Below are 57,671 nucleotides of genomic sequence, written 5' to 3' on the forward strand. Positions count from 1 at the left end.
GAGGCCGACCTCTCCATCGACTCCATCAAGCGCATCGAGATCGTCGGCGAGCTCGCCACCCGCGTCGGACTCGGCGGCGGCACCCTCGCCGACGACGTCGTCGAAGAGCTCTCCCGCCACAAGACCCTGCGCGCCATCGTCACCTGGATCGAGGGCCAGACCGGAGCCACCACCCCGGCCCCCGCAGTCGCCGCCCCCGACTCCCCGACCGCCGCACCGCGTCATACGGACGGAGCCCCCGCTGACACCCTCCGTATGACGTCCGAGGAGACCCCCGCCCTGCCCTCCAGCGACGACCTGATGGCGATCGTGCAGGAGGTCGTCTCCGAGCGCACCGGCTACCCCGTCGACATGCTCGAGCCCGACCTCGACCTCGAGGCCGACCTCTCCATCGACTCCATCAAGCGCATCGAGATCGTCGGCGAGCTCGCCACCCGCGTCGGACTCGGCGGCGGCACCCTCGCCGACGACGTCGTCGAAGAACTCTCCCGCCACAAGACCCTGCGCGCCATCGTCACCTGGATCGAGGACCAGACCGGAGCCACCACCCCGGCCACCAACTCGGCCCACGCAGTCGCCGCCCCCGCCGGTGAACCCGCTCCCCAGGCCGCTGCGTCGCGTCATACGAACGAAGCCCCCGCTGACACCCTCCGTATGACGTCCGCGGCCCAGCAGAGCGCGACCCACCAGAACGGGTCCACGAGCACCCCCGCCGACTCCGAGGAGTCGCTCACCCTGCCGACCTCGCTCTTCGACGTCGTCGTGGAGCCCCTCGGCCCGGCGGTCGCCCTGGGCGACCTGGCCGGCTCCACGACCGCGCTGGTCGAGGGTCACCCGGGCCTCACCGACGCGGTGGAGTCCGCACTCACCGACCGCGGCGCCCAGATCGCCCGCGTCGCCCGCCATGAGGTCGCCCAGCGCCGTGCGCTGTTGGAGGAGGTCGACGTGCTCGTCGACCTCAGCGCGACCGCCGGCTCGCCGCACGTCGACGCGCGTACGGTCTTCACCGCCGTGCAGCCGGCGCTGCTCGGCAATGCCCACCGCGTCCTCGCGGTCGGTGTCGCCCTGCACACCCCCGACGCCGAGGTGGCCGGGTCCACCGGCGTCCCGACGGGCCTGCCGGGCATGTTCCGCTCGCTCGCCCGGGAGTACCCCGACCGGGTGCTGCGCTCCGTCGAGGTCGACACCGCCGACCTGGCCGGCGACCTCACCCCGCTGGCGGCGGCCGTGGTCGACGAGCTGCTCGACCTCGACGCCCCCGCCTCGGTCTCGTGGGCCGGCGGCCTGCGTACGACGCGGGTGCCGGGCCGGGTGCAGCGGCTGGAGGAGGGCGACGCCCTGGCCGGCCTCGAGCTGACCGCGGAGTCCGTCGTCGTGCTCACCGGTGGGGCCCGCGGCATCACCGCGAAGATCGCCGAGGGCCTGGCCCGCACGGCACCGTGTCGCCTGGTGCTGGTCGGCCGCTCGCCCTACCCGACGGAGGCCGAGGACCCGCGACTCTCCGACGCCCGCACCCTGCCCGAGCTGCGCCGACGCCTGCTCGAGATCGGTGAGGTGCGCACCCCGGCCGAGGTCGAGGCCGCCTGCTCCCGCGTGCTGGCCTCCCGGGAGGTCACCGAGACTCTCGCCACCCTGCGCGGCCTCGGTGCCGATGCAGAGTACGTCGCCATGGACGTCCGCTCCCTCGGCTTCGGCGCCCTGCTCGACGCCCTGCACTCCACGTTCGGCCGCCTCGACGGCGTGATCCACGGGGCCGGCGTGCTCGACGACCGGTTGGTGCGCGACAAGTCCGCCGAGGGCTTCGACCGGGTCTTCGGCACCAAGGTCGAGTCGGCCCGCGCCATCCTCGACCGCCAGCACCTCGGTCTGCGGTTCGTCGCTCTCTTCGGGTCGATCAGCGGCGTCTTCGGCAACAAGGGCCAGGTCGACTACGCGGCCGCCAACGACGCCCTCGACACCCTCGCCCGGGCGCACGACGGCCGTCACGGCTGCCGGGTCGTCTCCCTCGACTGGGGTCCCTGGGCCGGCGGCGGCATGGTCTCGCCCGAGCTCGAGCGGGAGTACGCGCGTCGCGGCATCGGCCTGCTGCCCCCGGCCGACGGCGTCCGCGCCCTGCTGCAGGAGGTCTCGGTCGCCACCGGCAGCGCCCAGGTCGTCGTGATGGCGGGCGGCCCGGAGGCGTTCGCGTCGACGGCCACCCCCGTCACCCGCACCAAGGAGGCCGCCGCACGCAGCGTCGAGGAGACCCGCGTCCAGTGAGCCTGCGTCCCCGCTCCAGCGACCTCGGCCCGCGCCCCGACGACGTCGCCGTCGTCGGGGTGGCCGGGGTCTTCCCTGGCGCCCGTGACGCCGCGTCGTTCTGGCGCAACGTCGTCGACGGGGTCGACGCAATCACCGACGCCCCGGCCAGCCGGTGGGACCCGGTCTTCTTCGACGCCGACGCGAAGGGCGCTGACCGGTTCTACACCCGCCGCGGCGGGTTCGTCGACGAGGTCGCCACCTTCGACCCGCTGGCCTTCGGCATCATGCCCGTGGCGATGGACTCCACCGAGCCCGACCAGCTGCTGGCCCTGGGCGCGGCCGCCGCCTGCCTGGCCGACGCCGCCGACGTGCACGAGGACCTCGACCCGAGCCGGGTGGCCGTGCTGCTGGGTCGCGGTGGCTACCTCGGTGACGGGGTGGCTCGGCTCGACCAGCGCGTGCGCACCGCCCAGCAGGTCGTCGAGGTGCTGCGCGCGGTCGTGCCGCACGTGACGGAGGCCCAGCTGGCCCGCGTCAAGGAGCAGTTCCAGGACGCCCTGGGTCCCGAGCGCCCCGAGGCCTCCATCGGTCTGGTGCCCAACCTGGCCGCCTCCCGGATCGCCAACCGCTTCGACTTCCGTGGCCCCGCCTGGACCGTCGACGCCGCCTGCGCCTCGTCGTTGATCGCGGTCGAGCAGGGCATCGACCTGCTGAAGTCCGGCCGCGCCGACCTGGTGCTGGCCGGCGGTGTGCACCACGCCCACGACCTGACCCTGTGGAGCGTCTTCTCCCAGCTGCGGGCCCTCTCGCCCTCCGGCGGGATCCGCCCCTTCAGCGACGCCGCAGACGGCATCCTCATCGGCGAGGGCACCGGCCTGGTGGCCCTGCGCCGCCTCGCCGACGCCGAGCGCGACGGTGACCGGGTCTACGCCGTCATCCGCGGCACCGGCGTCACCAGCGACGGCCGGGCCGCCTCCCCGATGAGCCCCCGCGCCCAGGGTCAGGTGGCCGCCGTCGCTGCCGCCTGGCAGGCGGCCGGCCTCGACCCCGCCGACGTCGGACTCATCGAGGCCCACGGCACCGCCACCCCCCTCGGTGACCGCACCGAGCTCGAGACGTTGCGTGAGGTCTTCGGGGCGCCCGACGGGGGCGTACGCCCGGTGCTGGGGTCGGTGAAGTCGCAGATCGGCCACGCCATGCCCGCCGCCGGTGCTGCTGGCCTGATCAAGGCGTCGCTGGCGTTGCACCACCGCGTGCTGCCGCCGACGCTGCACGTGGAGGAGCCGCACCCCGACGTGGCGACGACCCGCTTCCGGCTGCTCGGCAGCAGCGAGCCGTGGGAGTCCGACGGGCCGCGCCTGGCCGGCGTCAACGCCTTCGGCTTCGGCGGGATCAACGCCCACGTGGTGCTCTCCGAGGCGCCGGGCGCCACCTCCGCGGCCTCGCCCGAGGCCCCCGTCGGCGCGCAGGGCGACTCCGCCGTCACCCTTTCGACCCCTGCCGCCGGCACCGGCCCGCACGCCCCGGCCGAGGAGCCCGTGCTGCTGCTGGCCGGGCGCGACGCCGACGACCTCCTCGTCCAGCTCGACGCGCTGCTCGCCGAAGGGCGTACGTCCACGGAGACGGTGCCGAGCGGCGGTCCGGCGCGGCTGGCCCTCATCAACCCCGACGAGCGTCGACTCACCCTGGCCCGCAAGGTGCTGGTGCGCGGCACCCCCTTCCGCGGCCGCAACGACGTCTGGTTCGACCCCGCCGGGCTGCTGGTCGACGCGCCCGTCGCCTTCCTCTTCCCCGGCGTGGAGCCGGAGTTCGATCCCCAGGTCGACGACGTCGCCGCGCGGTTCGGCCTCGAGTGGGAGGGCGGCTACGACGCCGACCTGCAGGCACAGGGCACCGGGATCCTGATGGTCGGTCGCCTGCTGACCGCTGCGCTCGACCGGCTCGGGGTGCGACCCGACCTGATCGCCGGGCACAGCCTCGGCGAGTGGACCGGCCAGGTCGTCAGCGGCATGATCCCCGCCGACCAGGCCGACGAGCTGCGCCGCAGCCTGCAGCCGGGCTCTGTCGAGGTGCCTGACGTGGCGTTCGTGGCGCTCGGCGCCGGGGCGGACGTGGCCGAGGCGATCGCGGCGCCCCTGGCCGACGCGCACGTCAGCCACGACAACTGTCCCCGCCAGTCGATCATCTGCGCGCCCCTGGCCGCCGTGCCCGCGATCCTGGAGGCCGCGCGCGAGCGCAAGGTGATGGCCCAGGAGCTGCCGTTCCGCTCCGGCTTCCACTCCCCACTCTTCGAACCCTTCGTCGGGGGCATCCACGAGCACTTCGGCTCGATCGACTTCGCCACCCCGACCATCCCGCTGTGGTCGGCCACGACGTTGGCGCCCTACCCCTCCGAGCCCGAGGCGATCGTCGAGCTCTCGCGCCGCCACCTGGTCGAGAAGGTCCGCTTCCGCGAGCTGACCGAGCGGCTGCACGCCGAGGGCGTACGCGCCTTCGTGCAGGTCGGCTCGGGAAGCCTCAACGGGTTCCTCGACGACACCCTGCGCGACCAGGACGTGCTCGCGGTGACCGCCCTGCCCACCCCCGGCACCCGCAACGCCCCGACCGGGGTCGGTCAGCTGCGTCGCGTCGCGGTCGCGCTGTGGAGCGCCGGGTACGCCGTCGACCTGGCGCCGCTCGGCCACCCCCTGGATTCCTCCGCCGAGCCGGAGCACTCGCCCGCCGCGGCCCACACCGAGACCGGCGCCGGCGCCGAGGACTCCCTCGGCCCCCGGCCCGTGCCCCTGGGACGCGCGGTGTCACTGCGCATGGGTTCGCAGCTGGTGCGCGACCTGACGCCGCTCGACCTCGGTGCTGCGGCCCCTGCCGCGGCCTCCCCCCTGGCGGCCGAGTTCCAGCAGCTGGTGGCCGAGGCGACCCGCGCGGCGACCGAGGTGGCGCAGGCCGCAGCCTCTGCCCCGCGGCGTGAGGCGCCGGCCGCGTCGCCGACCGCTCCGTCGCCGACCACCGCCCCGGCGACCGCAGCGACGCCCGCGACCGCCCCGGTCGCGCCCACGCCTGTTGCGGCCCGGCCGGTCGCGCCCACCCCGCTGGCCAGTGAACGCGAGAGCCGGATCGACCTCTCCGTCGTGGCCCAGCCGTGGTGGGGCGACCACGCCTTCTATCCGCAGCCCGAGGACTGGCCGGTGCTGGAGGACCGCTTCCCGCTGGTCCCGATGACCGCCCTGATCGAGATCATGGGCGACGAGGCACGCAAGCTGGTGCCCCACGGGGTGATCGTCGCGGTCGAGCAGGTGCGCGCCTTCAAGTGGCTGGCCGTCGAGCCTGCCACCCAGGTCGTCGTCCGCGCCGCCGTCGACGCCGAGGCCACCGCCGCCGCGGCCGGCTCGGGCACGATCGTGGTGCGTACCTCGATCGACGGCCACGCCCGGGCGCTCGTCCGCCTCGCCACCGCCCACCCGGCCCCTCCCGCCCCTCGCGCCGGTCAGGTGCACGGGGAGATCTCCCGCATCTGGGAGGTCGAGACCATCTACCCGGAGGGTCACCTCTTCCACGGGCCCGCCTACCAGGGCATCGCCGCGATCAGCGCCTTCGGCACTGACGGGGTGGCCGGCACCCTGGAGACCAAGCCCTTCCCGGGCTCGTTGCTCGACAACGCCGGCCAGCTCTTCGGGCTGTGGGTGGCGGCCCGCGCCGACCGGGACCGCCTGGTCCTGCCGACCTCGGTCGACTCCTTCGCGTTCTTCGGTGAGCACCCGCCGGCGGGGGCGATGGTCGACTGCGTCGTCAACTGCACGGAGCTCGCCGAGAGCCACGTGCGCGCCGACCTCGAGCTCACCGTCGACGGACGCGTCTGGTGCAGGATCACCGGCTGGGAGGACCGGCGCTTCCAGAGCGACGACCGCCTCTTCACCCTGCTCCGCGAACCGGGCGACCACCTGCTGGCCCTGCCCCAGCCCGGCGGCTGGTTCCTGGTCGCCGAGGGGTGGCCCGACTCGGCGTCGCGCGAGGTCGTGATGCGGCGTTTCCTGGGCCAGCCCGAGCGCGAGGTGCACATGGCGCTCAACCCCCGCGCCCAGCGCACCCGACTGCTGGGTCGCATCGCCGCCAAGGACGCGGCGCGCGCCAAGCTCTTCACCGCCGGGCACCCGGAGGTCTACCCCGCCGAGGTCGAGGTGCACAACGACGAGCAGGGTCGCCCCCACGTCACGGCGTCCGCCTCGAGCACGCTGGGCCACCTGGGCGACCTGCGGCTCTCCATCGCCCACACCCTCGGCGGCCGCGGTTCGCCGGGCGGCGTCGGTGTCGCCCTCCTCGCCGAGGGCGTCGACGTCGGCATCGACGTCGAGCGGGTCACCGCACGCACCGAGACCTTCGCCGACGTCGCCATGGGCGAGCGGGAGCGTACGCTCTTCGCCACCCACCACGGGCACCTCACCGGCCGCGACCGCGACCGCGAGCTCACCCGCTGGTGGGCCGCCAAGGAGGCGGCCGCGAAGGCGACGGGCACAGGCCTGCAGGGGCGCCCCCGCGACCACGAGGTCACCGAGGTCCACGTCGACCCGGCCACCGGGGAGGTCGACCTGCGCGTCAGCGACCGATGGATCGCCACCACCACAGTCCTACCGTTCGGGGAGATCCCCGTGCCGGTCAGCACCAACGAGGCGTCGTTCGACGCCTCCGCACCAGAGGAGTACACCGTTGCCTGGACAGACCTCGAGCCCCGCCATGGCTGACGCCCCGGCCGGGAGCACCCAGATCACCCGGGAGTCCGTCCTGGCCGACCTCGAGCGCATCCTGCTCGAGGTGGTCGGCGACGACCTGCTCATGGACGGCCCCCTCACCATGGAGACCTCCTTCAGCGACGACCTGCAGCTCGAGTCCATCGAGTTCGTGGCGCTCGCCGAGGAGCTGCTCAACACCTACGGCGAGCAGGTCGACTTCGTCTCGTGGATGTCGGGCATGGACCTCGACGAGGTCGTCGGCCTGACCGCCGGCAAGGTCGTCGACTTCGTCGTCACCTCGCTGGAGGCCTGAGCCGTGCCCTACATCGAGTCCAACGGCCTGCGCTTCCACGTGCAGGTGCTCGGCGGCGGCGAGGACGCCGCGGGCACGAAGCGTCCCAAGGTCGTGATGCTGCACGGGCTGGTCATCGACAACCTGTCGAGCTGGTTCTACACGCTCGCGCACCCGATGGCGCAGCAGGCCGACGTGCACCTCGCCGACATGCGCGGCCACGGGCGTACCGAGATCGCCGAGTCGGGCTACAGCGTCGCCGACCACGTCGCCGACCTGCTGGGCCTGCTGGAGGGCTGGGGCATCGACGACGAGCCGATCCACTTCTTCGGCAACTCGTTCGGCTGCGTCGTCGGCCTGGCGCTGGCCAAGCAGCACCCCGAGAAGGTGGCCAGCCTCTTCCTGATCGAGGCCCACTTCTCCGTGCCCGGGTGGGGCGAGCACATGGCCGGCACGCTGGCGCTGGCCGCCTTCGGCCTCGACGAGGTCGCGGTCCGCGAATACCTCGCCACCGAGGCCGACCGCAAGACGTCGCGGCTGGCCAAGCGCACCGAGAAGCTCTTCTTCGGCTCGACGCTCATCGAGGACCTCAAGGTCGAGAAGCCGATCGACTGGCTCGAGGAGATCCAGTGCCCGGTCTTCGCGATCTACGGCAGCCAGTCCGACATCCTCGACCGCGCCCACGAGCTCGACGCCAAGGTGCCCGACTGCACCCTCGAGGTCGTCCAGGACGCCAGCCACTCGCTGCTCATCGAGAACTCGGCGCTGATCAAGGCTCGCGCGTTCGCGTGGCTCAACACCCACGCCGGCACCGACTACGAGATCGAGGAGGTCGTCGCCAAGAACCTCGGCACCATGGGCGCGATCGAGACGATGGAGGCGCTCGAGCAGCTGAAGGCCGACAACGCCCACCGCCTCGAGGGGCAGTCGACGGGAGCCTGAGCATGGGTCGATTCCTCTTCGTGGTGCCGCCGCTGACGGGCCACGTCAACCCGACGCTGCCCGTCGCGGCCGAGCTCGTACGCCGCGGGCACGAGGTCGCCTGGACAGGCCTGCCCGGCCGCACGGAGCTGCTGCTCCCCGAGGGGGCCCGCTTCTTCTCGGTCGGCGGGGAGGAGTGGAGCGGTGCCGTCGACGAGCGCTTCGACCGCCGACCGGACCTGCGGGGCGCGGCCGCCTACAAGTTCCTCCAGGAGGAGGTGCTGATCCCGATGTGCCAGCTCATGGACGCCGGGGTCGAGGCCGCGGTGGACGCCTTCGGTGCCGACGTCGTCGTCTCCGACCAACAGACGTGGGCCGGGGCCGTCGTCGGCCGGCGCCGAGGGATGACGTGGGCGACCTCGGCGACCACCTCGGCGGAGCTCGTCGACCCGTTGGCCGGGATGCCCCGCATCGCCGAGGACACCCACTCCGCCCGCGTCGAGCTGCAGGTCGCACTCGGGGTCCCTCGCGAGGTCGCGGAGGCGGGCGACGTGCGTCTCTCGGAGCACCTGGTGCTGGCCTACACCTCGCAGGCGTTGGTGGGCGACGGACTCGTCGACGTCACCGGTGACACCCGCGTCGAGTTCGTCGGACCCTCGACGTTGGGCCGCCCCGAGCACGACGACATGGCCTGGGACCTCGTCGACCCCGACCTGCCGTTGGTGCTGGTCAGCCTCGGGACGCTCAACGCCGACGCCGGGGAGCGGTTCTGGCAGGTGGCGGCGGAGGCGTTCCGCGGTCAGCCGTGGCAGGGGCTCTTCGTCGCGCCGGAGTCGATGGTGCCCGACGCGCCGCCCAACGTGCTGGTGCGCGAGCGGGTGCCGCAGCTGGCCGTGCTGCAACGCGCGTCGGCGGTCGTCTCCCACGGCGGCCACAACACCGTCTGCGAGTCACTGGCCGCAGGGTTGCCGCTGGTGGTGGCGCCGATCCGCGACGACCAGCCCGTGATCGCCGACCAGGTGGTGCGGGCCGGTGCGGGAGTGCGGGTGAAGTTCGCGCGGGTGCGCGCGGAGCAGCTGCGCGAGGCGATCAGCGCCGCGCTCACCGACGCCGACCTGCGGGCCGGGGCCCGGCGCATGGCCGACGAGCTGGCCGGTCTGGGCGGGGCCGCTGCCGCGGCCGACGCCCTCATCGGACTGCTGGAGCCGGTCTCAGCCACATCTACTGCATAGATCAGACCCGCTCGAGCAGGAAGAGCGGGATCTCCCGCTCCGTCTTCTGCTGGTAGTCGCCGTAGGTCGCCCAGGTGGCGACCGCGTGCTCCCACCAGTCGGCTCGCTCCTCGCCGGAGAGCAGCCGAGCGCGGTAGGTGTGCTTCTCGGGGCCGTCCTGCAGGTCGACCTCCGGGTGGGCGACGAAGTTGGCGTACCACGACGGGTTCTTCGGGCCCCCGCCGTAGGAGGCGACCGCCAGATACTTGCCGTCGCGCTCCACCCGCATCACCGGGTTCTTGCGGAGGTTGCCCGACTTCGCGCCACGCGAGGTGATGACGACGACCTTGTCGTCGGTGCCGGGCAGGGTGGTGGCGCGGGTGCCGTTGGATGCCTCGTATTCCGCGACCTGGTCGCGGACCCACTGGGCGTTGGACGGGACGTAGGTGCCTTCGAGGGCCATGTCTAGGCCAACCCGGCCGTGACCCTGATCATTCCGCTCGCGGCGGTCAGGTCGACCCGCGGCCAGTGCGCGACGTCGCGCAGCATCTGCCGGTCGTGCGTCGACATCACCACTGCGGCCCGAGTCACCTCCAGCGCCTCCGTCAGCTCGTCGACCAAGGTCGACGACAGGTGGTTGGTCGGCTCATCGAGCAGCAGCAGGTGCGGCCGACGCGCCAGCACGAGCGCGAGGTCGAGGCGGCGCTGCTGTCCGACCGACAGCTCCTCGACGCGCAGGCCGAGCTGCTCACGTCGCAGCAGGCCGAGCGAGCCCAGCGAGACCTGGGCGTCGGCGTCCGCCCACACCTCACGCACGGTCCGCCCCATCAGCAGGTCGGACTCCTGTCGCAGCCAGCCGACCCGCAGCCCCCCGGCGCCCCGGACCCGCCCGGAGGTCGGCCTCAGGGCTCCGGCGAGCAACGCGAGCAGCGTCGACTTGCCGGCGCCGTTGGGTCCGGTGAGCACCAGACGCCCACCGCCCTCGATCGCCAGCGTGACCGGCGTCTCCAGCCGTCCTGCCAGCGTGACCTCGTCGGCGCGCAGCACCACACCACCTGTCTTCGGCAGCTCCGGCATGTGCAGCACCTGGGGAGGTTCGGGCACCTCGAGGGCCAGCGCGTCGAGGTCGGCTTGCCGTCGGTGCACGCTCTGCACCAGGCCGGCCGCCCGGGTGGCGCGGGCGTGCTTGCCGGTGCCCTTGGGTGGACGCCACCCGGAGACCAACCGTCCCTGCGCGTCGGCCAAGTCGGCGGCGAGTCGGGCATGCTCCGCCTGTTGGTCGGCGTACGCCTGCTCCCACCGCGCGCGGGCGGCCCGGCGGGCCTCGCGGTGCGCCTGCCACCCGCCACCGTCGAGCCGGGGTCGAGCGTCGGCGGTGGGGTCGAGGTCGAGCACGGTGTCGGCGACATCGGCGAGCAGTGCACGGTCGTGACTCACGAGCACCACCGCCCCAGCGCGTTCTCGCAGGCGGGCGGTCAGGAAGTCGAGGCCGGCGCGGTCGAGGTGGTTGGTCGGCTCGTCGAGCAGCAGGAAGTCGTCGTCCGCGCCGAGCAGGCAGGCCAGCCGCACCCGGTAGCGCTGGCCCACCGAGAGCGAGTCCAGACGGCGACTGCGGTCGGTCACCGCGCCCAAAGCCTCGAGCGCGAGGTCGACGCGGCGTTCGGCGTCCCAGGCGTCGAGCGCCTCCGCGTCGGCGAGGGCACGGGCGTACGCCTCCTCCGCACGTCCGCTGCCGTCCGCGAGGCCGTGGGCCGCGGCGTCGAGGCGATCCAGCGCCTCGAGCGACGGGGCGATCGCAGTCGCGACGGCGTCGCCGACGGTGCCCTCGCCCGGCTCCATCTCCTGCTCGGCGAGCGCGAGGGTGCCGAGGCGGCGCACCTCGCCGGAGTCCGGGACGAGCCGTCCGGCGAGCAGGTGGAGCAGGGAGGTCTTGCCGCGACCGTTCTCGCCGACGACGGCGAGGCGGTCACCGGGGGTGACGGTGAGGTCGAGGTGCTGCAGGACACGGCTGTGGCCGCGGGTCAGGGAGACGTCAGTGGCGACGAGCTGGGCTCGGTCGCGGGCAGGCAGGGACTGCATGGCAGGTTCCTTCGAGTGAGCCGCGGGCGTGCCGAGGCACGGCACCGCAGGGACAGGTACGCGAGCTCGACGCCACCGGGGCCGGACGGGCGGCGGTGGCGGAGCGCGCGGGGCTCACAGGAAGAAGAGGTACTGCATGAGGCCAAGCGTAGGTGGATGGGCCAAGGGTCCGCCACGGGTTTTCCGGGCGCAGCGATAGCCTGCGGCCCATGAGTGCGATCGACGGCGTGAGCGAGATCTTCGACCAGGACGCGTGGGACGTGGTGCCCGGCTTCGAGGGTCTGACCGACCTGACCTACCACCGCGCGAAGGAGCACGGCACGGTCCGGATCGCCTTCGACCGCCCCGACGTGCTCAACGCCTTCCGGCCGCACACGGTCGACGAGCTGCTGCGTACACTCGAGCACGCGCGCACCTCCGCCGACGTCGGCTGCGTCATCCTCACCGGCAACGGCCCGTCGCCGAAGTCGGGCAAGTGGTCCTTCTGCTCCGGCGGCGACCAGCGGATCCGCGGCAAGGCGGGCTACCAGTACGAGGACAAGACCAGTCATGGAGGGGCGAGCGCCGACGACACCGGCGCCGAGGAGCCCAGCGTCATCGACAAGGCCAAGCTGGCGCGGCTGCACATCCTCGAGTGCCAGCGGCTGATCCGCTTCATGCCGAAGGTCGTCATCTGCGTGGTGCCCGGCTGGGCCGCCGGCGGCGGCCACTCGCTGCACGCGGTCGCCGACCTCACCCTCGCCAGCGCGGAGCACGCGCGGTTCAAGCAGACCGACGCCGACGTCGGGTCGTTCGACGGCGGCTACGGCTCGGCGTACCTCGCCCGCCAGGTCGGCCAGAAGTTCGCCCGCGAGATCTTCTTCCTCGCCGAGGAGTACGACGCGGAGACGATGCACCGCATGGGTGCGGTCAACCGGGTGGTGCCGCACGCCGACCTCGAGAAGGTCGCGCTCGAGTGGGGCGCCAAGATCAACGCCAAGTCCCCCACCGCCCAGCGGATGCTGAAGTACTCCTTCAACCTGCTCGACGACGGCCTCGTCGGCCAGCAGCTCTTCGCCGGTGAGACCACGCGTCTGGCCTACATGACCGACGAGGCGCAGGAGGGCCGCGACCAGTTCCTGGAGAAGCGCGAGCCCGACTGGAGCCCCTACCCCTGGTACTACTGATCTGGGGCGTTTGCGCAGGTCAGGCCGGGGTTGATGGATCTGGGCCCGCGTGTGGTCCGCAGAAAGTCCGCAAGAAGTCACGAAGGCCGGCTTCTGGTCGCGAGCGTGCTCTGGCGCCTGAGGCGTGTGCCTGCGACCATGTTAGATCCGTGACGAGGGCAACTACAGCGTTGTAATTATGGCCGAGGACTTGAAACCTGTTTAGATATGGCTAAACATGTACGCCATGAGCATCTTGCTGGCACGCCGTCGACGAAATTGCAGATCTTCGCGATCCGGCTGCCGGATGGTGCTTGCCCGGCAGTCGAGTGGCTGACGGGGCTGAACACGCGACAGCAGGCGGGCATCGCGGCTCGCTTCCGGGTGCTCGCCGAACAGGGATGGCTCCGGTCGCCGGAGGCGTTCAAGAAGCTGGATGAAGCGGACCCGCGCAAGGGTGTTCCGCGAGTAGATGAGATCAAGCATGTGAGCCTCAACCTGCGGGTGTACGTGGTCGATTTCTCTCCGGGCGATCGGCAACTGTTCGTCACGCACGGCACGCTCAAACCGAAGAAGAATCAGGTCGCCAAGGAAGTTGCGAGGGCACGGGCGATCTACAAGGAAGGCACTGGGTCATGACCGCGATGGGAACTTGGTTCAAGGAGACGCCCGAGTCTCTCCGCCTGGTGGCGGAGGAGACCGCGCTGCTTGAGGCGAGCGAACTCGTGGCGGCATGTCTCGAGGACCGACAGATCAAGAAGAGCACACTTGCGGACCGCCTCGATGTAAGCCGGTCAGAGGTCACGCAGCGACTCAACGGCAAGCGAAACCTGACGGTGCGGACCCTCGGAGCAATGCTTCACGAACTTGGCTACCGCCTTCGTTTCGATGTGCAGGATCTCGCCCAGCATCGGCCGCAACGGCATGTTGAGGTTCTAGGTGGAACAGGGTGGATCGCACCCGGTGCCCGTTACACCCGTACGGGTAGCAGCCTTCATCTCGTGCGGCACGAAGCTGCTTCATGACCTCACGCGATGAAGTCGCGGAGCTGGCGAGCCAAGTCGTGGCTCGCTTGCTCCCTGGGTTGTTGGTTCGCACCCAAGAATCCCGTTTCTGGTCGACGACACCGGACGACGAAGTGCTTCAGGGCATCCTTGTCTCGGCAGGCATTGATGTGAGTGTCGGTCGGCGCTCCCAGTCGGTGGACGTGAAGACGACCTACAACGTCGACGCGCTGCGCCGCCCTGAGGATGCGGACGATTCGGCAGGCGACCTTCCTGCAGAAGGTTGGCGCAGCAGTGTTGTCCTACATGGGCAATGGCACATCGAGGAGCCGCAGACGCTGAGCGACGACGCGGTCCGAGCCTTCGCTGTGAAGGTTGGTGTGATGACGCTGCATCCGTACGCACGAGCCCACATCCAAACGGCGGTCGTCGCAGCGGGTTGGCCCACTTACACGTTGGACGTCCTGACGCATCAAGACGACCTATTTGTCAGCGAGGACGACCCCGAGAGCGTTGATCTCAACCTCGTGACGCTGGATTGAGTGCCTGGTTCATCAGGTCCGCAGCCGCAGCCCGCGTGCGGTCCTCCGCCGTTGGCCATAGGTGGCTGTAGGTGTTCAGTGTCGTGGTCGCTGATGAGTGCCCCAGTGCCCGTTGCACGGTGACGACGTCGCAGCCCGCGGCGATGAGTCCGGACGCGTAGAAGTGCCGCAGGTCGTGGAGGCGCACGTGCGGCAGCCCGGCCGACGTCCGCGTCGCGCGCCACCGCCAGTCGATGTCGTTGTCGTACATCGGGCCATCGCCGACGGTGAACAGCCACGCGTCTGGCGGCGGCTCCTCGGGTAGGAACGTCTCGATGTGCTGGCGCAGCATCTCGACCAGGTCGTCAGGGAGGGGCACAAGCCGCTCGGATCCGTACTTCGGCAGCCGGGCGACGAAGGTGGACCCGTCGCGTTGGAGCTGCCGCGACACCGTCAGCCGACGGAGCGAGGAGTCGATGTCGCCGACCTGGATGCCAGCGGCCTCGCCCTTCCGCAGCCCGGCGAACGCGCAGAGTGCGACGTACGCACGGAAGCCGTGACGGGTCGACACCCGGCTGCTGTCGGCGTGCGCCAGCAGGCGGCCGACCTGCTCGACAGTCGGGATCCGCATCGCGGCCTCGACCTTGCGCCTCCGTGGTAGTGCGACGCCGTCTGACGGGTCCGCCGCGATCACACGATCCGCGACGGCGGCGCGGAACACCGACCGGACGATCACGAACCGCGTCTTGATCGTCGTCGGCGCCCACTTCGCCGACATCGCCTTCACCCATGTCTCGATGTGGGATCGCCGGATCGCTTTCATCGGCAGGTCGCCGAACGCGACGGAGTCGACCGCCAGGTCGGCATTGGCCCGCGTCGACGGCACCCATAGCTGCCGTGGCGCCCAGTCGTCGTAGAACTGCCGGAATGTCACACGGCCCGCCCGCGGGTTCACGTAGGTCCCCGCGTGCAAGGCTGAGGCGACCTCGTCGAGCCACGCCGCCGCGTCGACCTTGCGTGTGAAGTGGCGGGACCGCTCCCGTCCTGTGTCGTCGCGGTAGCGGGCACGCCAACGGCCGTTGGGCCGCTTCGCGATGCTGCCGGCCATGACGGCCCTCCTTCCCAGGGCACGGCCATCGTCAGCACGACGACGGCGTAGCCGTCTGGGTCACTGTGGGTCCTGTGGACGGCGCATCTGTTCTGAAAGCCACAGCACGAGATCGGCTCGCCAGTAGCGCACGTGACGGCCGATCTTGAAGCTGCGCGGCCCGCAGCCGAGGTGGCGCCAGTAGCGCAACGTGCCCTCGGGAACGCGGAGGAAGCGACAGGCTTCCGGGAGCGTGAGCATCTCGTCGCCAGGGTTCTTGATCGGGCGACGGTTCTCGTCGGGATTGATAGGTGATGCGGTCATGGCGCGGCTCCTCGCCGGTTGTGGTCGCGGACTGTTTGTCCGTGCCGGCCAGCGTGGGCGGTCAGGTATCCAACATTTCGGGATACCTGGAGGGGGATACCTGCCCGCGGATCATGTTTCCGCAGGTCCCTTCGGCTGGCCGGTCTCGACGACCAGCCCGGCAACCCAGCTCTCGTAGGCGTCACCGTCCATGCCCTGCTTCTCCTCCACAGCGACCTCCCCATCTGGCGGGGCATCGGCGACTAAGCGCATCGCGATCCCGTCGCCCTCGTCGAGGTAGTAGTCGTCGTAGCGCGCGCAGTCCTTCTCGACGTAGTTGCGCGCAGGCTTTGCGCTGCCGCGGTAGAACTTCACCCCGCCATGCATCCGGACCACCGCCTCCACGGCGTCCGTCGACAACCAACGGACCCCTAGAAATGCCGCGTGGGCCGCCCGATCCCGGGCGACCCATCTACGTCCTTCGTAGCATGCGTGCCGTTCAAGGAGGAGAGGTGAGGGGCAGGGAAAGGGCACTGAGGACGGCGAGATCCTAGGAGGTGACGAGAGTCAATGGTTTCCAACGATGAGGGGATGAAGGTTCGAGACGAGGACACCGAGGAAGGTACAGAGAGCGGGTACGGCGAGTTCCGTCCACAGCCTGGCCATTGACGCCTGGAGGCATCCTGTCGACGACTCAACCTGGTCCGATGATGCCGAAGCTCGGTTACATGCGCGCGGTGGGTCAGGCCCGCTCCTGTCTCGCCGCCCTGGCCGACCGGGCGGCCGATACCGACGAGTCGAGCCACTACGAGCGACTCCTGATCGCGTTCGATCAGCTCGTCCCCGATGGCCCAGCGACGTGGCTGATGGATGGCGACCGCGAGGAACTAGGAACTACTCGGAGATCTCAGCTCGGCCTTCGACGAGCTCGTCGATCACGGTGCCGATCCGATTCGGTTGCTCCTGCTCCTGACGGTCGTCGCCGGTCCGCCCTTGAGTGGCTGACGAAATCGTCGGGGGTGAGATCTACGGTGCGGATCACCCACCCTCATCGAAGGACGAAGTCATGAACCTGTTCAAGATCCAGAACGACCTCATCGCCGACCGATCCGCCGACGCCTGGTACCGCATCCGGATCGCAGGCCCGACGTTCAACTATCGCTGGACGTACGGGTGGAACGGAGATGGCGGCTTCAGCAACATCCTGGGAGAGCATGAGAGCCACGCCGTGTGCCGCGAGGAGCCCAGCCTCACCATGTCGTGGGGCCTGGACAGCTGGACCCAACCCGAGCCTCCGATGTACCAGTGGGCAGACAAGTTCGTCGGCGATGTCCGCCCGTTCTGGGCCGACTTCTTCTGGAACGGTGCGCTGATCGACCGCGTCGAGATGTGCCGCGTCGACGGTGTGCAAGGCGTGATCCCGCTGCCGTCCTACGGGCTCAAGGTCTCCGACTTCGAGGTCGGCGTGGCCTACCTGATCCACGGCCTTGAGGATGGGCAGAACGGCGACCATCCGGGTCGCTACCTCGACATGATCGGCGCCGTGCGAGAGCCGGATGTTGAGCGCCAGGGCGCCGGATCGAGTCGCGCATGATGACCTCTCCCAAGTCGCCACGATCCGGGCACGGCGCAGATACCCTTCCAGCGTGAAGGCAACAGATCTCGCGAAGGTCCGGGCAACTCTGTGGGAGGCGGCGGACCAGCTCCGCGCGAACTCGAAGCTCACTCCGGTTCAGTATCGCGACCCGGTGCTCGGACTGGTGTTCCTTGCCTACGCCGAGAACCGCTTCGAGGGCGTTCGCGCTGACGTCGAGGCGAAGGCCACCGCCCGCAATCCCGCGACCATCGCCGACTACAAGGCGAAGTCGGTCCTCTACGTCCCGGAAGAGTCGCGGCTCTCGCACCTTGTCGGTCTCCCCGAGGGCCAGGACATTGGCAAGGCGGTCGATGAGGCGATCAAGGCGATCGAGACGGCCAATCCTGAGCTCAAGGACATCCTCCCGCGGGGCTACCAGAAGCTCGAGAAGGACACCCTCGTCGAGCTGCTCCGGCTCTTCGCGCCGCTGCCGACCCAGCTCGAAGGCGACGCCTTCGGGTTCATCTATGAGGATTTCCTTTCGAACTTCGCCGCCCAGGAAGGCAAGGGCGGAGGTGAGTACTTCACGCCCTACTCGATCGTCCGCCTCATCGTGGAGATCCTGGAGCCGTTCCAGGGACGCGTCTTCGACCCTGCGTGCGGTTCGGGCGGCATGTTCGTGCAGTGCGCGAAGTTCGTCGAGCGCCACCACGAGTCGGCGAGCCGCAAGCTCTCTGTCTTCGGGGCGGAGAAGACCGAGGACACGGTGCCGCTGGCGAAGATGAACCTCGCCCTCCATGGCCTCTCCGGCGACATCCGCCAAGCCAACAGCTACTACGAAGACCCGCACAGTGCGGTCGGTGCCTTCGACTACGTCATGGCCAACCCTCCGTTCAACGTCAACAAGGTCGACAAGGAGAAGCTGGCCACACCGGCTCGCTTCCCGTTCGGCCTCCCCAAGGCCGACAACGGCAACTTCCTCTGGATCCAGCAGTTCTATGCCGCGCTCTCACCGAAGGGCCGCGCCGGGTTCGTCATGGCGAACTCCGCCGGGGACGCGGGTCACTCCGAGAAGGAGATCCGCAAACAGCTCATCGAGTCCGGCAGCGTCGACGTGATGGTCGCGGTCGGCACCAACTTCTTCTACACCGTCACGCTGCCCGTGACGCTCTGGTTCCTGGACAAGGCCAAGGTCGGTACGCCGCGCGAGGACCGGGTCCTCTTCATAGACGCGCGTCACATCTACCGTCAGATCGACCGCGCCCACCGCGACTTCCTGCCCGAGCAGGTCGAGTTCCTCGCCAACATCGTGCGTCTCTACCGTGGCGAAGATGTGGAGACGACCGACGGCAGCGACGTGTTGCTCAAGGAGAGCTTCCCCGATGGGACCTACGTGGACGTCGCCGGGCTGTGCAAGGTCGCGAGCCGTGCTGAGATTGCGGCTCAGGGCTGGAGCCTCAACCCAGGGCGCTACACCGGCTCTGCGGCGGTCGACGAGAGCGACGAGGACTTCACGGCCAAGATCGAGGAACTGTACGAGGAATTCACGACACTCAGTGACCAGGCTGACGGCCTGCGGGCGAAGGTCGACGCTGCGATCACGGGGATCCTGGGCGCATGATCGTCGGAGATCTGGTCGACCAAGGCTTCGCCGAGATCAAGACGGGGCCGTTCGGGACCCAACTTCGAGCCTCGGATTACGTCGAGAGCGGCCGTCCCGTCCTGAACGTTCGAAACGTCGGCTTCGGCGACGTGCGACCCAAGGATCTCGAGTACGTGGATGAGGCGACAGCCAGCCGCCTCTCGTCGCATCTACTGCGTCCGCGGGACATCGTCTTTGGTCGCAAGGGTGCTGTCGAGCGCCACGCGTACATCACTGAGAAGTACGAGGGGGCGATGCAGGGAAGTGACTGCATCAGACTGCGGATTTCTGACGACTCGCCTATCCCTGCCGAGTTCGTCACCTTTGCGCTCCGGACGAAGCAGCACCAAGCGTGGATGCAGGCATTCTGTTCGCACGGCGCCACGATGGCATCGCTCAATCAGGACATCGTTCGGCAGATCCCCTTGCCCGACCTCGACAGGGCCCACCAGGAGTTGGCCGTCGCTGTCCTTCAGAACATCGACGACCTGATCGAGAACAACCGGCGGCGAGTCGAGGTGCTGGAGGAGATGGCGCGGGCGATCTATCACGAGTGGTTCATGAAGTTCCACTACCCCGGCCACCAAGGTGCCCCGCTCGTTGACTCCGCCTGCGGGCCGATCCCCGAGGGCTGGACGGCCGGGACGATCGGCGACGCACTCGAGTTGAGGTACGGGAAGGCGCTCAAGGCCGATGCGAGGCGTGGTGGAGATGTCGCCGTCGTCAGCTCCGCCGGGGTGGTCGGTTGGCATGACGAATCGTTTGTCGACGGCCCTGGGATCGTCGTTGGCCGCAAGGGCAATGTGGGGAGCGTGCACTGGGTCGATGGTCCCTTCTGGCCAATTGACACGGCGTACTACGTGGCGACCGAGCTCCCGCTCCGATTCGTAGTCGAGCAGTTGCGCCGTACGGAGTTCGCCAACACCCACGCGGCCGTCCCGGGGCTGAGTCGTGAAGGCGCCTATGCGCGTCCCTTCGTCGTCCCGCCGGCCGGCGTACTCGACGCCTTCGAGGCTGTGGTCGATCCACTCGGTGTAGAGGCGTCGGCACTCGCGAAGCAAAGCGGCGGTCTTGCATCGTTGCGCGACCTTCTGTTGCCGAAGTTAGTGACTGGGCAGATCGACGTCTCGAAGCTCGATCTCAACGCGCTGATCGAGGGACAGGTGGCGTGATGGCCCCGGCCGGACCCGAGTACCTCTTCGTCGAGAAGCCGAGTATGGAACTGCTCGCCGAGCTCGGATGGACCTGTGTGGACGCGTTCCAAGAGATCCTTGGGGCGCAAGGGACGCTGGGCCGCGCCTCGCAGCGAGACGTCGTACTCACGTATCGCCTGCGCATCGCGATGCGGAAAATCAATCCCATCGAGGTTCCGGACGCGTCGATCAACGAGGCGATCGAGGTGCTCACCAAGGATCGCTCGATCGTGGATCGGGTTCGCGCGAACCGCGAGGTCTATGACCTGCTGCGCGACGGCTACCAGGCCGAGTGGACTGATGATCAGGGCGACAAGCAGATCGCCACCCTGCGCTACCTCGACCTGACGGACCCCGCGAACAACGACCTGCTTGCGGTGCAGCAGATGTGGGTCAAAGGGGATCTGCACAGCCGTCGCCTCGACATCGCTCTGTTCGTCAACGGCGTGCCGCTGGTGCTGATGGAGTTCAAGGAGCCGGGCGTAGCGGTCAAGTCCGCCTACGACGACAACCTGACCGACTACCGCGACACGATCCCGCAGCTCTTCATCCCCAACTGCTTCGTTCTGCTTTCCAACGGTGACGAAGCGAAGGTCGGCTCGACGTACTCGCCGTGGGAGTTCTTCGGTGACTGGAAGGTCATCGACGCTTCCGGCACGCGTGGTGCAGTTGGCCTGGAGACAGCATTGCGCGGGACTTGCGACCCCGCGATGTTGCTGGATCTGTTCGAGAACTTCATCGCGTACATGGAGCGCCCTGGCGGTCTCATCAAGGTCGCGGCCCGGTCGCACCAGTACGTAGGCGTCAACGCGGCGATCGACAATCTGCACCGTACCCGCGCGGAGCAGGACAAGCGACTCGGCGTCTTCTGGCACACCCAAGGCTCGGGCAAGTCGCTGTCGATGCTGTGGTTCACCCAGAAGGTGTTGCGTCAGGTCGCGGGCAAGTGGACGTTCGTGATGGTGACCGACCGGACCGAGCTCGACACTCAGCTTCATGGTGAGTTCGCGGATGCCGGCGCGATTCCGCAAGAAGCGCGAGTGCATGCTGAGTCGATCGCCCACTTGCGTGAGCTCCTCGCGGCCGACCACCGCTATGTCTTCACGCTGATCCAAAAGTTCCAGCCGTCCAAGGCCGCTGGCGAGCGAGAGATGCCGGTTCTATCGGACCGTTCTGACGTCATTGTGATCACCGACGAGGCGCACCGCAGCCAGTACGACACTCTTGCGCTGAACATGCGCCGCGCTCTGCCGAACGCGTCGATGATGGGCTTCACCGGCACGCCGCTCATCGCCGGGGAGGAACAAGCGACTCGGGAGCAGTTCGGCGAGTACGTCAGCATCTACAACTTCCGCGATGCGATCGAGGACGGGGCGACAGTCCCTCTCTACTACGAGAACCGCATCCCCGAGATGCAACTCGTCAACGAGAACTTCTCCGACGAGCTCGACGCACTCCTCGAAGCCGCGGAGGTCGACGAGGAAGCCGAGGGAGCGCTGGCTCGAGAGTTTGGCACGCAGTACACGCTCCTCACCCGCCCAGAGCGCCTCAAGACGATCGCGAAGGACCTCGTCGCTCACTTCGTCGGCCGCGGCTTCTCCGGCAAGGCGATGTACGTCGGCCTCGACAAGGCCGCTGCCGTGCGGATGTACAACCTCGTGCAGGAGGCGTGGGCCGAGCACCTCAGTGAGCTGCGGGCGCAGCACGACGCATTGCCCGAGCTGGAGCGCCCGTGGGTCGCGTCGCGGATCGAGCTCATGGAGACCACCGACATGGCAGTCGTCGTCTCCCAAAGCCAGAACGAGCTCAAGATGCTCGATGACCAGGGACTCGACATCCGCCCGCACCGGGAGCGGATGATCCGAGAGGACTTGGCCGAGAAGTTCAAGGAACCCAAGGATCCGCTGCGGCTGGTCTTCGTCTGCGCGATGTGGATGACCGGCTTCGATGCGCCGTCGGTGTCGACCGTCTACCTCGACCGCCCGATGAAGAACCACACCCTGATGCAGACGATCGCCCGCGCCAATCGTGTTTTCCCCGAGAAGGACAACGGCCTGATCGTCGACTACGTAGGTGTCTTCAGGAGCCTGGAGAAGGCTCTCGCCATCTATGGCGCCGCGAGTTCTGGTGCCCAGCCGATTGAGGTCATCGACGCCCTCGTCGGCGAACTCGACACCGCGGTGGCGGAACTGATCGCCTTCTGTGCGGACGTCCGGGTGGATTTGATCGACTTTCGCGACGCCGAAGGGTTCGCCCACATTGCCAAGCGCAATGCCGCGGTCGAAGCGCTGCTGGTCGACGAAGAGACTCGCAACGACTTCACCGTCAAGGCCCGGCAGGTTCGCAAGCTGTTCAAGGCCCTGCTCCCGAACCCGCAGGCCGCCGCGCAGCAGCGGACGGTGGCCGCGATCCGCGTCCTTCACGAGCGGATCCTCGAGGTGACGCGGCCACCCCAGCCGGACATCGCCGCGGTTGCCGATGCTGTCGATGCGCTACTCGATCGCTCGGTCGGCGCAGAGGAGTACGTGATCCGCGCCGCGGCGGAAGGCACGCAGCCGGATCCGTTGATCGACCTGTCGCTGATCGACTTCGACGGCCTGGCTGCGAAGTTCGCCGGCCGCAAGAGGGCGGAAACCGACCGCCTTGCTCAGCTTCTGAAGGCGCAGGCGATCTCTGCAGCTCAGCGGAACCCGACGCGCTACGAGCTGGTCGAGCGCATCGAGAAGTTGATCGCGGACTACAACGACGGCAGCGTCAACATCGACGAGTACCTGCGCCGCCTGATCGCGTTGTCCGGAACGCTGACTGCCGAGGAGGAGCGCGCTGTTCGGGAGGGCATGACCGAGGAAGAGCTCGCGATCTTCGACCTGCTCACTCAACCCGAGCCCGAGCTCACCGACGAGGAGCGCCAGGTCGTCAAGGCGAGTGCCAAGACCTTGCTGGAGCACCTGCACGAGAAGCTCGTCCAAGACTGGCGCCGCAAGGTCGACGTCACCAACGATGTCGACAGCACCATCCGCCGAGTCCTCGACGCGGGGCTTCCGGAGACGCCCTATACACCGGACATTTTCCACACGAAGGTCCAGCTCGTCTTCGATCATGTCCTCACGTCGTACGGCGACAACGGTGAGAGTGTTTACGATCCGCCGCGGGTTGAGGTCGGCTTCCGCGAAGGTGTCGCCGTCGATATGGGCGCGCCGCTCGATGTGGACAAGATCGCCGACGATGTCGTGGCTCGGATTCATGCCGACCCCGACTTCGCTGCGCATGTGGCTGCGCAGTTGGCTCACGGCGATGCGTCGAACCACGGATGATAGATCTCGAGCCAGCACTCTTCTCGCGGTTGCTGGGCACGGTCGCAGCGCACCTGGGCGGGGCCCGCGTCCTCAGCATCTTGGACGATGCAGAGTTGGCGGGTCACCTCGTGGGCTCGCTTCCCGTAACCGCCATGCCGACTCTTATTCGCGCGCTGAAGGAGTCTGATTCCTTTCCTGAGGTCTCGTTCGTGCTCCCGCCCTGGGGATCGCGGCCCGACCGGCGCTGGGAGGTCGAGCATCCGCCGGCCAAGCCGTTTGGCTTGATCGTCCCAGCGGGGGAGTTGAGGATGAGCTTGCCGGGGCGGCTCATCAACCTCGGAGAGCCGACGATCGTTGTAGAGGGCTCCCTGCCAGCCGCCGGAGGTTTCCGACGCCCGCTCGCTGTGGCATTGGTCGTGGTTGATCCCAGCCCGCCAGAAGGGGCGCTGGTTACCCGGTTCTTCCGGGCGCCAAGTGGTCTCGGGATTGAGGCTGCGTGCGCTGAGTTGTCCGATCTGCTCTCGCGCGCCGGTGGCCGAACCGAGAACGGGTTTGTCCATCGCAGCGAGTCCCTCTCCCGCGAGTCGCTCAGATATGAGGATCACGATCCTCGGGTTGCGGCGGAGGAGGACGATCTCTCCGACTTCGGCGAGGGCGGAACTGTCGGCGACATCTTCGACGTTCTGATCCCGCGCCCGCCCATGCGCAGGCCAGGAATTGAGATCGAAGAACTCGACGAGACGGTCCGCGTCATCCGAGCCCGTGATCTGTCGCTCGCAGGCGAACTCCTACCCATCGACGTTGATGTGGACGAGGCTAGGCGCCCACCTCGAATTGGCGTGGAGCTTCAGCCGGGTGACTTCGTGATGCGAGAGATCGAACGGCCTGACCGGCGTGGCAAACCCGTCGAGATCGAGGAAGCGGACCTACCCGCGGCGGCCGGCCTGAATCTGATTGTTCTCCGGCCAAAGGCGCTCCTCGAGCCCGAGGTCTCCGAGTTCTACCGTCTCTATTTGGCGTCCGAGCGCTCCCGCGTCGTCATGAGGCCGTCGCGAATGGGCGATCATGTTCGGCTCGTAGGGATCCGGAGATGCCCGCTGCCAGTGCCGGACGCAGACCTGGTCGATGCCTTGCGCTCGATCCGTCGGGCACAAGGTGCGCTGAAGGAGTGGACGGACGAAGGTGTCGGTCTCACAAGCCGCGCATTCGAAGGATCGGCAGGTGACGCTAGGCGGACTCTGATCGAGACTGGGCGTGAACTCCGACTGCGAGTCGAGGCCGCGGCGCAGATCGGAAGTCTCGACCATCGAATTGCGAACTTCTACCCGTATCCGATCGCTCACAAGTGGCGCCTGGTGCGAGTTGCCGAGAGTGCGGGTGACGCGTCGCGGACGTACGGCGCGATCCTCGAGTGCTTCGAGGCGACCGTCGTTTTCGGCGCTGCCCTCGCGTTGGCCTGTGCGCACGTCAACCGCCTAGAGGTCGGTGCGATGGCGGAGGTGCGCAAGAAGCTCACACACGGCGGTGGCTTGAGCGTCGGAGATTGGGTCAACATCCTCAAGATCGTGGCGTCCAGCAAGCCGTTCAAGCGGCTCAATCCTGATGCTCCGCTGGCGGTTGTCCGCGAACTGCTTCCCGAGGGCTCAGTGGTGGCACGAGCGCAGGAGCGACTTTCCGAGCGTCGCAACTCCGAGAGTCACCAGCGCAAGGTCGATGAACTGGACCTGCGGGGTGCGGTCGAGGAGGCGCGGACCGATCTGGAACTCATCCTGAGCAACGCCGGCTTCTTGGCCGATCTCCCCGTGTACCAAGTCCGGTCCATTCGATGGGACTCGTTTGAGGGCGTCGGTCAGGCTGTGGTGGAGGTACTCCGAGGCGACCACCCAGTGCCGACACCGGACACGATCACCCACAAGCAGATGGACCTTGAGAAGGACAGTCTCTACGTCCGTGACCTCTCGGGTGACCTGATCCTGCTCCGACCGTTCTTGATGCGCTTGCAATGCCCGCGTTGCCGGTCTTGGTCAACCTTCCATCCGGATCGGCGCCACCATGGGCAACTTGAGTTGAAGGCCGTTGACCACGCCCACTCGATCGACGGGTCGCCCTACGAGCGGGTTCTCGCTCGGGTGGGCTATCTGGAGCCCGAAGTCCCTGCCGTGGAACGGCCCGGGGGTAGAGGGTGAGCGGTGAGCGAATCGCACGGGCCTGCTGGTGGTGCGGGGCACCAGCCGACTCGCGGGAACACAAGTTCAAGCGCAGCGATCTGACGGCGGCCTTTGGTGAAGGCGCATGGGTGAATCGGAGCGTCGCGCACGGACGCGGACGCGGACGCGAAGAGCGCATAAGCTATCCGAACGCCGCGCGGTCGAGCAGCCTCAAATTTGAGCCAGTCATGTGCAGCCACTGCAACTCCGTCCGGAGTCAGCCAGCTGACGGCGCCTACGACCAATTCGCGGCGTTCATCCGCGATAACGGCGACGACCTCTACGACTCCGCGGTTCTCGACTGGAGCACGATCTTTCCTGAGTCATGGGCAGTCGGGAGGGATCAAGTCGTCCGCTATTGGGTGAAGCACATCGCCTGCCGCCTGGCGGAGCGCGAGATTCAGGTTCTGCCCGCCTTGATCGAGTTCATGAACGGGACAGGCCCGATGGCCAACCTTCGACTCGCCATGGAGATCCGGCGCGACTTCGTTCGATTGCAGCGCGACGACGCAGCCGAGTATGGCGACCAGACTCGTGCTCTCTGGATGGGCGATCTAATCGGCTGGTCGAGTCGCAGCACTGGGCGGTTCGAGGGAGCGTCGAGCCACTGGGGCATTGACGCACTCTTCGTAACGTGGGAGTACTCCGTCGACGATCCCCTCGGGTCTACGAACTTCGGCGAGCGGGTGAACGTCATCCCCGACGGAGCCGGCGAGGCCGAACCCCAGCCTTAGTCCGCAAGAAGTCCGCAAGACGTTCGATTTCGTTCGATCCCGACCAACGCAGCCGTTCGTTGCCGTCGCGACGTTCCTGCAGGTCAGCGGCACCTGTCGACGAGATCCAACGGCGACCACGAACCGCCGGATGCCGCCAGATTGCTTCCCCTGGTACTACTGACCGTCCCGTTTGTGCGGCTGGTTGGTGTCACCTGGTGACACCAACCAGCCGCGCAAAGAGCTCCGGAGGGCACCAGGCAAGCCAGCCATCCGATGGTCGCGGTGGATCCGAGTCACCAGGTGACCCATGTCCACCGCAACTCGCGGACTGCGGGCGACCTCAGGAGAAGAGCGCGCGTACGTCCTCGGCGTCGATGCCGCCGCCCACCGCACCCTCGCCGCTGAAGACGGAGGCGAAGAGGTCGGCCTTGCGCTGCTTCAGCGCCATCACCTTCTCCTCGATCGTGCCGGCGGAGACCATCCGGTAGACCATCACGTGGCGCTCCTGGCCGATGCGGTGCGCCCGGTCGACGGCCTGGTTCTCGGCGGCCGGGTTCCACCACGGGTCGAGCACGAAGACGTAGTCTGCCTCGGTGAGCGTCAGGCCCACGCCGCCGGCCTTGAGGCTGATCAGGAAGGCGTCACCCTCCCCCGACTTGAACGCCTCGATCTCCTCCCCGCGGCGCCGGGTCGCACCATCCAGGTAGCGCACGGTCAGCCCCTCGGCCTCGAGCCGGCGCCGCGCCCGCTTCAGGAAGCTCGTGAACTGGCTGAAGACCAGCGCCCGGTGTCCTTCGGCGGCGAGCTCGACGAGGTGGTCGACGAGCACGTCGAGCTTGGCCGAACCGACGGCCTCGTGCTCCTCGTCGATCAGCGCCGGGTCGAGGCTGAGCTGCCGCAGGCGGGTCAGGGCGCTGAAGATCGCCATCCGGTTGCCGTCGAAGTCGTCGACCAGCCCGAGGATCGCCTGCCGCTCCCGCTGCAGCCAGGTGTCATAGAGCCGCTGGTGCTCCGGCCCGAGCGGCACGGTCAGCACCTGCTCCTGCTTCGGCGGCAGGTCGGCGGCGACGAGGTCCTTGGTGCGGCGCAGCACGAAGGGGCGTACGCGTCGCCGGAAACGCTCCAGCGCCTCGGTGTCCCCGCGCTTCTCGACCGGCGCCACCACCTGCTCCTGGAAGGCCGTGGGCCACGGGTAGAGCCCGGGGGCAACCACCGACAGCAGCGCCCACATCTCCATCAGCCGGTTCTCGAACGGCGTGCCCGTCACGGCCAGCCGGAAGGGCGCATCGAGCCGCCGGATCGCCTGGTAGGTCTTGCTCTGGTGGTTCTTGATCGCCTGCGCCTCGTCGAGCACCAGGCCACCCCACTCGAGGTCGGTATAGGCGTCGGCGTCGAGCCGGAAGAGGGTGTAGGAGGTGACCACCACGTCGGCGCCCCTGACGACGTCGGCGAGTGGTTGCGTACGCCGCGCGCCTGAGGCCTCCACGACCCGCACCGTGAGCCCGGGCGTGTGGCGCGCCGCCTCGCTCGCCCACGCGGAGACCACGCTGGTCGGCGCCACCACCAGGAACGGCGCCGCCCCGTGGGCCCGCGCGTGGCTGATGGTGGCCAGCGTCTGCAGGGTCTTGCCCAGCCCCATGTCGTCGGCAAGGATCCCGCCCAGCCCGAGCTGCCAGAGGTGGACCAGCCACCGGATGCCGTCGAGCTGGTAGGGCCGCGGAGTCGAGACCAGCCCGACCGGGTCGACGTGGGGCAGCGTCTCGTGGCCGATCAGCGCCTGCGCCGCCTCCACCCACCGCGCCGCCTGCGTGTCGACCACCCCCAGCTCGGCCAGCTCGGCCCACATGCCCAGGTCCCGCTCCCCGACCCGCAGCTCGTCGCCCCGACCGTCGCGGATCTGCGAGGCGGCGGCCACCAGCTCGGCCAACCGCCGGAACTCCGGACGGTCGGTGGCCAGGTGCAGCCCACTGGACAGCACGAGTCGCGGCTCACCGACCGTCAACGCCTCCAGCAGGTCGGTCAGGGGCACCTGCTCGCCCTCGACGTCGATCACCACGCGCAGGTCGAGCCAGTCGGTCGACGCCTCCGGCTCCTCCTCGGGCGCGACGAACTCGATCGTCGGCGCCGCGACCGCCTCGCGGAAGTCGGGGCGTACGCCCGTCTCCACGACGTCGACGTGCTCGTCGGCGACCAGCAACGGCAGGTCGTCCGTCACGAACTCGAGCGCCCGGCTTCCGCTGAAGGTCCGCTCGGGTTGCAGGTCGGCCCATCCCGCCACGGCCGCCAGCAGGTCACGCTCGAGGTGCGGGCGGCGCAGGGCCGGGGCCCGCTCGTCGCTGCCCAGCACGAAGACGGTCTCGTCGTAGCGCCACCGCCACACCACCTCGACCGTCGTGCCCTGCCAGGCCACGAGCGCCTCCAGGCGCGGCGGCACCTCCGCGGGCAGCTCCACCGAGCCGTCGGAGGAGGTGACGGGCAGCTGCTGGCGCAGTCGCGGCAGGTAGTCGGACTCGAAGGCGGCGCGGTCCGCGGCCGGCACCTCGAGGACTCCCCTGCGCTCTCGCAGCCGCACCACCGACTCCGGCAGCCGGCGACGCAGCGGGGCCAGCACCAGGCGCAGCTTCGGGTAGCGCGCTCCCGAGTGGGGCCGGGTCGGGGAGAGGATTGCCGCGGAGTGCGGCTGGCGCCCCAGGAGCAGCAGGTCGTCACCGGTGACGAACCGGCCTTCGTGCTCGACGCCGACCCGCAGGCGGGTGCCGTCGGCCGTGTCCACCACGTCGACGACGGCCTCCACCGACTCACCGAGCTCGACGCTGGAGACGCGCTCCCCGCCGAGCAGCTCGATGCCGGCCTCCTGCGCCTCGAGCAGCAGGCTCCACCACTGAGGTCCGATCGTGGTCAGGTCGATGACGTCCCGCGGGGCCGAGCCGGGCAGCGCCCGCACGATCCGGTGCAGCACCGCCAGCTGCTCGAGGTCGTGGGCCTCGTCGTGGTGCGGCGTCTCCGCACTCGCCCAGGTGATCCCCGTCTTGATCCAGTTGTCGCGCGCCCCCTCCCGCATCGGGCGCAGCCACAACCGCTGACCGGGCTCCACGTGCGAGCGGTAGGGCCGTCTGGTCGGCACGGGGATCTCGAACTGCAACGCCAACCTGCGCCGGGTCGCGGGCGGCGGTGACGCCTTCTCCAGCGGCTCCAGCACGGCGTCGAGGCTGCGTCGCCACTCCGGGATCGCCACGACCGGGCGCAGCGACCGACGTGAGCGCACCTCCTGCAGCACCGCGACCGCGTGCTTGCAGTTGGTGGCAACGGGGCAGTCGCACCGTCCGGTGATGCCGCGCTCGTCGACCCGCACCTCGACGCGGTAGGGCAGCTGCCGGGCGCCCGAGACAAGGCCGACGGCCTGGAGCGTGCCCTCCTCGGAGTCGTCGACCTGGAGGGTCAGCACGCGGCGAGCCGCGGCGTACGCCCGCCCTCGCATGACGCTGCCGGGGTCGAACGCAGCGAAGAGCGCCGCATCGCTGATCGTCACCCCTCGCACGACGTCAAGGCTGCCACAGGGTCTGCACCCCCGCCTGATCCGTGCACAGCCGAAGACGGGCCACTACGGCGGAAGTTCGGGCCCAGGAGACCGATTCCGGCCCCATCTCGGGCGAACTTCCGCCACTGTGGTCCTGAGGGGACCACTGACCATGACCGACGACATCTCGTACGCAGCCCTGGCCGGCGTGCCGGCCGATACCCTGCATGCCCTCCTCACCGCGCATGCAGCGACGGCGCTGGCCGAGCACCAGGACCCCGGATGGCCCCGGGACCGGGCCCTGCTCGACGCGGTCGATGCCGCCCTGGCCGAGGCAGCAGCCCTGGCCGATCCAACCGGGGACGGGTCAGCACCGACCTCGACGGCTCGACCCCGGTGGCTCGACGGAATCGTCGCCCGGGAGCTCGCCACGCTGTCGACCCACTTCTGGGCGACAGAGCGGTTCCGACGGGTGCGGCTCCTGGAGCGCCTCGGCCTGGTCACCCTCACGCCGGACGACACCTACGTGTTGGCGATGGTCAGCGGCCTCGGTCCGGACGCCGCCGAAGTGCTGCGAGAGGACCCCGAGCTCGTCGAGCGGGCCCTGTGGCGGGTCTTCGAGGTCGAAGGGGGCGGCGAGGTCAGCCTGGCCAACGTCGACAAGTTCGGCGGCGACCAGTGGCGTCGCACCTTCCTCCAGCTGTGCGCTGACGGCACGCTCGACCGGGCGCGGGTGCTCGACGCGTGCCTGAGCGTGCTCACCCGCGACTTCTCGGCCTACCGGGCGGGGTGGTTCTCCCGGACCCATCTCGCGCTCGTCCCGACCGACGACGAGCTCACCCGCGCGCAGGGGACGCTGCGTCGCCTGCTCGGCGCGGAAGTTCCGGCCACGGTCGCGTTCGCGGTGAAACTCCTGTCGCGGATCCGGAAAACGGGGGACCTGGCCGCCGAGGAGACGCTGGACGCCCTGCCGCCGGCCACGCTGGTGAAGACCAAGGGCACGGCCCTGGCCGCACTGCGGTTGGCCCAGCGGCTGCTGACCGACCACCCGGAGATGGGCACGCGGACAACTCTGGTCGCCCGAACAGCCTTGGGCCACCCCGACGCCGACGTGCAGCGCGCGGCCGCCCTCCTGCTCACGGCGTGCGGCGAGAGCGACACCGTCACTGCAGCCGCCGACGACCTCGACCCCCGCGCCCGCGCCGACCTGGGCCTCGGCGTCGAGGTGGTCGCCACACCCGATGCGCCACGGGTCCAGCGGTTGCTGCCACCGGCCGACCCGGTCAGGGCCGCCGACCTCGCCGACCGGACCGCCGGCCTCCTCGAGGACGCCTCTGACGCCCGGGAGGTCGAAGCCGTGCTCGCCGCACTCGTCTCCCCGGACGCCGCCGAGGCCCTCGCGCCGCTGCGCAAACGGGCCCGCACGGTGGCGGGCCGAGGGTCTCGCACCCCGCACGGCGCGGCCTGGCTGCCCGGGCAGGTCGCCCGCCTCGTGCTCGACCTCCTGGGCGAGCCGGTGGAGCCCGCCACCCCCGACACCGCGCCGCAGCGCTTCGTCGTCCAACGGTTGCTGGAGGTGTCCGCCCTCCACTCCTCCCTGACCGCGCCGCTGCTGGCGACCCCCGACCTGCCCGGAGGCTGGGTCAGCCCGGAGACGCTGGCCCGACGACTGGCCAACCAACCGCACCCCCGCCACCACGACCTGGTCGCGGCTCTGCTGCGACTCGCGCCGGAGGGCCGCGCGGAGGCGCTCGCTGCCGGCAGCGACCTCCCCCCGGCTGTCCGGTTCGCCCTCGGCGACCCGCCGGGCAACTCCTGCGACCAGCGTCCGGGGCCGGCGGCCTGGTGGCGGGCCGCCGAGCGCTCGCGGGCGGCGTACGCCCCCGACGAGCTGCCGACCCTGGACTCGCAGGTGCGCTCCTTCACCTGGGAGGAGGGTGGGCAGCAACGCCGGGGTTGGTACGCCCGGTTCACGGTCGCGACGGCTCCCGCGCTCGCCGCGCGGGCCGACGGCGCAGCCGACGATGACCCGACGACGGTGGCGCTCCCTGTCCCCGAGCACGGGTTCGCGACCCGGGTCGGCGGGTGCACCGGCGACTGGATCCCCACGCTGGCGGCGCTCTGGCCCCAGGACGCGGAGCACTTCCTGACGCTCACCTGCTTGCCGGTGCTGCAGGCTCCGGACGGCCAGGTGGACCACGACGTGCCCCGCACCCTCGACGCGTTGGCGCAGCACCCGGGTCGTCTGGGTCCGCTGGCGGCAGCCGCCTTGGCTGCCGGGCTCTCGGCGGGGATCCGGCAGCACCGGCTGCACGCCAGTGACGCCTTCGTCGACCTGGCCCCCTCCGGGCGCATCGGTCTGCCGGAGGTGGCAGACGTGATGGCGCGGCACGCTCCGGCGTGGCCCGCGACCCGCTGGGCTCAGTCGTTGGGTGATGTCGCCGAAGCTCCGGGCGGCGCCGGCGCGGTGGTGGACCTGCTCACCCTCCTGCTGCCCCGCCTGCCCGCGGACCACCGAGGGGTCGGAGCCCTGCTCGACCTGCTGCGGAGTCTGCTGCTCCGCAGTGGTCGGCAGGTGGACGACCCGGAGCTGACGAAGTGGCTGGCGACCTTCTCCGGGAGCTCGGCCGCGGCCCGGAGCGCCCGCCAGCTGCGGGAAGGTGTCCGACCGTGACGGCCGCCGTGCTCGAGCAGGGCTACACCTACCTGCGCCCCTCCGCGGTGCGGGTCGTCGACGGCGCGGCTGACCTGGTGCTCTCCACCAGCGGCGGACGGTCGTCGGCCGCACCGGTGGCGCACCCGGTCTTCTTCGACGGCCTCCTGCGCCACCCGGAGCAGGCGGCCGCTGCCCTGCTGGCCGTCGCCCGGGTGGCCCGCACCCGTTTCTGGACGCCCCCGGGGATGCTCGCCGCGATCCTGCGGGCCGCCGATCCGGTGGTCACCAGCAACGGCGACCGGCTGCGGTTCGAGAGCTTCTCGGCGTGCTGCGGGGTCCACGCCCGGTTCGACGCCCTGCCCGGCAGCCTCGACGGCAGGATGCTGGGCACGGGCACCACCAACGTCGACTTCAACGCGCCGATGCGCGACGCCCTGGCGCGGGTCGGTGGCGGGCAGCAGCTCCACCTGCAGGTCGGCGAGGACGTCGTGGTGCGGACGTCCGAGGCCGAGGTCGTGGAGGAGAAGGTGCCGCTGCCCGAGCGGTGGCTGCGCGGCTTCGCGGAGGTGCAACTCGCCTCGGCTGCCACGGAACCCGCGTTCGAGGTGGCCGCGACACAGGCCCGCCGGTTGTTCCGTGACCTGCCGACCTCGAGCGGCCGCGCTCCGGTCTGGGTGGTCCCGGCCGGCGGTGGGTTACGTCTGACGACCCGACCCACGCCCGAGGGGGTGCCGCTCGGCGGAGCGCACCGGCTCGCACCGCTGGGGCCGCTGTTGCGTTTCGCCCGGACGCTGCGCGCCCACACCGGTGGGCACGACCCGAGAGGCGCCGCCAGCGTCTGGGAGCTGGAGCTCGAGGACGCGCGCCTGGTGCTCACCCTGAGCCCCGCGCCGAACCGCGGGTTCTCCGGGGAGGGCCGAGTGCTGTGGGACCTCGCGAGCGAGGGGGCGGCCCGGGACGCCGACCTCGTCTCCGCGCTGCTCGCCTTCGAGCCGCGGATCGACGTCGACCGACTGGCGGTCGACGCCGCGATCTCCCCCGACCGCGTACGCCGCGCGCTGGGCTGGCTCGCCGCCGCCGGGAGGGTGGGGCACGACGTGGCCGAGGGGGCGTACTTCCACCGGGAGCTGCCCTACGACGCCGACCGCCTGGTGGCCCAGCACCCGCGACTGCGCGACGCTGCCGGTCTGGTGGCAGACGGTGCGGTCCGTCTCGACGGGGACCGGGCCCTCGTGCACAGCGGCGGCAGCGACCACGTCGTGAGCCGCACGGTCGAGGGCGACCGGTGCACCTGCCCGTGGTGGGCCAGGCATGGCGGCAGCCGCGGGCCCTGCAAGCACGTGCTGGCCGTGCAGCTCGCGACGAGCGCGACCCCCGGACCCACCCGGTGACGAATCCCGAAGACCCGGCACGACTCAGTCGATGCGCTCGCCGTCGCAGTCGAGGTGGCGGGTGACCTCGACGCCGTCGTCCTTGACGGCTACGGTCCGCACGCACGTCGGGGTGCCGTCGACCGTGCCGGGCTCGACCCAGGTCGACAACCACATCTCGTCGTCGTCGACCAGCTCCTCGGGCCCCACGGACTGCAGGCGGTCAAGGTCGACCAGCGCGCCGTCGGCGGTGACCTCCTTGCGGCGCAACCAGCTGCCCAGCTCTGCGTCGTAGACGACCTCGAAGGCGCCCGTCGACGACTCCTCGCTCGACACCACCACGCGTGCGCGGCCGTTGTCGCGCAACCGCACGGAGTGGACCTTCGTGGTGTCGAACGCGAGGTTCGTGGCCGCGGACAGCTCGGCGAGGTTGACCATGGAGGTCGGCCCCGGTGTCCACTCGCCCTCGTCCCAGGCCTCACCGCCCCCAGAGCTGAGGCTGCTCAGGCCGACGACCCCGATCACGGCGACCAGCCCGATCGAGCCGAGCCGGGCCAACGCCTTGGTGGGGCCCACCTCGTCGGCCGTGGCGGCTGGGAAAAGAGGGCGTCGCTCCGGGAGCGGATCCGGGGCGGGCGCAACGAGCGGCGGCACCGTCGGACGCCATGCGAATCCTCCCGGCCCCTGGAGGTCGGTGACCTCGCGCTCGATGTCGGCCACGGTGGCCGCGCGCAGCACGCGTCCCACGCGCTCGTCGTGCTCCTCGCGGGTCAGCTGGCCGTCGACCCACGCTTCCTGGATGAACTCCACCGCCAGGTCGCGGTCGGCGTCCCGCGCCCGCTTCGTGCTTGCCCCCACGCCAACAGCCTAGTCGCGCGCGGACAGCACGCGAGGGCGTACGCCGGACGCCGGACGCCGGCCCCCGGCAGGATGGTGACGTGCCCCCGACCGCGACGCCCGCCCCGACGCCCGACGACGTGCGTCGCGCCGTCGCCGCGCACGCCGACCCGGTGGACGCCGAGAACCTCGCCCGCTTCTTCCAGACCCACCCCGGCGGCTACGGCGAGGGCGATGCCTTCCTCGGGGTGCGGGTGCCGGCGCTGCGGGCTGTCGCGAAGGCCTACGTGGACCTGCCGCCCGCGGACATCCGTGAGCTGCTCGACGACCCTTGGCACGAGCACCGGATGGTGGCGCTGCTCATCGCGGTCACCGCCTTCAGGCGCGCCGGGAGGGTCCGCACCGCTGACCCCGAACTGCGCCAGGCGCTGCACGCGACCTACCTGGAGGCGGTGCTCGCGGGTCGGGTGGACAACTGGGACCTCGTCGACTGCTCGGCGGAGTGGCTCGTCGGCGAGCACCTGCGTACGACCTCGCGGGACACCGCGCTCGTCGAGCGGCTGACCGCGGAGACCGACCTGTGGCGGCGGCGGGTGGGGATCATGGCGACCTTCGCCTGGACGAAGGCCGGCGATCCGGCACCGGCGCTGACTGCGGCCGCCGCCGTGCTCGACGACCGGCGCGACCTCGTGCAGAAGGCGGCAGGGTGGATGCTGCGCGAGGTCGGCAAGCGGGTCGACCGACAGGTACTGCTCGACTTCCTCGAGGCGCACGCCGCAGAGATGGGGCGCACGGCGCTCTCCTACGCCACCGAGCACCTGGCGCCCGAGGTCCGCGCCCGGCTGCGTGCCCTCTGAGTCACCACCACGTCGGAGACTCGGCGACATCTCCCCTCCGGCGCGGCAATCCGGCGCGAGTCTCCGACATGGTGGCGACCGATCGCCCCCGGGGCAGCCAGAGGGAGTACAGAATGGGAGGACCATCCGAAGGGGAGTGCATGAACGTCGTCGTGCTGACCGGTGCCGGCATCTCCGCGGAGTCGGGGGTCCCGACCTTCCGCGACAGCGATGGGTTGTGGGAGGGCCACGACGTCATGGAGGTTGCCAGCCCCGAGGGCTTCCGCCACAACCCGTCGCTGGTGCAACGGTTCTACGACCTGCGCCGCGCCCACCTGGCGAAGGTGCGGCCCAACGCCGCCCACCAGGCGCTGGCCCGACTCGAGCGGAGCCTGGGTGACGACCTGCTGGTGATCACCCAGAACGTCGACGACCTGCACGAGCGCGCCGGTTCCCGCAACGTCCTGCACATGCACGGCGAGCTCCGCTCCGCACTCTGCCTCGCCTGTGGCGAGAGGTTCCCGTGGGAGCGCGACCTGGCCCACGCCCCGCCCTGCCCCGGCTGCACGTCGGCGAGCCTGCGGCCCGACGTGGTCTGGTTCGGCGAGATGCCCTACCGCATGGACGAGGCGTTGTACGCCCTGCAACAGGCCGACCTCTTCGTCGCCGTCGGCACCTCGGCGCAGGTGCAGCCCGCCGCCGCGTTCGTGCACTGGGCCGCGGAGCAGGGAGCCCGCACGATGGAGATCAACCTGGCCTCCACCCTCTCCAGCGACGACTTCGACGAGTCACGGCAGGGGCCCGCCGGCGAGCTGGTGCCGCGGTGGGTGGACGAGCTTCTCAGGAGCCGCTGACCCCGTTGTGACTGGCCTCGACCCGCAGGCCGGGTCGCGGCAGGATGACGGTGAAGGTGGTGCCCTCGCCGAGCGTGGAGGTGAAGCTGATCCGGCCGCCGTGGCGTTGCACGATGCGCCGCACGATGGGCAGACCGAGTCCGGTGCCGGGTCGCTCCAGCGCGTTGGTGTTGGTGGAGCGGAAGAACTCCTCGAAGAGCACGGTCTGGTCGGCGTCGGAGACGCCGATGCCCTCGTCGCGCACGGAGAGGACGACGGCGCCCGCGTCACCCGTCAGCGCGACGGTCACCCACTCACCGGGGTCGGAGTACTTGATGGCGTTGGAGAGCAGGTTGGTGACCACCCGGGACAGCTCGGTCCGGTCGCCCTCGACGACGTAGGGACCGCCATCGACCTGCACCCGGACGGGGATCTCGCGGCGGCTGGCGTCCAGCTCGGCCAGCTCCACCGCCTCGGTGACGACCTCCGCGAGGTCGACGGGCCCGGTGGTGCGGGGCGTGTCGGAGGCGTCGAGCCGGTTCAGGGTCAGCAGGTCCTCCGAGAGCACGTCCAGCCGGTTGGCCGCGCGCCGCATCGCGAGCAGCGATCGCAGCCAGGGGTCCGGGACGTCCTCCTGCTCCTCGAGGAGCTCCAGGTGCCCCATGATGACGCCGAGCGGGTTGCGCAGCTCGTGCGTGACGGTGGAGACCATCTGGTTGCGGTAGCGATCGAGTCGGCGCAGCTCGTCGACCCAGGCCTGCTCCCGCTCGTGGTCACGGGCGTTCATCACGGCGTGGGCCAGGTCGTGCCCGACCTCGACAGCAGCCCGGCTGTCGCTCTCGCTCCACAGCTGGTGGCCGGGCGGGCGTTGGATGACCAGCATGCCGAAGTAGGCGTCGAGGGTGCCGACGGGCACGAGGACCGACATGCCCGCCCCCCGCTGCTGCATGGTCGCGGCGAGCTCCTCCTGCACCGGGGCGAGGTGGCCGCCGTCGCCCCAGGCGTGGTCGGGCTCCACGATGACGACCGACTGCCTGCGCCACGCGTGGTCCACGGCGGACGCCACCGCGGTGACGACCTCGCCCGACGGCCGAGAGGTGTTCCGCGGGGCGAGGCCCCGCTGCGGCTGGAGGTGGACCTGCACGTCGGTCGCGCGGAACCCCTCGCGGAGCTGCTCGCTGGCCAGCTGCAGCAACTCGTGGATGGTGACCTCCGACCCGGCCTGCCGGATCACTTGGCGGGCCGCTGCGGCCAACCGTGCGCTCTGGGCGAACTCCTCGCGCTCGATGGCCGTCAGGACCGCACGTGAGGTGACACGGAGCTCGTCGGCCAAGGCGGTCAGCTCGGTCTCGCTCGGACGGCGCCCGTTGACCGGCCGGTCGAGGTGCAGGAGCCCGCGCAGCTCCCCCTGACCGTCGCAGAGGCGTACGACCAAGAGGTCCTGACTGCGCCAGGTGTTGCGCTGCGGCGGCACCCCTTCCTTGCGGTAGCCGAAGCGCTCGAGCACCTGGGTGGCGTCGGCGGTGAGCTGCTCGGCAGTCACGAAGATCAGGTTCTCGTGCTGCGAACCGCACGCCAGTATCGGCTGGATCGAGTCGAGGGAGAAAGTGATGCCGAGGCGCCGGTCAGGCACCTGCGCTGACCCGTGCACGGCCACCAGCTCCAGCACCTGGTCGGCCCGCAGCACGTGGACGGCGCAGAACGCGAAACCGGCGCGGTCGGCGATGTCGCGCGCGAACTCGCTGACGGCGTCGCGGTCGGCGTCCGTGCCCCACCGCGTGCCGTCCCTCGGCTGCGGCACCGGCGTGACCCTCTGCCGTTCCGTGTGCTCCCCCATCAGGCTCACTCTGCCAGTCTTCACCCTCGGGCGGGAGTCCGACAGTGGGTCGAGGCTTCGTTCCGTGGGCAAAAAGTCGTTACCCTTGAGTACATGACGCGCGAGATCTACAACGAGGACCACGAGGCCTTCCGGGCCTCCGTCAAGGAGTTCCTGGACCGAGAGGTCGTTCCGCACCTCGACACCTACCTGGACAACCACGGTCTCAACCGTGAGTTCTGGCTGGCTGCCGGGCGCGCGGGTCTGCTGGGCCTGGAGATCCCCGAGGAGTTCGGCGGCTCCGAGGCCGGTGACTACCGCTTCAACGCCGTGCTCACCGAGGAGCTCGCCAAGGTCAACATGACCCTCCCGTCGTGCGTGGGCATCCACGCCGACATCACCGCCCCCTACCTGGTGCACCTGACCAACGAGGAGCAGCGCAAGCGCTGGCTGCCGGGCGTGGCCAGCGGCGAGATCCTGCTCGCCATCGGCATGACCGAGCCCGGCGGCGGCTCCGACCTCGCCAACCTGAAGACCACCGCGGTCAAGGACGGCGACGGCTGGATCCTCAACGGCTCCAAGACCTTCATCACCAACGGCGGTTCGGCCGACATCGTCGTCGTGGCGGCCCGCACCGCTCCCGAGAAGAAGGCAAAGGGCATCTCGCTCTTCGCCGTCGACACGAAGTCGGAGGGCTTCTCCGTCGGCCGCGTGCTCGACAAGGTCGGCCAGGACGACTCCGACACCGCCGAGCTCGCCTTCGACAACGTGCGGGTCTCCGACGACGACCTGGTCGGCCCGCTCGACACCGGCTTCATCTCGATGATGCAGTTCCTGCCGCAGGAGCGCCTCGGCACCGCGATCACCGGCGTCGCGCACGCCAAGCAGATCCTCGAGGAGACGATCCAGTACGCGAAGGACCGCGTCGCCTTCGGCCAGCCGATCGGCAAGTTCCAGAACACCCAGTTCCTCCTCGCCGACCTGCAGACCCGCATCGACGTGACCGAGGCCTTCGTCGACCAGTGCGTGATGAAGCACAACGAGAAGCGCCTCACCGCGATCGACGCCGCCAAGGCGAAGTGGTGGGCCACCCAGGTGCAGTCGGAGGTCCTCGACCACTGCCTGCAGATCCACGGCGGCTACGGCTACATGAACGAGTACCGCGTGGCCCGCGCCTGGCGCGACGCCCGCGTGACGAAGATCTGGGCCGGCTCCAACGAGATCATGAAGATGCTCATCGCCCGGGACCTGGGTCTCTGAGCACGGAGTGAGGGAGGGCGCCCCGCGAGGAACGAGCGGGAGTGCCCGACCGAGCGGAGGCGAAGAGCCCCCTTCAGGACGGTCTCCGAGCAGGACCCCCGTACGCCTGGCGTACGGGGGTCCTGTCGTCTCCATCACGCCCGGGTGCCGAGACGTGCCGGAGGCTGTCGGTGGCTCGTGTTTGTCTGGGCTCGGCCCACCCACCCCACGGAGGAAGTGCGATGTCTCGGAGCAGCACCCGCCTGTCGTCCGCCAGCCGTTGGGCGTGCGGCGTGGTGGCCGCCATCGTCCTCGCCGGATGCAGCAGTGAGGACCTGGCCGTGCCGGGTGACCTCGAGTCGCCGGAGTCGTCTGCGTCCGAGTCGGTGAGCCCGTCGGAGTCACCGACTGAATCCCCCTCGGGGTCGCCCTCGGAGGAACCGTCGACGTCGACGACCGACGTGGGGTGTGAGTCCGAGGGGAAGGGCCGCCCCGGTCCGATGCCCGACCGACCCTCCGTCGTCGAGCTGGGTCGTCTCTCGGGGGGCGAGCCCGACAGGCTGGCCGCGGAGAACTTCGCCCTCTCGGTGGCCCACCTGTTCATCGACGCCCGCGACCCGCGACTCCAGGCATCGGTGATCGACGCGGTGGCCTCTCCGCGCCTGGGTGATGAGGCCCGTGACCGCTTCCTCGACGCCTACGAGGACAACGCCTCGCTCGAGGAGCCGCGCCGCTTCACGGTGGACGCCCAGGTGTGGTTGCGTTCATGCATCGTCGGTCCGACCCCGCGCCCGCGCGAGGTCCGGGTCGAGGTGGCCGGCGTGGTCGCCGACCCCGCTCTGGGCGACTCGTTCCTCACCACCCTGCGCATCGACGTGGTGCGTCGTGACGACCGCTGGGAGGTGCTCGACCTGTTGGGTCCGGAGATGCGCACCCCGGTCGACCCGGAGGTCCAGGGCCTGAAGCCCCTGCTGGAGGGCAACCACTGGCGCCAGGTGGTCAGCGAGCCGGTCGAGGCGCCCGAGCCCGAGGAGTCCGAGGCACCGGACGAGTCGGCCTCTCCCGGGGAGTCGGGCTCCCCGTCCCCCGCCTCCACCTCCGAGGACGCCACTCCTGCGGGGCGCTGAGCCGAGCCTCACCTTCGTTGCGCCGGCCCTGACTGCGGGCCACCATCGAGTCATGGCCTTCACGATCGGTACGGACGAGGATCCGCAGCACTTCCACGACTCGATGACCGGCCGGATGGCCGGTCGCCTCAACTGGTTGCGCGCCGGGGTGCTGGGCGCCAACGACGGCATCATCTCCACCGCGGGTGTCGTCATGGGTGTCGCGGGCGCGACCAGCGACGAGGGCGCAATCCTGCTGGCGGGCGTGGCCGCGCTGACCGCGGGGGCACTGTCGATGGCGGTCGGCGAGTACGTCTCGGTCTCCACCCAGCGCGACTCGGAGAAGTCGATCCTGGCGATGGAGCAGCTCGAGCTCGAGCGGATGCCCGAGACCGAGCAGTCCGAGCTGGCGCGCATGTGGGAGGAGAAGGGCCTGAGCCCGAGCACCGCCGAGCAGGTGGCCGCTGAGCTGACCGCCCACGACGCCCTGGCCGCCCACGCCGAGATCGAGTTCGGCATCGACCCCGACGAGCTGACCAACCCGTGGCACGCCGCGTGGGCGTCGATGATCGCCTTCACCCTCGGCGCCCTCGTGCCCCTGCTGATGATCTCGATGCTGCCAGCCAGCGTGCGCGTCGCGCTGACCGTGGTCGTCGTGGCCTTCGCCCTGCTCGCGACCGGCGCGGTCAGCGCTCACCTCGGCTACAGCCCGAAGGGGCGTGCGATGGCCCGCAACGTGCTCGGCGGCCTGGTGGCCATGGGAGTCACCTACGGGGTGGGCATGCTGTTCGGCGTCACCCTGGGCTGATGCGCTGCTTCGTCGCCGCCCTCCCGCCCGAGCGGGCGCGCGACCACCTCGACGCCTTCCTGGAGCCACGGCGTGCCGCGGCCCCCTTCCGCTGGACCGCGCCCGACCAGGTGCACCTGACGCTGGCCTTCGTCGGCGACCTGACGGAGCGGCGGCTCGACGACCTCGTGGAGCGTCTCGAGCGCGCGGCGGCGCGGCGGCGCGCCGTGCGTACGGCCATCGCCGGCGGCGGCGCCTTCCCGCACGCCGCGGGGGCCAAGGTGCTGTGGGCCGGGCTCGACCTCGACGACGGCGACGCGCTGGAGCTGCGCCGGATGGCCGAGGGCGCGCGGGCGGCGGCCAGCCGGGCCGGGGCCCGGGTCGACGGGCAGCGCTTCCGGCCTCACCTGACGGTGGCCCGTTGCGTGCGCCCCACGGAGGTCACGCCGTGGATCCGCCTGCTCGACGCCTACCGCGGACCGGAGTGGACGATCGACTCCTTCGCGCTGGTGGAGTCCCACCTCGGCGAGGGGCCGCGCGGGCGCCCTCGCCACGAGGTGGTCGCCACCCTCCCCCTCGACTGACACCGCGGGGGCCGGGGGGCCGCCCGCTCCCTCAGCCCGTGGCCAGGCTGCGGTTGTCGATCTCCGGGTAGTGGCGGCGCATCGCGACCTTGCGCTCCAGCTCCTCGATGATGCGAGGCGCGAAGTCGACGTCGTTGAGCTCCTGGGCGCTGCCCAGGCCGCCGGGGCTGAAGACGTTGATCTCCATGAGCTTGTCGCCCACGATGTCGAGGCCGACGAGGAACATGCCGTCGGCGACCAGCTTGGGCCGCACGACCTCCACCATCTCCAGCATCTCGTCGGTGACCGCCACCTTCACGGCCTTGCCGCCGGCCGACATGTTGGAACGGATGTCGCTGCCGGCGCTGGTGCGGCGGAAGGCGGCGTAGGAGCCGTTGACCTCCAGCGGGCGTCCGTTCATCACGAAGAGGCGTACGTCGCCGTTGACCGCGTCGGGCAGGAACTCCTGGGCGACGACGTAGCCGTCACGCGCGATCGCCTCGATGATCTGGTTGAGGTTCGGCGACTCCTTGCGGTCGATGAGGAAGACCCCGGCGCCGCCCGAGCCCTGCAGCGGCTTGAGCACCGCCTTGCCACCCAGCTCGTCGACGAACGCTGAGATCTGCTCCTCGTCGCGCGAGATCAGGGTGCGCGGGCGCACCACCTCGGGGAAGTGCTGGAAGTAGGCCTTCGACAGCGCGTTGGCCAAGCTGGTGGGGTCGTTGACCACCAGGACCCCCAGGCTGGCGATCAGCTGCCCGAAGGCGACACCGGCGTTGTTGGCCCACGGGTTCGAGTCGGCGTCGTCAGCCGGGTCGTTGCGGAGCATCACGACGTCGAACTCCTCGAGGGCGATGAGCTTCTCCATCTCGGGACGCTTGACGTCCTCCATGTGCCGCTTGAGCGAGCGGTAGCTCTTGGCGTCGCCCGCGCTGGCCTTCGCGGTGAGCGTGCCGTCGGGCTGGTAGGAGAAGTCGCCGATGCCCATGAACCACGCCTCGTGACCCATCTGCCGTGCGGTCAGCGCCAACCGGTTCGTCGTGTAGTAGTCCTGCTCGGTCTCGATCGCGTTGACCACGAATCCGATCTTCATGTGCGTCCTTCCACTAGTTGGCTCAGGTCGTGCACGCCTGAGGCCCATCCGAGTCGCTCGGTCGACTTCGGGTCATCCAGGTAGCGCGGCAGCAGGCGGGGCGGCGCGAGCGCGCCGTCCTCGGCGAGCTCCGCGATGAGCGGCAGGTCCTGCAACGAGAACTTGCCCAGCCACAGCAGGTCGAGGTCGCCGTCGTCGGCGAGGTGCTCGAGCAGGTCGACCACGCCGCGCAGGTAGATCGCGTCCTTGGTGGTGCCGCCGGCGCGGTAGACGCGCATCACCGTCGTGAAGGCGCTGCTCTCCGGCACGCCGGCGTCGACGAGCGCTGCGTACGCCTCCGCGAACGACGCGCCGTCGACCATGCGGTGCACGGTGAGCACGCGGTCGGCGAGCTGGCGCAACCGGAAGGGCGTGAGGCCGCCGCAGGCCACCTCGCCGAGCACCGCCAGGCCCTCCTGGGTCTCGTCGTAGCCGGCCAGCCCGGTGCCGAGCACCTTGATCGGCTGGGCCTGACCGTTGACGTGGGTGACGAGGTGGGTGCCCACCTCGTGGTGCAGCAGGGCGGCGGCGCGGTTGCTCTGCACGACGCTCTCGGGGCCGATCAGCAGGGTGTCGCCGGAAACCATGACGCCGTTGACGTCGGGCCGGATCTGGACGTGCATCTCGATGCCGGGCGACTGCTCGCGGTAGTGCGCGATCTCCTCGGTCGCCAGGGCGCAGAAGGCCTCCGCGTCGAGCGGCTCCGCGGTCGGCTCGGGGGACCCGACCCCGGCGAGCACCCGTTCGGCGTGCTCCCGCAGCGAGGGGGCGACGCCGCCGTAGAGCTCCAGGCTCAACGGCAGGAAGTCGTCGGAGTCACGGGCGCAGAGCATCTCCAGCTGGAGCTGGAGCTCACGGTGCTTGGCCCGCAGCAGGTGGGCAAGCGTCCGGTCCTCGACAGTCGTCACGTCGATCGCGGCGAGCTGCTCCTTCAGCACCTCGGGCTCGTCGGCGAGCTCGCGGTAGGTGAAGGTCGGCTCGGTGACATCGCCGGCCAGGAACGCCTGCTTCACGTCGTCACCGTCGACCGGGGTGATGTGCAGCAGGAAGCTGAAGCTCTCCGACACCTGGGCGAGCTGGCGGTCGACCGCGAGGTCGGCGGCGGAGAAGGTCCGGGCGTCGGAGTCGGGGTCGGGGTCGGGGTCGAGGTCACGGAGGGGGGAGTTCACGGCGCACCTCAGGCCAGGTCGGCGAGCGACTTCTCCAGCACCGGCACCGTCGTGGCCAGCGCCTGACGCAACTCGGCGAGGTGGGTCTCGTCGACCTCGCCGGTCCACTCGTCCATCCAGGTCTTCTTGAACTCCAGGGCCAGCACGCAGCCAAGCCCGGGATAGCGCTCGTGCACGAACATCGCCACCGCGCGGCCCTTGAAGGCCACGTTCTCGCGTACGTCCAACGTGTGGCCGCGGACCTCCTGCGCGCCGAGGTGGTCGCAGAAGGCGCGGACCAGGTCGCCGAAGCGCTCGTGGTCGACGCTGCCGGTGCCGACGTTGACCTCGGGGTTGTCCTCGTCGGGCGCGGGCTGGGCGGCGGCGCCGTCGCGGCGGTGGTTGTAGGAGTGCACGTCGAGCAGCACGAAGGGCCCCCGCTCGGCCAGCACGTCGAGGCGGCGGGCGAGGTCGGCGTACACCTCGTCGTAGACCGCGAGGCTGCCCTCGGTCAGCTCCTCGGAGAGCGGCGGGTCGCTCCAGACCTCGAGGCCCCAGCAGTCGTCGGGCTCACGGTAGACGGCCTCCTCGCGGGGCCGGTTGAGGTCGACCTCGAAGCGGGAGCGGCTGGTCAGCATCCGGCTCTCCACGGCCTCGGCGATGCGGTCGGTGTGGGGGTCCTCCTCCCGCAGCCGGGTCTCCTCGTCGAGCACCATCACCTCGGCGATCTCCGGGCGCACGTCATGACCTGCGTGCACCGAGGTCGCCACGACGGGTCCGTCCCAAGGACCCACGAACTTCACCACGTCGTCCATGGACCACCTAGTACCCGCTGACGCCCGAGCGAACCCTCTCCCCTCCGGCTCCCCCGGCCCGGGGACGTCATGCGGAGGGTGCCACCCGGGGCACGCACCGCATGACGCGAACCGCCCACCGCACGGCGCCGATGCGCTTGGATGGCCCCATGACCCGGCCACCCCGCGACGCCTCGGCATCCCGCGTGGAGGTCTCGCGCAACGACGTGTGGGCGGCCGTGGCAGCGGAGCGCCGAGCGCTGGTCGACGACCTGCACCCCTTGGCGCCGCAGCGCTGGGCGACCCCCTCGCTGTGTGAGGGCTGGGACGTGCACGACGTCATCGCCCACCTCGTCGACAGCGCCCACACGACACGGTGGGCCTTCGTGCGGCGCATGGTCCTCGCCCGCGGCGACTTCCACCGCGACAACGCGACGGGCGTACGCCGGTGGCGGGCGGCCGACCCGCGGGTCACGCTCGCGGCCCTCGCCGACGCGATCGACCTGACCCACACCCCTCCGGCGCCGTTGGCGTCTCGGCTGGTGGAGGTCTACGTGCACTCCGAGGACGTACGCCGACCGCTGGGGCTGCCGCGTGCCTATCCGACGCCCCCGGTGCTGGCGGCCCTGGACCACCAGGTGCGCACCACCGTCGCCTTCGGCGGCGGCCGCGAGGTCGCCCAGGGGCTCACCCTCACGCCCAGCGACACGCTGGTCTCGATGGGGTCGGGCCCGCGCGTGGCCGGCCGGGCGATCGACCTGCTCCTGGCGGTCTCGGGACGCCCGGTGGCGCCGTCCGCCTTCTCCGGCCCGGGGGCCGCGGAGCTCGCCGACCGCCTCGCCCCCTGACCCTGCCGCGTCGGCAGCCGGAACGGCGACGGCGGACGTCATCGCCGTTGGCTGCCGGGGCAACCGCGGGTGATGACGTCCGCCGTCAGAGAGCGACTCGGGTCAGCCGAGGGCCTTCACGATGGCCTCGACCTGGTCCTTGGCGTCGCCGAAGAGCATCCGGCTGTTCTCCTTGAAGAAGAGCGGGTTCTGTACACCCGCGTAGCCGGTGGCCATCGAGCGCTTGAAGACGATGACCTCCTTGGCGTTCCAGACCTCGAGCACCGGCATGCCGGCGATCGGGGAGTTGGGCTCCTCGATCGCCGCCGGGTTGACGGTGTCGTTGGCGCCGATGACGAGCACGACGTCGGTCTCGGGAAGGTCGTCGTTGATCTCGTCCATCTCGAGGACGATGTCGTAGGGCACCTTCGCCTCGGCCAGCAGGACGTTCATGTGGCCCGGCAGGCGACCCGCGACGGGGTGGATGCCGAAGCGGACCTCGACGCCCTTCGCCTGCAGCTTGCGGGTCATCTCGGCGACCGGGTACTGCGCCTGGGCGACCGCCATGCCGTAGCCCGGGGTGATGACGACGCTGCGGGCGTTGACCAGCACGTCGGCGGCCTCGTCCGCGAGGATCTCGCGGTGCTCGCCGTAGTCGCGGGCCTCGCCCGGGGTGCCGCCGTCGGAGCCGAAGCCACCGGCGATCACGGAGATGAACGAGCGGTTCATCGCCTTGCACATGATGTAGCTGAGGATCGCACCGGACGAACCGACCAGCGCACCGGTGATGATCAGCAGGTTGTTGCCGAGCATGAAGCCCGCCGCGGCCGCTGCCCACCCCGAGTAGGAGTTGAGCATCGACACCACGACCGGCATGTCGCCGCCACCGATGGCCGCCACGAGGTGGAAGCCGAGGAAGAGCGCCAGCGCGGTCATCACGAGCAGCGGCAGGGTGCCGAGGGTCTCGTTGGTCGCACCGTCGATGTTCATGAACCAGACCATGAGGCCCAGCGACACCACGATGACGGCCAGGTTGAGCCAGTGGCGGGCCGGCAGCACGACCGGCGCCGACTTCATCTTGGCGCTCAGCTTGAGGTTGGCCACGATCGAGCCGGTGAAGGTCACCGCACCGATGAAGACACCGAGGAAGATCTCGACGCCGTGGGCGCCACCGGACTCCTCCGGGTGGGCGAAGTAGGTGTTGAAGCCGACCAGCACGGCCGCCAGACCCACGAAGGAGTGGAGCAGCGCGACCAGCTCGGGCATGCCGGTCATCTCGACCGTCTTCGCCTTGCGGGCACCGATCACGGCACCGATGGCGATCGGCACCAGGATCAGCAGCAGGGTCAGGCCCACACCGCGACCGGCGTCGACGTCGAGACCCAGCGCGGCGGCGGAGTCCTCGGCGTCCTGCCCGATCTGGGCGTTCTGCAGGGCCAGCAGGATGGTCGCCACCAGGGCGAGCGCCATGCCGGCGATGCCGGCCTGGTTGCCGCGACGCGCGGTCTCGTGCTTGGAGAGGCCGGCGAGCGCCGCGATGAAGCAGATGGCGGCGACGACGTAGGCGCCCTGGATGAAGCCGTAGAGCTTGTCAGAGGTCAGGAAGTCCATGGCTCAGTCCTTCCTGAACATGTCGAGCATGCGGACCGTCACCAGGAACCCGCCGAAGATGTTGATGCTGGCCACCAGGATCGCGACCATCGCCAGGATCGTCACCAGCAAGTTGCTGCTGCCGACCTGGAGGATGCCGCCGACCAGGATGATGCCGGAGATGGCGTTGGTCTCGGCCATCAGCGGCGTGTGCAGGGCGTGCGCGACGTTGGAGATCACGTAGTAGCCCACGAAGATCGCCAGCATCAGCACGGTCAGCTGCTGCAGCAGCAGCCCACCCATGAACATCGACAGCACCGCGAAGGCCGCGGCGCCCGCGCCGGCTGCGTACAGCTTGACCTTCGGGTCGAGGGGCTTCTTGACCTCCTTCTCCGTCGGCTGCGCGACGGCAGCCTCCGGAGCCGCGGGGGCGGCGGAGACCTGGACCGGCGGCGGCGGCCACATCGACTCGCCGTCGAGCGTGACGGTGATGCCGCGCTGGATGACGTCGTCGAAGTCCAGGGTGACCTGGCCGTCCTTCGCCGGGGTGAGCAGCTTGAACAGGTTGACCACGTTGGTGCCGTAGAGCTGGCTGGTCTGGGCAGCCAGGCGGCCCGCGAGGTCGGTGTAGCCGAGGACCACGACGCCGTTGTCGGTGACCACCCGCTCCCCGGTCTGCGTGGCGGCCGCGTTGCCGCCGTTGGCGGCAGCCATGTCGACGATCACGCTGCCGCCACGCATGGCGGCGATCGTCTCGGCGGTGATGAGCTTGGGCGCGGGGCGGCCCGGGATCAGCGCGGTGGTGATGACGATGTCGGCGTTGCGCGCCTCCTCGTCATACATCAGCGCGGTGGCAGCCTCCTGGGCAGCGGTCATCTCCTTCGCGTAGCCGTCGGAGGAGACCTCCTGCTCCATGTCGACGTGCACGAACTCCGCGCCCATCGACTCGACCTGCTCGGCCACCTCGGGGCGCACGTCGAAGGCACGCACCACCGCACCCATCGACGACGCCGCGCCGATGGCGGCCAGGCCGGCGACACCGGCGCCGACCACGAAGACCTTGGCGGGCGCGGTCTTGCCGGCGGCGGTGACCTGGCCGGTGAACATCCGGCCGAACTCGTGGGCCGCCTCGATGACGGCGCGGTAGCCCGCGACGTTGGCCATCGACGACAGCACGTCCATCGACTGCGCGCGCGAGATGCGCGGCACGGCGTCCATCGCGAGGGCGGTGACGCCCGCGGCCTGCAGCTTCTCCACCAGCTCAGGGCTACGGCCCGGAGCCATGATGGACACCAGCGTGGAGCCGCGGCGCAGCAGGCCGATCTCCTCGTCGGTGGGGGCGTTGACCTTGACGACGACGTCGCTCGACCACGCGGTCTCACGGTCGACGACGGTGACGCCGGCCTCCGCGTACGCCTGGTCAGGCTGGTCCGCAGCCTCTCCGGCGCCGCTCTCGACCACGACGTCATATCCGAGCTTGGCCAGCTGCTCAGCCGTCTTGGCCGTCGCAGCGACGAGATTCTCGCCTGGCCACGCTTCCCGGGGGATCCCGATGCGCACGCTTACCTCCTGTAGGGCTCGCCTCACCGTCGCGTCCCTCCAGGAGGTCGAAGGGCACGGTGGGGCCGGGCGTCAAGGTAACCCGCACGGCGCCGGCTCGCCCGGAGGGTCTCACGCTTTGTGTGTGACCTCCGACGCACACGGGGGTGCGTACGCTGCGCCCCGTGCAGGCGTCAGTGCGCCAGGCCGTAGAGCCGGTCGCCGGCGTCGCCCAGCCCGGGCACGATGTAGCTCTTGTCGTTGAGCTTCTCGTCGATCGCGGCCGTCACGACCGTGACCGGCACCGTGAGGTCGGCGATCTCCTCCTCCAGGCGGGCGCAGCCCTCGGGGGCCGAGAGCAGGCAGATGGCGGTGATGTCGTCGGCACCGCGCTTCACCAGGAACTCGATCGCGGCGGCCAGGGTGCCGCCGGTGGCGAGCATCGGGTCGAGCACGTAGACCTGGCGCCCGGACAGGTCCTCGGGCAGCCGCTCGGCGTAGGTGTGCACCTCGAGGGTCTTCTCGTTGCGCGCCATGCCCAGGAAGCCGACCTCCGCGGTGGGCAGCAGCCGCATCATGCCGTCGAGCATGCCCAGGCCGGCGCGCAGGATCGGCACGACCAGCGGGGTGGGTGTGGAGAGCTTGACGCCCTGCGTCGGGGAGACCGGCGTGGTGATGTCGACGGTCTCGACGCGGATGCCCCGGGTGGCCTCGTAGGCCAGCAGCGTGACCAGCTCGTCGGTGAGTCGACGGAAGGTCGGCGAGTCGGTGCGTACGTCGCGCAGCGTGGTGAGCTTGTGGGCGACGAGCGGGTGGTCCACGACGTGGGTGCGCATGGGCTCACCCTAGTCGAGCCCCGCGGACTCCCCCGGGTCGCGGCACCGCGGCAGGGGTTGGCGGCGACCGGCTTGTCTGTCACTCTGGACGGGTTCTCGCGGCGACGGCCGCGGGCGGGACTGGGAGCGTGCGGCGATGCCTGGCACTGGATCGGTCAGACTGCTCGACGACGACGTCGACTTCGCGCTCGCTGCCTACCGCCGTGACGGCCGGTGGCACCTCGACGACCTGGCCGAGACGGCCCTGGAGTCGGTGGAGACGCTCGCCGGCGCCGTGCGTCGTTTCGACTCCGGCGAGGGCGCGTTGGGACTCGTGGGCGTCGACGAGGACTTCTTCGTCATCGTGCGGGTCGAGGGCCACACCACGCGGGTGCTGCTCTCCGACGTGACCGCCGCCGAGGAGTGGGAGCTGGCCGAGTCGGCCGTCGACTTCCTGGGCCTGCCCGACCCGGTCGACGACGACGACGTCGGTCCGGCCGGCGACCTGGCCATCGTGGCCGACCTGGGGATGCACGCGGTGGACATGGCCGTGCTGGTCGACGACGTCGAGCTCTACCCTGACGAGATGATCTCCGACATCGCCGCCCGGCTCGGGTTCGGCGCCGACTTCGACGAGGCGACCGGCCTCGACGCCCCCTGAGGCGTGCCCACCTCACGCTGGGAGGGCGCGATGCGGCTCGCCCTCGCCGAGGCCGACGCCGCTGCGGCGACCCGGGACGTACCGATCGGGGCGGTCGTGCTCGACGCCGACGGATCGGTGCTGGGGCGCGGACGCAACGTGCGCGAGGCCGAGCACGACCCCACCGGGCACGCCGAGGTGGTGGCGCTGCGCGAGGCTGCCCGGGCGCGCGGGGAGTGGCGACTGGAGGGATGCACCCTCGTGGTGACACTGGAGCCCTGCACGATGTGCGCGGGCGCCGTCGTGCTGTCGCGGGTGGAGCGGCTGGTCTTCGGCGCCTTCGACGAGAAGGCGGGCGCCGTGGGGTCGCTGTGGGACGTGGTGCGCGACCGGCGGCTCAACCACCGCCCCGAGGTGGTCTCCGGGGTGCTCGCAGTCGAGTCGACCCGGCGCCTGGACGACTTCTTCGCCACGCAGCGCCGCTGACCCCGCGCGCGGGTCAGCCGAGCTGGCGAGGCCCCTCGGGGCGGCGCAGCTCGTCGATCACGATGACCGAGAGGTCGGGCTCCTCCTCGCGGTGCTCCCGGGCGATGGCCAAGATGTCGTCGACCGCCCGCTCGAGGGTGTGCACCGACTGGTCGTCGCGCAGGCCGCGGGTGCGCTCGATGATCGCTCCCGCCAGCTTCGGGGAGATCTCGTCGTGCGACCACGCCAGGTCGGTGGCTGCCCGGACTCGCCCCCGGGCCAGCTCCAGACGCCGTGACTCACCGGCCTGCCCCGACATCACCAGGTAGACGAGGGCGACCAGCACGGTGAGCACCAGGACGAGCAGCACGATCCCCATGAGGCGAGTCTAGGAGCCGGGCGGGGGATCCGATTTCGGGCGCGGGATCGAGGTCCGCTAACGTGTGTCGCGGTGACGTGTCCGAGCGGCCTAAGGAGAACGCCTCGAAAGCGTTTGTGGGCGCGAGTCCACCGAGGGTTCAAATCCCTCCGTCACCGCCACCTGGAGCCCCGTCCTCGGACGGGGCTCCAGTCATTTGGCGGCCGCATCCAGGGTCACTGCATGGCGCCCAGCCAGGCAACGGTGCGTCGGCCCGTCTGGATCGAGCGTTCCCACATGATGCCGATGACGAGGAGCACCAGGCCGGACCCGGTGAGCAGGATCCACCCGGGCACGTAGGCGATCAACGGTCCTCCCTGGGTCCAGGCGACGAACGCGAGGGCCAGCGCGCCGAGCAGCACCGGCGCCTGCCACCTGTTGGCGATCCCCACCACGAGCACCAGCGCCGCCACTGCCGTGACCGCCACCAGCCTGACCAGCGAGTCCTCGCTCAGGGCCACCAGCAGCGACGGGTAGAGGGCCACCGTCAACCCGGGCGCCATGGTCACCCAGGTCCGGGACCCGCGGTCGCGTCGCCAGCGCACCGCACCGATGCCGGCGAGCATGGCCGCGACGGGCAGGGTCCACCACTCCACGACCTCGATCTCGCGGTCGGCCAGCTGCACCCACCACGCCAGGGCGAGCGCGAAGACCCCGACCTCGGCGAACCCCAGCCGCCCGGGCAGGGCTGCGTACGCCACGAGCACCGCCCCGAGTCCCACCAGGACCGCGCTGAGGACGAAGTCGGACTCGCCGAAGCCAGCCGCGACCGTGACCACGGCGTAGACGGCGGCCGCGACCAGGGCAGCGACCTCGAGCCCCAGCCCATGGGCACCGTCGTGAGACCACCGTGCCGCTGCCGCGAGGGCGGCACAGAGCACGGCGCCGGCCAACCCCACCACCGCCCACGTGATCGTCTCGGCATCCCGCAGCGCCATCAGCACACCGACCAACGCCGCGGTGTGGGCCAGGAGCGCCACCGACACCGACCTGCGGCGCACCACAGTGACCGCCGAGGGCGCCACCAGGGCGACGGCGGGCAGCAGCGGCAGCCACCACTGCCCGGGGCCGGCGCCACCGCGCAGGGCCTGCATGTCCACGCCCGAGGCGTGGCCGCCACCGAGCAGCAGGAAGAGCAGGAAGAAGAGCGCGGCGATCGCCAACCGTAGGACCCAGGTGGCCAGGTCACCCCAGGTGAGCTCGGCCCAGCCACGGTCCGTGGCACCGTCGTGGCCGATCAGGGCGAGGCCCCCCAGGAGCAGGCCCAGGCCGAGGGCGACGAGCGCCACGCCGAGCCGGGGGGTGGCGAAGACCGGCACGCCCAGGGCCAGCGCCACACCGGCCAGGCCGACCAGCCGCAGCCCGACCCTCAGACCGGGTTGATCGGCGAGGAACGGGCGGGTCTGGGCCAGGAGCAGGACCAGCGGGCCAGCGAGGAGCAGCACGGTGGCGAGCACCCGGTCACCGGTCGACGCATTGCTGAAGCCCACGTCGAGGGCGACTCCGAGGTGCACCAGCAAGGCGTAGCCGGCCGACAGCCACGGCACCGCCGACGACACCGAGAAGAGCCGCGGCGACCCGTCGAGACGGACGCCGAGAGCGACCAGGCCCAGGCTCAGCAGGCCCAGCACCAACGCCAGGGCCGAGGAGCTGACGTCACCCAGGTCGCCGGGGGCGACCGCGATCGCACCAGCCCACAGGGCCGTCGTCGCCAACGCCACTGCCACCGGACGGTAGGAGACGATCCGGCGCAACGTCCCGTGGGCGTCGCTGCGCGGCACCCACCGGTCGAACGCCAGCAGCACCACCGCGCCGAGGAGCCCTGCCCCCGCCCAGTAGGACGAGGCGTCGAGCCGGTCCAGGCCCGCCAGCCCCAGACGGTGGGCCGCCGTCAGGTCGAGCAGCACCAGCCCCGACGCGATCACCGCCGCGGTCTCGGCTGCCGCTGGGAGCCGCTTGCGGGTGGCCAGCACAGCACCACCAGCGGCGGCGACGGTCAGGACCACCATCACGACGGCCTGGCCCAGCAGCCCGATGAGGCTCCACACGACGAGGAGGAAGAACGCCACCCCGGAGAGCAGCAGCAGGGCGGCCAGCCCGAGCAGCAGCTGCTGGCCGGTGAGCCCCCTGTGGGGCGTCGGGCCCACCGGCTGCGGCGCCAGTCCCGGCGGCGCGTGGGGCGGGCGTACGCCCGGCGTCACCGTCGACGGCACGACCGGCGAGAGCTCTGCGGCGGTCGGCGGCTGACGCAGCAGCTCGCGGAGTCGACGCGACTCTGCGCTCAGCTGGGCGATCTGCTGGTCGACGCGCCACAGCTGCTGGGCGAGGGGCCCGACCAGCCGGATGCCGCACCGCGGGCAGGCGGGGACGCCGACCGCGAGCTGCTCGCCGCACTCGGGGCAGTCGAAGCCGGCGGGCGCGACGGTGGGGGTGCTGTCAGGACGGTCCATGGGGCACATCCTGCTGCACGCGGAGGGTGCGTGTCGTGAGGCGCCGTACTCACCCTGCGCGGGTGAGCACCACCAGCACGTCGCCCTCCTGCACCACGTCGCCCGGGGCGAAGTTGATCGCCGTGACGCGCCCCGCCACCTCGGCGAGCACGGGGATCTCCATCTTCATCGACTCCAGGAGCACGACGGTCTCCCCAACGGCGACCTGCTGGCCCTGGGACACGGGCACCTCGAGGACGTTGGCCACCATCTCGGCGGCCACGGAAACGGTTGTGTCACGCGCCATGACCGCGACGCTAGGCGTTACCGGTAGGTACCAGAAACCGAGCCGAGCCCGCCCGCCGTACCACCCACGAAAGCACCCACGAAAGCACCCACGAAAGCACCCGGACCTGCGTATCCTCACCACCCACACCACGCAACCCACACCACGCAACCCATACCACGCAACCGCGACCCGAGGAGGCGACCCGTGAGCGCTCGCCCCCGCCCCAGCGAGATGCCGGCCCACGACCTCGCGGTGGGCGCCGGCCTCGTGCCGCGCGTGCCAGCCACCCCGCCGCAGCGCATCCCCGGTCCGAGCGCGGCCGAGGTCGCCCAGCGGGCAGGGATGCAGGCCCTGGTCGGCATGGTGGTCGTCGCGGGCGCCTTCGTGCTCCACACCTCGGCGCTGACCGCGCTGCTCGTGGTGGCGTACGTCTGCTGGGTGATGACGCGCTTCCCCGTCGTCGGCAACCGGTTGCTCGACGAGCTCGCGCACGGCTACACCACGCTCGTCTTCACCCAGGGCTCCTTCTGGTTCTCCCTGGAGAGCTGGCTCACCTGGGACTTCTCCGCGGTGTGGAAGTTCACCGGGAAGGGGGTCGAGCCGCCGACGCCCGGAGCGGTCGACCCGCCCGGCCTCTACCCCTCACCCGACAAGCCCGACCGGTGGCAGGTGTGGACCGGGGCCCAGTGGTCGGGCAGCCACCGCCCCGCGCCCGACCCGTACGCGCGCTGAGCCCGCGCCGCGTCGGCGCGGCAGGGCGTCTCGCGCTCAGAGCGACGAGAAGCGGGCCGGCTCGGGGCGCACGGCATGGGCCTCCTCGGCCGCACGCGCCCGCGCACCCCGCTGACCGCTCAGCGTGAGGTCGACGCGGATGATCACGAAGCCGACGAGCAGACCGAGCGCCACGCTGTAGGCGGTCTGCAGCCCGGCCTCCACGTAGGAGATGTCGATGTTGACCAGGCGCTGGGAGACCGGCAGCGTCGCGGCGACACCGAACGCACAGACCCACCAGCCCTGCCGGCGACGGGCGCGCATGTGCACGCCCCACACCAGCGCCGGGACACCCAGGAAGATCGTCAGCATCCGGGGCACGGCCCCGATCGTCGAGCGGAACCACTCGGCCAGGTCTTCCCCGGACTGGGCGAAGCCGCTGCCGCCGTAGCGACTGAGCAGCTCGGTGTAGACCAGGCTGGCCGCCACCACCAGCGAGCCCACGACGATGATCGCGAGGCCTCGGGTGCCGAGCCCGTGCAGGCCGGCGGCGAAGCGCCACACCAGCGCGAACATCAGCACGAAGCCGATCACGAGCGTGACGTAGCCGAAACGGGTCGTCGAGGCGACCGGCTCGAAGCCGACGGTCGCGAAGGCACCCACCGAGGCCACGGCGGTGGCCACGACCACCTCACGCACCGCGACCAGGAAGTTGCGGGCCGGCACCGTGATCACGACGGCCAGCAGCGCGCTCACCACGCAGGTCAGCACCGCTGCCCCACTGCGCAGCACCGCCGCGTCCGTCACCAGGGTGACGACCCCGACGACCAGCGCCAGCACCGAGAAGACCACCTGTCGCCCACCCGTACGCGCCATCACCGCCCACGCGTAGGTGGTCAGCACCATCACGGCACCGGCGCCGTCCAGCCACTCCGGTCCGCTGTGCAGCGCCGCGGCGGCGAGCAGCATGATGCCCGCGAGCAGGACGCAGCTCCAGAAGGTCAGGCGTACGCGAGCCCCGCGCCGCCGCGCCACCGCGGCCGCGTCGGGCGGCGTCGCCGGGTCGTCGTCGAGCACCCGCCGCGTGAGCGACTCCGCCACGTAGCCCTCGGGCGCCTTGAAGTCGGGGTCGGTCGTGGAGACCGGCGGGAGCACCGGCGGCGGCGCCCCCGGGGACGCCTCGGGCGCGGCACCCGGGACGGTCGCCGCCACCTCGGTCACGGCCGCAGGCACCATCGACTGGGTCGGCACCTCGACCACCGGCGGGGCGACGGGGCCCGGCTCCACGGTCGGCACCGGGCCGGTGTCGGCGGTCGGCATCGCGGCGAGAGCCGCCTTGATCCCGAAGGGGTCGGTGTCCAGCAGCGGCAGGTCGAGGGGGTCCTGCTCGGGGTAGGGCTCAGCGGGCGGGACGGCGGGAGCCACCAGCTCGTCGTCGATGCGCGGCAGGGTGGTCGACGACTCGCTGATCTCTCCGGGCGCCGCGACGCGTCGGCCACCACTGCGCCCCCGGCGGGCCGCCTTGAGGGCCTCGAGCCGGGACGGTTTGGGGGCGGCGCGGCGGCCAGGACGTCGATCGGACACGCAGCGAGGTTACCCGCGTCGGTTGGCCAGCGACGGGTTCACGCTCCTGGCCCGCTCGATCTCGCCACGATCCAGGGTGGCGGTGGCGCTGCACTCCCCGCCACTCAGCTCGACCACGACGTCGCCCATCGGGGAGACCACGGTCGAGCAGCCCGTGTAGCGCGGCTCGGGTTGTCCCACGGCCACGACGTAGGCGGTGTTCTCGATGGCGCGGGCGTGGGCCAGCGTGCGCCAGTGGTCGCGCTTGCGCTCCCCCGCGACCCAGGCGGCCGGCACGACCAGCACTTCGGCCCCGGCCGCGACCAGGTCACGGGCCAGCTCGGGGAACCGTAGGTCGTAACAGGTCATCAACCCGATCCGGAATCCCCCGACCTCGACCACGACCGGCTGCCACTCTCCGGCGCCGAGGCGGTCGGACTCCTTGTAGCCGAAGGAGTCGTAGAGGTGGATCTTGTCGTACTCCGCGCTCACCGCACCGCGCACCACCAACGTGTTGAGCGGCTTGGCGGCGGAGTCGTCGGGACGGCGCAGCATCCCTGCCACCACGGTGATCCCCCGCTCGGCGGCCATCGCCTCCACCTCGCGCACGAAGGGCCCCTCGAGCGTCTCCGCGGCCTCTGACAGGTCGGAGTCGGGACTGCCGAAGTCACGGGCGAAGACCTCCGGCAGCACCACGAGCTCCCCCGGCTGGGCGGGGGCGAGCAGCTCACGCAGGCGCGCGCGATTCTCCGCCGGGTCGAGGGTCGAGGCGGCCTGCACGAGCCGCACCTTCAGGGTCGGGTGCTCAGGAGCCATGTGGCCAGCGTGACAGACGCCCGTGAGGTGGGGCGCGTCCACTGGTTGACTGACACCATGACGACCCTGCCGCCCAGCGCGACCCTGCCGCCCAGCGCGACCGTGCCGCCCTTTGCCGCCGTCGTGCTGACCGGTGGCACCGGGCGCCGCATGGGTGGCGTCGACAAGGCGGGCGTCGCGTTGCACGGGCGTACGCTCCTCGACCACGCACTCGCCGCCGCGTCCGGCGCCGACCGGGTCGTCGTCGTCGGACCCGAGCCGGACGCGGACCTCCGCCCCGCCTCGGGGGCACGCCCGGCGGTCGGCTTCGTGCGGGAGGAACCGGCGGGCGGCGGACCGGCCGCGGGCCTGCTCGCCGCGCACGACGCCCTGACCGGCACCGACGTCGAGTGGCTCGTGGTCTGGGCGGTCGACATGCCGCGGGTGCGTGCGGCCACCGTGACGCGGCTGCTCGCCGCCGCCTCGACGGGCTCCGGCCACGACGGTGCGGTGCTCGTCGACGCGGAGGGCCGCCGTCAGCTCTGCGTCGCGCTGCGCACGGCCCGGCTCACCGACGTACGCCCTCGCGACGCCGCACAGGGCCAGGGCTTCTTCCGGCTGCTCGCCGACCTCGACCTGGCGCCCGTGCCGGCCGTCGACGGGGAGGCCTTCGACGTGGACACGTGGGACGACCTGCGAGCGGTGGCTACGCTCGGCACCATGCGCGCCGTCCAGATCTCCGCTCCCGGAGGGCCCGAGGTCCTCACCGTCGCCGAGCTGCCCGACCTCACGCCCGGT

The 57,671-nt window shown here is 70.6% G+C and carries 47 protein-coding genes, 1 tRNA gene and 1 pseudogene (1 of these 49 cut by a window edge); 30 read left to right on the forward strand and 19 right to left on the reverse strand.

What is annotated here, in order from left to right; translation table 11 throughout:
• The 5 genes from IEQ44_RS05425 to IEQ44_RS05445 form a co-directional block, all read left to right on the forward strand.
• Positions 1-2,259, forward strand: a 2,259-nt coding sequence (locus IEQ44_RS05425) for a KR domain-containing protein (protein ID WP_193637423.1), incomplete at its 5' end; no start/stop codon positions are given.
• Positions 2,256-6,977 (forward strand): type I polyketide synthase, encoded by a 4,722-nt coding sequence (locus IEQ44_RS05430; protein WP_193637424.1) that lies wholly within the window; start codon positions 2,256-2,258, stop codon positions 6,975-6,977. The genes IEQ44_RS05425 and IEQ44_RS05430, both read left to right, overlap by 4 nt.
• Positions 6,970-7,278, forward strand: coding sequence for an acyl carrier protein (locus IEQ44_RS05435; RefSeq protein WP_193637425.1), 309 nt, complete (start codon positions 6,970-6,972; stop codon positions 7,276-7,278). Before IEQ44_RS05430 ends, IEQ44_RS05435 begins: the two co-directional genes overlap by 8 nt.
• 3 nt (positions 7,279-7,281) lie before the next feature.
• On the forward strand, positions 7,282-8,199 hold the full coding sequence (locus tag IEQ44_RS05440; RefSeq protein ID WP_193637426.1) for an alpha/beta fold hydrolase: 918 nt from the start codon (positions 7,282-7,284) through the stop codon (positions 8,197-8,199).
• A 2-nt stretch (positions 8,200-8,201) separates the two neighbouring features.
• Positions 8,202-9,410: a glycosyltransferase gene (locus IEQ44_RS05445; RefSeq protein WP_193637427.1), complete on the forward strand. Its 1,209-nt coding sequence runs from the start codon at positions 8,202-8,204 to the stop codon at positions 9,408-9,410.
• A gap of 1 nt (position 9,411) precedes the next feature.
• On the opposite strand, the gene IEQ44_RS05450 is transcribed toward IEQ44_RS05445, so the two are convergent.
• Both IEQ44_RS05450 and IEQ44_RS05455 read right to left on the reverse strand, forming a co-directional pair.
• Positions 9,412-9,852, reverse strand: a complete 441-nt coding sequence (locus IEQ44_RS05450) for a nitroreductase family deazaflavin-dependent oxidoreductase (protein ID WP_193637428.1) — start codon at positions 9,850-9,852, stop codon at positions 9,412-9,414.
• Positions 9,853-9,854: 2 nt separating this feature from the next.
• Entirely contained in the window at positions 9,855-11,468 is a 1,614-nt protein-coding gene (locus IEQ44_RS05455) for an ATP-binding cassette domain-containing protein (protein WP_193637429.1), read from the reverse strand.
• Positions 11,469-11,677: 209 nt separating this feature from the next.
• On the opposite strand from IEQ44_RS05455, the gene IEQ44_RS05460 reads away from it, so the two are divergent.
• The 4 genes from IEQ44_RS05460 (at position 11,678) to IEQ44_RS05475 (ending at position 14,159) form a co-directional block, all read left to right on the forward strand.
• The gene (locus IEQ44_RS05460) at positions 11,678-12,634 is read left to right on the forward strand and encodes a 1,4-dihydroxy-2-naphthoyl-CoA synthase (protein ID WP_193637430.1); all 957 of its coding nucleotides are present in this window, start codon (positions 11,678-11,680) and stop codon (positions 12,632-12,634) included.
• A 258-nt stretch (positions 12,635-12,892) separates the two neighbouring features.
• Positions 12,893-13,252, forward strand: a complete 360-nt coding sequence (locus IEQ44_RS05465; protein ID WP_193637431.1) for a hypothetical protein — start codon at positions 12,893-12,895, stop codon at positions 13,250-13,252.
• Entirely contained in the window at positions 13,249-13,638 is a 390-nt protein-coding gene (locus IEQ44_RS05470; protein WP_193637432.1) for a helix-turn-helix domain-containing protein, read from the forward strand. The genes IEQ44_RS05465 and IEQ44_RS05470 overlap by 4 nt, the downstream gene beginning before the upstream one ends.
• Positions 13,635-14,159, forward strand: coding sequence for a hypothetical protein (locus IEQ44_RS05475; protein ID WP_193637433.1), 525 nt, complete (start codon positions 13,635-13,637; stop codon positions 14,157-14,159). The genes IEQ44_RS05470 and IEQ44_RS05475 overlap by 4 nt, the downstream gene beginning before the upstream one ends.
• On the opposite strand, the gene IEQ44_RS05480 is transcribed toward IEQ44_RS05475, so the two are convergent.
• The 3 genes from IEQ44_RS05480 to IEQ44_RS05490 form a co-directional block, all read right to left on the reverse strand.
• Entirely contained in the window at positions 14,137-15,246 is a 1,110-nt protein-coding gene (locus IEQ44_RS05480) for a site-specific integrase (RefSeq protein ID WP_193637434.1), read from the reverse strand. The genes IEQ44_RS05475 and IEQ44_RS05480 overlap by 23 nt on opposite strands.
• Before the next feature lie 60 nt (positions 15,247-15,306).
• Complete coding sequence (locus tag IEQ44_RS05485) at positions 15,307-15,549, reverse strand: helix-turn-helix transcriptional regulator (protein WP_193637435.1); 243 nt, start codon at positions 15,547-15,549, stop codon at positions 15,307-15,309.
• 111 nt (positions 15,550-15,660) lie between these two features.
• A complete protein-coding gene (locus IEQ44_RS05490; RefSeq protein WP_193637436.1) occupies positions 15,661-15,948 on the reverse strand; it encodes a hypothetical protein in 288 nt (95 codons plus the stop codon).
• Positions 15,949-16,594: 646 nt separating this feature from the next.
• Between IEQ44_RS05490 and IEQ44_RS05495 the strand changes: the two genes are divergently transcribed.
• Genes IEQ44_RS05495 through IEQ44_RS05520 form a run of 6 tightly spaced genes read left to right on the forward strand, consistent with a single transcriptional unit; the run spans position 16,595 to position 26,176 of the window.
• Complete coding sequence (locus IEQ44_RS05495; RefSeq protein ID WP_193637437.1) at positions 16,595-17,122, forward strand: hypothetical protein; 528 nt, start codon at positions 16,595-16,597, stop codon at positions 17,120-17,122.
• 52 nt (positions 17,123-17,174) lie between these two features.
• Positions 17,175-18,725, forward strand: coding sequence for a class I SAM-dependent DNA methyltransferase (locus tag IEQ44_RS05500; protein WP_193637438.1), 1,551 nt, complete (start codon positions 17,175-17,177; stop codon positions 18,723-18,725).
• On the forward strand, positions 18,722-19,918 hold the full coding sequence (locus tag IEQ44_RS16805; RefSeq protein WP_227486977.1) for a restriction endonuclease subunit S: 1,197 nt from the start codon (positions 18,722-18,724) through the stop codon (positions 19,916-19,918). The genes IEQ44_RS05500 and IEQ44_RS16805 overlap by 4 nt, the downstream gene beginning before the upstream one ends.
• A complete protein-coding gene (locus IEQ44_RS05510; protein WP_193637439.1) occupies positions 19,918-23,253 on the forward strand; it encodes a type I restriction endonuclease subunit R in 3,336 nt (1,111 codons plus the stop codon). Before IEQ44_RS16805 ends, IEQ44_RS05510 begins: the two co-directional genes overlap by 1 nt.
• Positions 23,250-25,421 carry a hypothetical protein gene (locus IEQ44_RS05515; protein ID WP_193637440.1) on the forward strand — a complete coding sequence of 724 codons (2,172 nt, stop codon included), beginning with the start codon at positions 23,250-23,252 and terminating at the stop codon, positions 25,419-25,421. Before IEQ44_RS05510 ends, IEQ44_RS05515 begins: the two co-directional genes overlap by 4 nt.
• A complete protein-coding gene (locus IEQ44_RS05520; RefSeq protein ID WP_193637441.1) occupies positions 25,418-26,176 on the forward strand; it encodes a hypothetical protein in 759 nt (252 codons plus the stop codon). Before IEQ44_RS05515 ends, IEQ44_RS05520 begins: the two co-directional genes overlap by 4 nt.
• A 322-nt stretch (positions 26,177-26,498) precedes the next feature.
• Here the strand turns inward: IEQ44_RS05520 and IEQ44_RS17855 are convergent, their stop codons facing one another.
• Entirely contained in the window at positions 26,499-29,696 is a 3,198-nt protein-coding gene (locus tag IEQ44_RS17855; RefSeq protein ID WP_193637442.1) for a DEAD/DEAH box helicase, read from the reverse strand.
• Positions 29,697-29,847: 151 nt separating this feature from the next.
• On the opposite strand from IEQ44_RS17855, the gene IEQ44_RS05530 reads away from it, so the two are divergent.
• Both IEQ44_RS05530 and IEQ44_RS05535 read left to right on the forward strand, forming a co-directional pair.
• Entirely contained in the window at positions 29,848-32,349 is a 2,502-nt protein-coding gene (locus tag IEQ44_RS05530) for a DUF6493 family protein (RefSeq protein ID WP_193637443.1), read from the forward strand.
• Positions 32,346-33,722 (forward strand): SWIM zinc finger family protein, encoded by a 1,377-nt coding sequence (locus IEQ44_RS05535; RefSeq protein WP_193637444.1) that lies wholly within the window; start codon positions 32,346-32,348, stop codon positions 33,720-33,722. Before IEQ44_RS05530 ends, IEQ44_RS05535 begins: the two co-directional genes overlap by 4 nt.
• Positions 33,723-33,746: 24 nt before the next feature.
• Here the strand turns inward: IEQ44_RS05535 and IEQ44_RS05540 are convergent, their stop codons facing one another.
• Positions 33,747-34,559, reverse strand: a complete 813-nt coding sequence (locus IEQ44_RS05540; protein ID WP_193637445.1) for a DUF1707 SHOCT-like domain-containing protein — start codon at positions 34,557-34,559, stop codon at positions 33,747-33,749.
• An 80-nt stretch (positions 34,560-34,639) separates the two neighbouring features.
• On the opposite strand from IEQ44_RS05540, the gene IEQ44_RS05545 reads away from it, so the two are divergent.
• Positions 34,640-35,395 (forward strand): DNA alkylation repair protein, encoded by a 756-nt coding sequence (locus tag IEQ44_RS05545; RefSeq protein ID WP_319804512.1) that lies wholly within the window; start codon positions 34,640-34,642, stop codon positions 35,393-35,395.
• A gap of 140 nt (positions 35,396-35,535) precedes the next feature.
• A complete protein-coding gene (locus tag IEQ44_RS05550; RefSeq protein ID WP_193637446.1) occupies positions 35,536-36,228 on the forward strand; it encodes an NAD-dependent deacylase in 693 nt (230 codons plus the stop codon).
• Here the strand turns inward: IEQ44_RS05550 and IEQ44_RS05555 are convergent.
• Positions 36,215-38,044, reverse strand: a complete 1,830-nt coding sequence (locus tag IEQ44_RS05555) for a sensor histidine kinase (protein WP_193637447.1) — start codon at positions 38,042-38,044, stop codon at positions 36,215-36,217. The genes IEQ44_RS05550 and IEQ44_RS05555 overlap by 14 nt on opposite strands.
• Before the next feature lie 93 nt (positions 38,045-38,137).
• Here IEQ44_RS05555 and IEQ44_RS05560 point away from each other — a divergent pair, with 93 nt between their 5' ends.
• The 4 genes from IEQ44_RS05560 to thpR all read left to right on the forward strand — a co-directional run bounded on the left by IEQ44_RS05560 (position 38,138) and on the right by thpR (position 41,739).
• Complete coding sequence (locus tag IEQ44_RS05560) at positions 38,138-39,283, forward strand: acyl-CoA dehydrogenase family protein (protein WP_193637448.1); 1,146 nt, start codon at positions 38,138-38,140, stop codon at positions 39,281-39,283.
• A 221-nt stretch (positions 39,284-39,504) separates the two neighbouring features.
• The gene (locus tag IEQ44_RS05565) at positions 39,505-40,389 is read left to right on the forward strand and encodes a hypothetical protein (RefSeq protein ID WP_193637449.1); all 885 of its coding nucleotides are present in this window, start codon (positions 39,505-39,507) and stop codon (positions 40,387-40,389) included.
• A gap of 52 nt (positions 40,390-40,441) precedes the next feature.
• Positions 40,442-41,176: a VIT1/CCC1 transporter family protein gene (locus IEQ44_RS05570; protein WP_227486980.1), complete on the forward strand. Its 735-nt coding sequence runs from the start codon at positions 40,442-40,444 to the stop codon at positions 41,174-41,176.
• On the forward strand, positions 41,176-41,739 hold the full coding sequence (gene thpR / locus IEQ44_RS05575; RefSeq protein ID WP_193637450.1) for an RNA 2',3'-cyclic phosphodiesterase: 564 nt from the start codon (positions 41,176-41,178) through the stop codon (positions 41,737-41,739). Before IEQ44_RS05570 ends, thpR begins: the two co-directional genes overlap by 1 nt.
• Before the next feature lie 31 nt (positions 41,740-41,770).
• Here thpR and IEQ44_RS05580 read toward each other — a convergent pair whose 3' ends face one another.
• From IEQ44_RS05580 to IEQ44_RS05590, 3 genes are read right to left on the reverse strand one after another with little or no spacing between them, the layout of a single operon-like run.
• A complete protein-coding gene (locus IEQ44_RS05580) occupies positions 41,771-42,811 on the reverse strand; it encodes a glutathione synthetase (RefSeq protein WP_193637451.1) in 1,041 nt (346 codons plus the stop codon).
• Complete coding sequence (locus tag IEQ44_RS05585) at positions 42,808-44,019, reverse strand: peptidase MATCAP family protein (protein ID WP_319804513.1); 1,212 nt, start codon at positions 44,017-44,019, stop codon at positions 42,808-42,810. Before IEQ44_RS05585 ends, IEQ44_RS05580 begins: the two co-directional genes overlap by 4 nt.
• Positions 44,020-44,027: 8 nt before the next feature.
• Positions 44,028-44,813 carry an N-formylglutamate amidohydrolase gene (locus IEQ44_RS05590; protein ID WP_193637452.1) on the reverse strand — a complete coding sequence of 262 codons (786 nt, stop codon included), beginning with the start codon at positions 44,811-44,813 and terminating at the stop codon, positions 44,028-44,030.
• Positions 44,814-44,962: 149 nt separating this feature from the next.
• On the opposite strand from IEQ44_RS05590, the gene IEQ44_RS05595 reads away from it, so the two are divergent.
• Positions 44,963-45,640 (forward strand): maleylpyruvate isomerase family mycothiol-dependent enzyme, encoded by a 678-nt coding sequence (locus IEQ44_RS05595; RefSeq protein WP_193637566.1) that lies wholly within the window; start codon positions 44,963-44,965, stop codon positions 45,638-45,640.
• Positions 45,641-45,742: 102 nt separating this feature from the next.
• Here the strand turns inward: IEQ44_RS05595 and pntB are convergent, their stop codons facing one another.
• The 3 genes from pntB to upp all read right to left on the reverse strand — a co-directional run bounded on the left by pntB (position 45,743) and on the right by upp (position 49,584).
• A complete protein-coding gene (gene pntB, locus IEQ44_RS05600) occupies positions 45,743-47,230 on the reverse strand; it encodes a Re/Si-specific NAD(P)(+) transhydrogenase subunit beta (RefSeq protein ID WP_193637453.1) in 1,488 nt (495 codons plus the stop codon).
• Between the two features lie 3 nt (positions 47,231-47,233).
• On the reverse strand, positions 47,234-48,769 hold the full coding sequence (locus tag IEQ44_RS05605) for a Re/Si-specific NAD(P)(+) transhydrogenase subunit alpha (RefSeq protein ID WP_193637454.1): 1,536 nt from the start codon (positions 48,767-48,769) through the stop codon (positions 47,234-47,236).
• 173 nt (positions 48,770-48,942) lie between these two features.
• Entirely contained in the window at positions 48,943-49,584 is a 642-nt protein-coding gene (gene upp, locus IEQ44_RS05610) for a uracil phosphoribosyltransferase (protein ID WP_193637455.1), read from the reverse strand.
• A 136-nt stretch (positions 49,585-49,720) separates the two neighbouring features.
• On the opposite strand from upp, the gene IEQ44_RS05615 reads away from it, so the two are divergent.
• Both IEQ44_RS05615 and tadA read left to right on the forward strand, forming a co-directional pair.
• Positions 49,721-50,224, forward strand: coding sequence for a tRNA adenosine deaminase-associated protein (locus IEQ44_RS05615; protein ID WP_193637456.1), 504 nt, complete (start codon positions 49,721-49,723; stop codon positions 50,222-50,224).
• A gap of 30 nt (positions 50,225-50,254) precedes the next feature.
• Positions 50,255-50,689 carry a tRNA adenosine(34) deaminase TadA gene (tadA, locus tag IEQ44_RS05620; protein WP_193637567.1) on the forward strand — a complete coding sequence of 145 codons (435 nt, stop codon included), beginning with the start codon at positions 50,255-50,257 and terminating at the stop codon, positions 50,687-50,689.
• A 13-nt stretch (positions 50,690-50,702) separates the two neighbouring features.
• On the opposite strand, the gene IEQ44_RS05625 is transcribed toward tadA, so the two are convergent.
• On the reverse strand, positions 50,703-51,047 hold the full coding sequence (locus IEQ44_RS05625; protein ID WP_193637457.1) for a hypothetical protein: 345 nt from the start codon (positions 51,045-51,047) through the stop codon (positions 50,703-50,705).
• 71 nt (positions 51,048-51,118) lie between these two features.
• Here IEQ44_RS05625 and IEQ44_RS05630 point away from each other — a divergent pair.
• A tRNA-Ser gene (locus IEQ44_RS05630) sits at positions 51,119-51,208 on the forward strand.
• 54 nt (positions 51,209-51,262) lie between these two features.
• On the opposite strand, the gene IEQ44_RS05635 is transcribed toward IEQ44_RS05630, so the two are convergent.
• Together IEQ44_RS05635 and IEQ44_RS05640 are read right to left on the reverse strand one after the other, a co-directional pair.
• Complete coding sequence (locus IEQ44_RS05635; protein ID WP_193637458.1) at positions 51,263-53,536, reverse strand: zinc ribbon domain-containing protein; 2,274 nt, start codon at positions 53,534-53,536, stop codon at positions 51,263-51,265.
• A 49-nt stretch (positions 53,537-53,585) separates the two neighbouring features.
• The gene (locus tag IEQ44_RS05640; RefSeq protein WP_193637459.1) at positions 53,586-53,822 is read right to left on the reverse strand and encodes a biotin/lipoyl-binding carrier protein; all 237 of its coding nucleotides are present in this window, start codon (positions 53,820-53,822) and stop codon (positions 53,586-53,588) included.
• Between the two features lie 186 nt (positions 53,823-54,008).
• Between IEQ44_RS05640 and IEQ44_RS05645 the strand changes: the two genes are divergently transcribed.
• On the forward strand, positions 54,009-54,536 hold the full coding sequence (locus IEQ44_RS05645; RefSeq protein WP_193637460.1) for a hypothetical protein: 528 nt from the start codon (positions 54,009-54,011) through the stop codon (positions 54,534-54,536).
• A gap of 36 nt (positions 54,537-54,572) precedes the next feature.
• Here the strand turns inward: IEQ44_RS05645 and IEQ44_RS05650 are convergent, their stop codons facing one another.
• Positions 54,573-56,099: a hypothetical protein gene (locus IEQ44_RS05650; RefSeq protein ID WP_193637461.1), complete on the reverse strand. Its 1,527-nt coding sequence runs from the start codon at positions 56,097-56,099 to the stop codon at positions 54,573-54,575.
• Between the two features lie 9 nt (positions 56,100-56,108).
• Positions 56,109-56,894: a carbon-nitrogen hydrolase family protein gene (locus IEQ44_RS05655; RefSeq protein ID WP_193637462.1), complete on the reverse strand. Its 786-nt coding sequence runs from the start codon at positions 56,892-56,894 to the stop codon at positions 56,109-56,111.
• 57 nt (positions 56,895-56,951) lie between these two features.
• Here IEQ44_RS05655 and mobA point away from each other — a divergent pair.
• Both mobA and IEQ44_RS16820 read left to right on the forward strand, forming a co-directional pair.
• Positions 56,952-57,455: pseudogene (gene mobA, locus IEQ44_RS16815) on the forward strand (molybdenum cofactor guanylyltransferase); the annotation flags it as partial.
• A 138-nt stretch (positions 57,456-57,593) separates the two neighbouring features.
• Positions 57,594-57,671 carry the 5' portion of an NAD(P)H-quinone oxidoreductase gene (locus tag IEQ44_RS16820; protein WP_227487012.1) on the forward strand. The gene runs 900 nt beyond the window's last position, so 78 of the gene's 978 nt are visible here — the first part of the coding sequence; it begins with the start codon at positions 57,594-57,596; its stop codon lies off the right edge, out of view.

Origin of the sequence: Nocardioides malaquae, from assembly GCF_015070385.1 — a bacterium.
GTDB classification, from domain to species: Bacteria; Actinomycetota; Actinomycetes; order Propionibacteriales; family Nocardioidaceae; genus Nocardioides; species Nocardioides malaquae.

Bases quoted from the DNA above. Each gene is read 5' to 3' on its own strand.
- IEQ44_RS05435 (WP_193637425.1), top strand. From the start codon at position 6,970: ATGGCTGACGCCCCGGCCGGGAGCACCCAGATCACCCGGGAGTCCGTC.
- IEQ44_RS05445 (WP_193637427.1), top strand. From the start codon at position 8,202: ATGGGTCGATTCCTCTTCGTGGTGCCGCCGCTGACGGGCCACGTCAAC.
- IEQ44_RS05450 (WP_193637428.1), bottom strand. From the start codon at position 9,852: ATGGCCCTCGAAGGCACCTACGTCCCGTCCAACGCCCAGTGGGTCCGC.
- IEQ44_RS05455 (WP_193637429.1), bottom strand. From the start codon at position 11,468: ATGCAGTCCCTGCCTGCCCGCGACCGAGCCCAGCTCGTCGCCACTGAC.
- IEQ44_RS05460 (WP_193637430.1), top strand. From the start codon at position 11,678: ATGAGTGCGATCGACGGCGTGAGCGAGATCTTCGACCAGGACGCGTGG.
- IEQ44_RS05470 (WP_193637432.1), top strand. From the start codon at position 13,249: ATGACCGCGATGGGAACTTGGTTCAAGGAGACGCCCGAGTCTCTCCGC.
- IEQ44_RS05475 (WP_193637433.1), top strand. From the start codon at position 13,635: ATGACCTCACGCGATGAAGTCGCGGAGCTGGCGAGCCAAGTCGTGGCT.
- IEQ44_RS05480 (WP_193637434.1), bottom strand. From the start codon at position 15,246: ATGGCCGGCAGCATCGCGAAGCGGCCCAACGGCCGTTGGCGTGCCCGC.
- IEQ44_RS05485 (WP_193637435.1), bottom strand. From the start codon at position 15,549: ATGACCGCATCACCTATCAATCCCGACGAGAACCGTCGCCCGATCAAG.
- IEQ44_RS05495 (WP_193637437.1), top strand. From the start codon at position 16,595: ATGAACCTGTTCAAGATCCAGAACGACCTCATCGCCGACCGATCCGCC.
- IEQ44_RS16805 (WP_227486977.1), top strand. From the start codon at position 18,722: ATGATCGTCGGAGATCTGGTCGACCAAGGCTTCGCCGAGATCAAGACG.
- IEQ44_RS05510 (WP_193637439.1), top strand. From the start codon at position 19,918: ATGGCCCCGGCCGGACCCGAGTACCTCTTCGTCGAGAAGCCGAGTATG.
- IEQ44_RS05515 (WP_193637440.1), top strand. From the start codon at position 23,250: ATGATAGATCTCGAGCCAGCACTCTTCTCGCGGTTGCTGGGCACGGTC.
- IEQ44_RS05530 (WP_193637443.1), top strand. From the start codon at position 29,848: ATGACCGACGACATCTCGTACGCAGCCCTGGCCGGCGTGCCGGCCGAT.
- IEQ44_RS05550 (WP_193637446.1), top strand. From the start codon at position 35,536: ATGAACGTCGTCGTGCTGACCGGTGCCGGCATCTCCGCGGAGTCGGGG.
- IEQ44_RS05555 (WP_193637447.1), bottom strand. From the start codon at position 38,044: ATGGGGGAGCACACGGAACGGCAGAGGGTCACGCCGGTGCCGCAGCCG.
- IEQ44_RS05560 (WP_193637448.1), top strand. From the start codon at position 38,138: ATGACGCGCGAGATCTACAACGAGGACCACGAGGCCTTCCGGGCCTCC.
- IEQ44_RS05565 (WP_193637449.1), top strand. From the start codon at position 39,505: ATGTCTCGGAGCAGCACCCGCCTGTCGTCCGCCAGCCGTTGGGCGTGC.
- IEQ44_RS05570 (WP_227486980.1), top strand. From the start codon at position 40,442: ATGGCCTTCACGATCGGTACGGACGAGGATCCGCAGCACTTCCACGAC.
- thpR (WP_193637450.1), top strand. From the start codon at position 41,176: ATGCGCTGCTTCGTCGCCGCCCTCCCGCCCGAGCGGGCGCGCGACCAC.
- IEQ44_RS05580 (WP_193637451.1), bottom strand. From the start codon at position 42,811: ATGAAGATCGGATTCGTGGTCAACGCGATCGAGACCGAGCAGGACTAC.
- IEQ44_RS05590 (WP_193637452.1), bottom strand. From the start codon at position 44,813: ATGGACGACGTGGTGAAGTTCGTGGGTCCTTGGGACGGACCCGTCGTG.
- IEQ44_RS05595 (WP_193637566.1), top strand. From the start codon at position 44,963: ATGACCCGGCCACCCCGCGACGCCTCGGCATCCCGCGTGGAGGTCTCG.
- pntB (WP_193637453.1), bottom strand. From the start codon at position 47,230: ATGGACTTCCTGACCTCTGACAAGCTCTACGGCTTCATCCAGGGCGCC.
- upp (WP_193637455.1), bottom strand. From the start codon at position 49,584: ATGCGCACCCACGTCGTGGACCACCCGCTCGTCGCCCACAAGCTCACC.
- IEQ44_RS05615 (WP_193637456.1), top strand. From the start codon at position 49,721: ATGCCTGGCACTGGATCGGTCAGACTGCTCGACGACGACGTCGACTTC.
- tadA (WP_193637567.1), top strand. From the start codon at position 50,255: ATGCGGCTCGCCCTCGCCGAGGCCGACGCCGCTGCGGCGACCCGGGAC.
- IEQ44_RS05625 (WP_193637457.1), bottom strand. From the start codon at position 51,047: ATGGGGATCGTGCTGCTCGTCCTGGTGCTCACCGTGCTGGTCGCCCTC.
- IEQ44_RS05635 (WP_193637458.1), bottom strand. From the start codon at position 53,536: ATGGACCGTCCTGACAGCACCCCCACCGTCGCGCCCGCCGGCTTCGAC.
- IEQ44_RS05640 (WP_193637459.1), bottom strand. From the start codon at position 53,822: ATGGCGCGTGACACAACCGTTTCCGTGGCCGCCGAGATGGTGGCCAAC.
- IEQ44_RS05655 (WP_193637462.1), bottom strand. From the start codon at position 56,894: ATGGCTCCTGAGCACCCGACCCTGAAGGTGCGGCTCGTGCAGGCCGCC.